Here is a 57,671-nt window from a genome sequence, read left to right as displayed (position 1 = left end):
TCGTGTCCGACGACGATCCCGATGCCGTCGAACTTGACCGCGTCGAAGGCGTCCTCGTCGGTCAGGTCATCGCCGATGTAGATCGGCAGCAGCGAGCCGGCGGCGTCGATCTGGTCGCGGATCCACGCCAAGGTGGTGCCCTTGTCCCAGTCGAGGTCGGGCCGCAACTCTACGAGCATTCGCCCACCTGTCACCCGCAGGCCCGCCCTGCCCCCGATTTGATGTGCGGCAGAAACGATCTCACCGACTCGATCCGGCTCCACCTCTCGGTAGTGGACCGCGACGGCAAAACGCTTGTGCTCGACGCGTACTCCCGGAATCTTGTCCAGGTCCTGGCTCAGTTCCGCGGCGGCGCGCTCGAGGACTGGGACGAACTCGGCAGCAGCCTCATTGCAATGGTAGGCGCCGTCGGGCGACGTCAACTCGAAGCCGTGGCTGCCTGCGTACCAGACGCCGGGAACGCCTACCCGGCTGCGGACGTCCGCGAGGTCGCGACCGCTCAGGATGGCCACGGGACACACCTTGGCGACGAGCTCCAACGCCTCGGCGGCGCCGTCGACGAGCCTGGCCTCCGCGGGATCCGAGACGATGGGGGACAGCGTGCCGTCGTAGTCCAGGAACAGCATCGACTCGCGTGCGCTGGTGATGCCGATCAACTGACCGTAGGACGCCAGCGCATTCGGGAGTTCGGAGATCCGCTTGTCACCGGTTCGGACGGCGACGTCGTCCAGGTCGGCGAGCACGACGTCGGCGCCGCGGCGGGACAATTCGTCGGCGCGTCCGGTGCCGTGGATACCGATGACGAGCCCGAAGCCCCCGTCGCGTCCTGCGGCCACGCCTTCGGGGGAACTCTCGATGACGACACACCGTTGAGGTCGCACACCGAGTCGACGCGCAGACTCCAAAAGAACCGTGGGGTCGGGGTTCTCCGCCGTCCCGCGTTCGCCTGCGACGCCGTCGATGCAGACCTCGAACAGATCGTCGATCCCGGCGGCCTTCAGGGCCTGCTGGCATTGCGGGCTCGACGAATAGGCCGCCGCGGCCATGCCGATGCCCTGCAATTTGCGCGCCAGTTCCACCGTCGCCCCGAAGAGCGGCGCGTCGGTGGTCAGGGCTCCGTCGAGGTCGAAGAGCACCGCGTCGTGACGACGCGGGTCGATGGTGATCGGCAGCTTCACGGCGCGGGGACCAGCTGTCGTTCCAACTCCAGGACCCGGCGGGTGGTCTTCACCACGGTGTCGGGATTCAAGCTCATCGAGTCGATGCCGAGCCGGACCAGGAAGTCGGCCATGTCCGGATAGTCCGACGGGGCCTGTCCGCACAGCCCGGAGTGAATCCCGTTGCGGCGGCAGCCTTCGACGGCCAACCGGATCATCTCCTTGACGCCGTCGTCGCGTTCGTCGTAGTCGAAGGCGACCATCTCGCTGTCCCGGTCGACGCCGAGCGTCAACTGGGTCAGGTCGTTGGAACCGATGGAGAAGCCATCGAAGCGCTTGGCGAATTCGTCGATCAGGATCACGTTGTTCGGGATCTCGCACATCGCGTACACCTTGAGCCCGTTCTCGCCTCGCCGCAGGCCCAGTTCCGCCATCGTCTGCAGGACTAGGTCGGCCTCGGCGATGCGGCGGACAAACGGGAGCATGATGATGACATTGGTCAAGCCCATGTCATCGCGAACCCGTTGCATTGCGCGGCATTCCAGTGCAAAGCCCTCGGCGTAGGCCGGATGCGCATAGCGGGAGGCGCCGCGGAAGCCGATCATCGGGTTGCTTTCGGACGGCTCGAAGCTCTGCCCGCCGACGAGGCTGGCGTACTCGTTGGACTTGAAGTCCGACATCCGCACTACCACGGGCTTGGGCCAGAAGGCGGCGGCGATGGTGCCGATTCCCTCGGAGAGCCGTTCGACGAAGAACGCCCTGCCATCGGTGTAACCCTGAGTGAGTTGATCGATGGTCTGGCGTGCGTCTAGGTCGTCCACCTTCTCCGGGTGCAGTAGGGCGAGCGGGTGCACCCGGATGTATTCGCTGATGATGAACTCCATGCGGGCCAGTCCCACGCCGTCGTTCGGTAGGAACGACGTTTTGAACGCGAGGTCGGGGTTGCCGAGATTGAGCATGATCTGCGTTCGGGGCCGCGCCAGGTCGCCGACTTCGGTGCGGTCCAGATGGAAACCCACAGCGCCCTCGTATACCCGGCCGGTATCGCCCTCGGCGCAGGACACCGTCACCATCTGGCCGTCGGGTACGGAGGTGGTCGCGTCACCGGTGCCCACCACAGCCGGGATGCCGAGTTCGCGGGCGATGATCGATGCGTGGCAGGTGCGGCCGCCGCGGTTGGTGACGATCGCCGCGGCGGTCTTCATGACCGGCTCCCAATCGGGTGTGGTGGTGTCGGCAATCAGCACCTCGCCGGGCTTGAATGCCGCTAGCTGCGCTAGGTTCTCGACCCTTCTTGCCGCACCCGAGGCGATCCTTTCGCCCACCGAGCGGCCCTCGGTGATGATCTCGCCCTTGCCCTCGAGCACGTAGGTTTCCAGTGCGGTCACGCTGTGCTGAGAGGCCACCGTTTCAGGTCGGGCCTGGACGATGTAGAGCTTTCCGTCGAGACCGTCCTTGGCCCACTCGATGTCCATCGGCCTGCCGTAGTGCGCCTCGATGGAGCAGGCATAGCCGGCCAGCTCCAACACGTCGGCATCGGTGAGGCAGAACCGGGTGCGGTCGGCCTTCGGGGTCGGGATGTTCCTCGTGGTGTTCTTGGTCTCGCCATCGACGAGGATCATCTTCACGGCCTTGTCGCCGCGCAGGCGCCGGAGGACGGTGCGGTAGCCGGCGAGATACGTCGGCTTGTGGACGTAGAACTCGTCTGGGTCGACGGCGCCCTGCACCACGTTCTCGCCGAGGCCGTAGGCGCCGGTGATGAAGACGGTGTCGCGGAATCCCGATTCGGTGTCCAGCGAGAACATCACTCCGGATGACGCGATGTCGGAGCGCACCATCTTCATCACGCCGATCGAGAGCGAGACCTTGAAATGGTCAAAGCCCTGGTCAATTCGGTAGTGAATCGCCCGGTCGGTGAACAGGCTGGCGAAACACCGTCGGCAGGTGTCGAGGAGACTCTGCTCGCCCTTGATGTTGAGATACGAATCCTGCTGTCCAGCGAAGCTGGCGGTCGGTAGGTCCTCGGCAGTCGCCGAACTGCGCACCGCAAGGCTGACCTCCTCGCCGTATTCCCGCTGCAGAGCGCGGTATCCCTCAAGGATCGCGGCAGCCAGATCGTCGGGTAGTCCGGCGCCGTAGACGATCTCCCGGGCGCGCTTGGCTTTACGCGCCAGCGCGGCGACGTCGGCCGGGTCGATGTCGTCGAGTTCAGCGTGCAGGCGGCCCCACGCCCCGGCCTCGTCCAGCATGTGGCGATAGGCGGCAGCGGTGATGGCGAATCCGTGCGGAACGCGCACACCCTGTGTGGAGAGCTTCTGGAACATCTCGCCGAGTGAGGCGTTCTTGCCGCCGACGAGCGGCACATCATCGATGCCCATGTCTTCGAAAAAGCGAACGTATTCAGATGTACCCATGACGTGTCCTCTCGTCGCACGGCACCACTGCCGCCCACGTGCCCAACCTCCCACTTCGGTAGGTGTGGACACAGGGCCGAAGGTCACTCGAGTGGGTGACGCTACGACGTGACGCGACCCCCAAAGGTCCAATGCAAAACGGAGATTCATCGTGGCAATCAGGCAGTGCGACGAGTCGGAACGACGTTGTCCCTACGGGTTGAGGACTTGCGACCCTGCCGCGACTGCCGTCACACCGCGCAAGGTCATTGCATGGAGCACCTCACGACGCTCGATGCGAGCTTCCTGCAGGCCGAGGATTCCGATTCCCACGTGAGCCTGGCGGTCGGCGGCGTGTCGATCGTGGCAGGACCGCCGCCCGACTACGGCGATCTGGTGTCGGCGTTCGCCGACCGAGCGCAGGCCATCCCGCGCTGCACCCAGGTGCTGCGCACGCACCCGTTCGACCTCGGGGCACCGGAATGGGTGCACGACCCCAACTTCGATGTCGCGCACCACCTCCACCGCATCGCGTTGCCTCATCCCGGAGACGATTCCGCGCTGTTCGGGGCGATCGCCGGCATCATGGAACAACGGCTGGACCGCGACCGCCCGCTGTGGGAGTGCTGGATCATCGAGGGACTCACCGACAACAGGTGGGCGCTGTTGATGAAGATCCACCACTGCATTGCCGACGGCATCGCCACCACGCAGATGCTGGCAAAGCTCAGCGACGCCGGCGCTCAGGAGACCTTCGCGACCAGTATCCGCGCAGCGCGGGAGTCCGGCGAATCTATCCTCGATCTGCTGCGGCCCAGGCTGAACCCGCTGACCTGGATGGGCGGCATTTGGCAAGCGACGCTCGCTGCGACCAGCGCCGCCGAACACGCCGTGGTCGGGGCCGCCGAACTAACGGCTCGTGTGCTCACCACCGCGCAGGAGTCTTCACTGAACGGACCCATCACCAAGATGCGTCGCTACAGCGCCGCGCGCGTTGACCTGGCCGTGATGAAGCAGGTGTGCCGGGATTTCGACGTCACGCTCAACGACGTGGCGCTGGCCGCAATCACCAGCGGTTACCGGACGATCTTGCTCGACCGCGGCGAAACGCCGGGACCCCATGCACTGCGCACGCTGGTCCCCGTCTCGATGCGTTCGGTGGACGACTTCGATGTGACTGACAACCGGGTGTCGGCGATGTTGCCGCTCTTGCCGGTCGATGAACCCGATCCCGTCAAGCAGTTGGAGATCGTCCACCAGCGACTGGCCGAGGCCAAGGGAAGCGGTCAATCCGAAGGCGGCAGCGCCGTCCTCGCCATGACGGGCAGCATTCCATTTGCCTTCTCGGCGTGGGCGATTCGACTGCTGACCCACCTGCCGCAGAAGTCGGTATCCGCGTTGGCGACGAACGTGCCGGGGCCCCGCACCCGGCAGCGGCTGATGGGTCGGGACGTGTTGGAGATCCTGCCGGTGCCGCCGATCGCCCTTCACCTGCGCACCGGCATCGCGATGCTCAGCTACGCCGACCGCTTCTTCTTCGGCATCACCGCAGATTTTGACAACGCGCCCGACGTCGACGCGCTCGCCAAGGGTATCGAGGACGCCGTACAACACTTGGCGACGCTCGGCGGCTCGCGACGACAGACACGAGCGGCCGGTGACCACACATGACCGAATTCATGCGAAGCAGTGATGCTTTCACCTGGGCGATGGAAAGCGATCCTCGGTTGCGATCCACGGTGGTCACGGTGATCATGCTCGACCGATCGCCGGACTGGAACAAAGTGCGCGATCGCTTCGACATCATTTCGCGCATGGTGCCGATGGTGCGCCAGCGTGTCGTTCCATCGCCGCCACCCGCACCGCCGAGGTGGGAGCACGCCCCCGACTTCGACCTCGACTTCCACATGCGCCGAGTGACGGCACCCTCGCCCGGCACCATCGACACGGTGCTGGAGATGGCGCGGGTCGCGGCCATGGAGGACTTCGACCGAGCCCGCCCCCTGTGGGAGGCCACGCTGATCGACGGACTCGAAAACGACGGCGCGGCAATGCTGCTCAAGTTCCATCATGCGCTGACCGACGGAGTCGGAGGCATCCAGATCGGGATGATCCTCTTCGATCTGTCCGAGGTGCCCGACAAACACAGTTCGGTGGCGGCACTGCCCGAGGAGCCCCCGCCGCCGTGGCTACGCGGCTACCGCGACACCGCGCGATACGGCGCCGGCTTGGTGACGGACGTGGTGACGGGGGCTCTGAGGACGGCTCCGAAGCTGATTGCCGACGGCATTCTGAACCCGGTGAAAACCGCTTCGTCGGCAGCCGAGTTGGCCGCCTCGGTCTACCGCACCATGCGCCCGGTCAGCCGGACCGGCTCGTCGCTTATGAACAAGCGCAGCCTGGTCCGCAGGCTCGGCGTGCTCGAAGTCCCGTTCGAACAGCTGAGGGCCGCCGCGCACCAGGGCGGCGGTGCGTTGAACGACGCGTTCGTCGCCGGCGTCGCCGGTGGGCTGCGCCTCTACCACGAAAAGCACGGCGTCACGGTCGGCGACCTTCACCTGACGATGCCGATGAGCCTGCGCGAAGAGGGCGACGACATGGGCGGCAACCGCATCACCATCATGCGGTTCGACGTGCCGGTCGGCACCGCCGACCCCGAGGAGCGAATCCGCCAGATCCACGACAGGACCGCCAAGGTGCGGCACGAGAAGTCGCTGCCTTACACGCAGTGGATCGCCGGTGCTCTGAACATGATGCCGCGCTGGTACATCGGCTCGATCCTGCGCAATGTCGACTTCCTGTGCAGCGACGTGCCGGGGATACCGGTGCCCGTGTTCCTCGGTGGCGCCAAGGTGTTGACGCAGTACGCATTCGGCCCGACGATCGGCGCGGCGGTCAACGTCACGTTGCTGACGTACGTGGACGTGTGCACGCTCGGCATCGACGTAGATACCGGCGCGATTCCCGACCACGACGTATTCATGGACAGCCTCGTCGCCGGGTTCGACGAGGTGTTGGCGCTTGGCTTGGGCCATGCCTAGGACGGATGGTCGAGGTAGCGCAGTCGCCGGCACCGTGGGCGCCGCCGGCCTCGCGACGCTCGTGCTCGTGCCGGGGTTGCGCCTCGGTGCGGACGCGCCGTGGTTGGGTGCCCTGGTCATTCTGGCTCCCACGGCGACTCTGTTGGCCGCTACCGGATACCGGCTCTACGGGCTTGGCCGCGCGATGGCCGTCGCGGCCGTGGTCTCGGTCCTTGCCGGCGGCATCAGCTGGCTCGTCGCGGTATTCACGTTGGTGAGGGCGCTGAGCGGGGTGGGTGTCGGGCTCGCCTGGGCGATACTGCTGTTCCTCACTCCTGCGGTGTCGGTGCTCGGACTCGGTGCGCTGGCGTTGCGCGTTGTTCCAGAGCGGTCCACGCCGGGGGAGCCGTCGGACGGGGTACAGAAATCAGCGCCGTCGGCGGAGCGGGACGAATGGCCGACGAACCTTCGGTAGTGGCGAAGTGGGATCGGGGTCTCACACGACGTGTTGTGGACCTGCACCGCCCGATTGTGAAGAGCTACTTCCGTTCTCAGGTACTCGGATTGGAGAACGTGCCGCCTGGGCCGGCGCTGATGGTGGCGAACCACTCGGGCGGGCTGATCACCGTCGACATGTCGGTACTGGCCGTCGACTACTACAAGACCTTCGGATACGAGCGGCCGCTCTACGCGCTGGCCCACGACAATATGTTTCGCGGACCGGTGGCCGGGTTTCTCGAGCGCACCGGTGTCATCCGAGCCACCCCCGAGCACGCCGCCGAGGCCCTCGCGGCCGGTGGCCTGGTGCTCGTCTTCCCCGGTGGGGATTACGACGTCTACCGGCCCACCCGGCGGGAGAACGTCATTGATTTCGGCGGGCGGACCGGGTACGTGACGACGGCGATCGAGGCCGGCGTGCCCATCGTTCCCGCGGTATCGATCGGCGGCCAGGAGAACCAGTTCTACCTGACCAGGGGGCGGTGGTTGGCGCGCGCGTTGCGGCTGACGGCGCTCGAGCGCAATCTCTTTCGGACCAACATCCTTCCGGTAACCATCGGATTCCCGTTCGGCGTCAGCGTGGTGTTGCCGATCAATATGCCGCTGCCTACGAAGATCGTCACGCAAGTGTTGCCGGCGATCGATATCGCCGCAGAGTTCGGCGATGACCCCGATGTGCGAAGGGTCGACGCCCACGTGCGCGCGGTGATGCAGCACGCCTTGGTCGCATTGGCGCGCAAGCGTCGGCTGCCCGTCATCGGGTGACTTGTGACCTGAGAGTGGATCGGCCGCCGTCCGGCTGACAGATGTCCACGTCCTTTGGGTCCTGAATTTGTGGGACTTTTGGCCGCATTCCCGGGCAGAGGCGTTCGGTAGCGTTGCGGCCATGACCACACCGACTCAACCGATCTCCATCCTGTCGGAGACGGAATGCTGGAGCCTCATGTCTAGTGTCTCGCTGGGACGGCTCGTCACGAGCGTCGACGGTCAACCGGACATCTTTCCCGTCAACTTCGTAGTCCAGCACAAGACGGTGTTGTTTCGCACGGCTGAGGGCACCAAATTGGTCAGCTCGGCCATCAACAACAACGTGCTGTTCGAAGTCGACGACCACAGCGCCGTCGAGGGCTGGAGCGTCATCGTCAAGGGGATTGCGAGGTCGATGCGTACCGATGCCGAGATCGACGAGGCCGAGCGGGCCCAACTGCTCCCGTGGACGGCCACGGTCAAGCAGCACTACGTGCGCATCCGCCCGTTGAGCATCAGCGGTCGGCGCTTCACCTTCGGGTCCGAGCCGGACCGCGAATTCACGATCGCGTGAGTCGCCGCCAGACGCCGACCTAGATGACGCGGTGGAGGTCGTCGCTCGCTTTGGCAGCCGCCGCCTCGGCCTGGACCTGTTGTTGGACCCTGCGTTTGATGCCGAGCAAGATCCCCCGCGTCACAAACGCCGTCGCTGGTCCCGCGAGCTCGGTGACCAGCACCTGGCCTGGACGGCGCAACGGGGTGCGAATGCGAACGAGAAGCCGGCAGCGATCATCCCAGTGAGGAATGACGTGGAACGACCACACTACGTTCCATTCTCGGTTCCATTCCCGGCGAACTGAAGCGCTGAGCACGATGGATTGCTGATCGACGACTTCCTCCACCTTGAACACGAATCCGTCACGTAATCCCATCCAGCCCTTGGGAACAAGCCTGACGGTGTCACCCGGCGCGAGGTGTTGCCACTCAGGATGAGTGCGGTCTGCGTTGACGTACCGCAACCCGGCAAAGTTCTCCAATTTCTCGAAGGTGTACAGGCCGCCGCGATCTTGGCCCATCTGAACCAGCCATGGCCAGACCGCGCCGAGTGGGCCATCGATTGACACCGCTTCGGTGCTTCGTACGACAGGCCCGGCGATGAGCTCATCGCCGTCGAGGAACATCTGGCACTCTTCCTTTGTGGTGCCCCAGTTGCGGTAGTACCGCCGCGCTGCGTACAGCAACGCCGTTGCCCCGGCGAGCCGGAGTCCGTTCTTGATCATGAACCAACAGTGCGCTGGCCGGGTACACCGGGCTAGGGTCGCTAGTCCCTGATCTGATCGACGTTTCGCCGTGGCCTTTTCGCATGGTGGCGACGGCGCCGGCCGTCGAGACCCGCTGGTCGCTCCGCCGACCGATGAACGTGCATGGGGCCTCCGAACGGCCCGATGCGGCGGGGTCTTCGGGCCCTACCGGGCAGCCGCTGTGGGTGGTCGGATGCATGTTGGGAGTGACGACGTGAAGGAGATGACTGCGATGACTGGCGAACGATCGGATGTCGTGGAGAAGAACTGGACAGTTGACGTGTCGATCGACGAGCACATGGGGCTCACCAGGGCCAAGGCGCGGCTGCGTTGGCGCGAAAAAGAAGAGGTGGGTATCGGCACGGCGAGGCTCAATCCCGATGACCGGGATATCGCCGAGATCGGTGACGAACTTGCCGTCGGCCGTGCCTTGTCAGATCTGGGGAGACGGTTGATGGCGGTGTCTGCACACGACATCGAGTCCGTCACCCATCGACCGGCGAAATTGCAGTACTGACACTTGTCGAAGACGGAGGGCCGAAATGACTCGTGCCTCAGGGGTGTTGAAGGGCAAAGCCAGACGCGTCTTTCGCGACCGTCGCGAAGCTGGTCGTGTGCTGGCCGGCATGCTCGGCGCATACCGTGGACGCGAAGGTGTCGTGGTGCTCGGCTTGCCTCGCGGCGGCATTCCCGTCGCGTGGGAAGTGGCGGCCGCTTTGGCTGCGCCCCTTGATACCTTTGTCGTGCGGAAGCTCGGGGCGCCCGGTCATGAGGAGTTCGCCGTCGGCGCCTTGGCCAGCGGCGGGCGCGTCGTCGTCAATGACGACGTACTGCGGGCGCTACGAGTCACGCCGCAACAGCTGCGCGACGTCGCCGAACGCGAGGGCCGAGAGCTCATCCGGCGTGAGACCGCCTACCGCGGCGGTCGGCCTCCGCTGGATCTGGCGAACAAGACCGTGATTCTCGTCGACGATGGTCTTGCGACCGGTGCCAGCATGTTGGCCGCAGTGCAGGCCCTGCGGGAGATGGAACCTGCCGAAATCGTGATCGCGGTTCCGGCGGCCCCCGAATCGACCTGCCGCGAGTTCTCAGCGATCGTCGACGACGTTGTCTGTGCGTCGATGCCGACACCATTTCTCGCAGTCGGGGAGTCGTTCTGGGATTTTCGGCAGGTGAGCGACCAAGAGGTGCGTGACCTGCTCGCCACTCCGACAACAGGTTTCGCTACTGTCGGTATACGCATCGAGGAGACCGCCGCGGAGGTGATCGACCGCGTTGCGATCGACGCGCCCGGCGGCGTTCCGCCGTTCGAAGTGCTCGACGAAATCATCGGCGACGCCCGGATCGTACTGATCGGTGAAAGCTCGCACGGCACAGACGAGTTCTACCGGGCGCGTGCAGAGATCACCAAGTGGTTGATCGAAGAGAAGGGCTTCAGCGCCGTTGCGGCGGAGGCGGACTGGCCGGACGCGTACAGAGTCAACCGATACGTACGTGGGTCGGGCGAAGACCGAACCGCCGACGACGCGTTGCGCGGGTTTGAACGATTCCCTGCTTGGATGTGGCGCAATGTCGTGGTGCGCGACTTCGTCGATTGGCTGCACGATCACAATCAGAGAGCTCGTACTCTCCGTGGACCGGAGGCGGGTTTCTACGGCCTCGACCTCTACAGCCTGCATCGGTCTATGCAAGAAGTGATCGCCTACCTAGACACTGTTGACCCGCAGGCAGCGGCGCGAGCGAGGGCCAGGTACGCCTGCTTCGACCACACATCGGCGGATGACGGTCAGGCGTATGGATTCGCGGCGGCGTTCGGCGCCGGTCTGTCGTGCGAGCGCGAAGCGATCGAGCAACTGGTCGAGATGCAGCGTGCTGCGTTGGAATATGCGCAACGTGACGGACTGGTAGCCGAGGATGAGGCGTTCTACGCTCAGCAGAACGCGCAGACCGTGAGGGACGCAGAGGTCTACTACCGAGCGATGTTCAGCGGCAGAGTCACGTCCTGGAATCTTCGGGATCGGCATATGGCCCATACCCTGAACGCTCTGGTGGCTCACCTGGGTCGGCACCACGACCAGCAGCCCGCCCGCGTCGTGGTGTGGGCGCATAATTCGCATGTCGGCGATGCCAGAGCCACCGAAGTGGGCGGCGACGGGCAGCTGACTCTCGGCCAACTCGTGCGCGAGCGGTACGGGGACGACTCCCGGTTGATCGGCTTTACCACGTACTCGGGCACCGTCACTGCCGCCAGTGAGTGGGGTGGCATCGCCGAACGCAGGTTCGTCAGACCTGCCCTGAACGGTAGTGTCGAGGAACTGTTCCATGAGACGGAGCGTTCCGAATTCTTGGTCTCGTCGTCCGTCAGCCGCGACGCGACCGATCCTCTGGATGTCGTTCGGCTGGGGCGTGCTATCGGCGTCATTTATCAGCCCGCGACGGAACGACAGAGTCACTACTACCACGTTCGCCCCGGTGAGCAGTTCGATGCGATCATCCACATCGACAGAACGCGAGCACTTGAGCCGCTTGAGGTCACAAGTCTGTGGACCGCGGGCGAAACACCCGAGACATATCCTACGGGGCTGTAGAGCCGAACGGGCTTGTGCTCCGCACCGCGTAATTAGCCACGTCGTTCGAGCACATCGGCCAGCGGCCTGCGCGGTGTAGCGGCCAATGCCGCATCCGCGGGCCGGGGATATCCGATCCTGATCAGCAACTGAGGCATTCCCCGTTGACCCGTCAATTCACGGACAATCTCCCGGCTTTGAGCCAGTTCGGTCATATGTGTGAGCGTGCACGTCGCCAGCCCGCTTGCCGTGCATTGGAGGAGTACCGCTGATAGCGCCTCTCCGCAACGTAATACGTCCAGCCGCGCATCTTCGTGATGGGTGGACAGGACCACGATTTTGGACCGGTCAACTTCGACGTCTTCAGCGTGGGTAGCGGCGTACGGACTGGGAAAACGTCGGCCCACATCGATATGTCCTGCTGCTTCGACTGATAACAACGCGGATTGCGGGACACCGTCCCCAGATGCGAAAGGTGAGGTCCACCAATTCATTTCCGCTCGATAGGAGGGGTCGTTCGTCCGGATCGTCGCGGTAAGTCGGGAGACGGTCGCCAAAGTGGGCCGCGCATTATCGAGCACGGTGTCGAACATCACGTGGTGGGGGATGACGGTCTGACGAAGCAGCACTTCGAATCTCGCCCAATCAGCAGGAGCCTCAAAGGGTCGCCGGTCGGTGTAGCGCCTGCCGATCGCCAGCGCGTGCGCTCGACTGTCTGCGGCCATTCCCGGCGGCGCCGAATCGAAGGTGACCGCCGCCACGTGTAGAGGATCGTCAGGATCGGGAAAGCGCTGCACGTTCGCTTCCCATCCGAAGGCGGCCATCGCAACCGTCAGATGATCGAGTGCGGCGCCACAACTGAGGTAGATCTCGCGGCCTTCGGGGTCAGCGGCGTTCATCACTCGCGTGAAATCGGCAAAAAGATGGAGTGTCGAAGTTTCAGCCACCCAGCGCCATGGCTGGCTATTGTGCAGCGACGGAGCGCGGCAGGCCAAACGTACGGCGTCTTGGATCACCGCGAAACTCGGTATCGCTTGTGTCATCGACACTACCCCTACAGTCTAGATGTCCGACATTGACAAATTTCGTTCAAACTGCTTCGAGTTGAGGGACTTTGGTCTCCGGGCATGACATTCACATCCGGTACAGTGCTGCGCCGGCTGTCACTCCAGCACCGGCAGCGACGATGAGAATCAGGCCGGGCGCCCCGACGGCGGTGGCCGCCCGGTGGAACGCAGACGCCAAGGAGGCGGTGTGCAGTCTTTCGTCGTCAGCCATCGTGATTCTTTCTGGTGACACACCGAGGTGGACCGCGAGTTCGGCGCGATACTGCGGCCTGGGCGGAGTTGCGACAATTGCGTCGACGTCGTCGATCGTCAGCGATGCATCGCGAAGGCACCGGTCAACGGCTCGTGATGCAGCGTCAGCGAATTTCTGGTCCAGTGAGGATGATTGGTGAAAGCGAAGTACATTTCGGTGATCCACCAGCCCGACTGTGGCGGAGAGAGATTCTCCTTGGTCCAGGAGATTCTGCCAGTACGTTGGCCCGAGTCCGCGGTCGTCGTCCGACCACGTGCACAAGAGTGATGCGCCGGCCGCCGCGAACGGGAATCTTTCGCTCATTCCGTGTCCGGGGTCGGCATCGCTGGTCACCACCATGGCGCACCTGATCACGCGTGACTTCAGGAAGCCGTCGGCGATTTGTAGCGCCGTGAGGAGACCGCAGGATCCGTTCGCGACGTCGAACGAGAATGTGCCATGGCCGTTTTCGTGTGGTTCTTCGGGGTTGGCGCCGACATCCTGCTGTATCAGTGCGGCCAGCGCCGGCTCGGCCAGATTGCGATCGCGATAGATCCCGGCATTGATCAACAGATCGATCTCCCGTGCGGCGCGTCCGGCATGGCGCAGGCAATCCTCGGCCGACTCGACCGCGAGATGAAGGGCGCTGTGTCGTGTGCGCCAGCGTCCATCGGCGGAGCCGACGGCATCAATCACAGTGCCCATAGCGTTCCACCATTTTCTCGTCCAGCGTCAAGAGGACGACTCCGATTTCCAGGCCGGACGCCAGCGCGATCAATGCGACCGTTTCACCGGGCCGGATGCTTCCCGCCTCGAGTTCCTCGACCAGGGCGACCGTATGGGTGGTCGATGCCGTGTTGCCGTAGCGGTCGACAGTGATCACCGCATCGTGTCGAGGGCTGTCGCCAAAGGCAGCGGAAACCCGCGCCATCCCTTTGCGAATAGCGCGTGCCGAGGTCTGGTGGGTGATCACATGATCGATGTCGTGTATCGAGATGCCCACCGCTTCAAGAACTTCGTGTAGTAGCACCGGAGTGTTCGACATAGCGGCCTGGTGGATTCCGCGTGCATCGGTGAACATTCGCGCAGCAGGTTCACCGCCCTTGGGGTACGCCAGACAGAGTCGACTGTATTGGGCGACGGTGGTGAAGCCCGCAAGCTCGATACCCGCGGATCCAGGTGCGGCCCTTTCGAGTAGCAGCGCGGCACCCGCGTCGCCGAGGGTCAGGGAGGCGAGCTCCTTACTCATGATGGTGCGGATGTGTCTGGCCGCATTCTGGCTCAACTGCGAAATGTATTCGCCGCTGACCACCAGCACCCGTTGGACCGAGCCCTGCCGAATCCAGTTGTTGGCGACCGTGACGCCGCTCAGCATTCCTGCGCATGCGTTCGACAGATCGAACGTCATGGCATTGGGCGCCCCGATGGCATGCGCGACTCCAGCGCTCATTGTCGGCTCGAGCCACTGCGTGAGGCCATCCCGGAACTTCGTGATGCTGCAGCTGATCACCACGTCGACTGATGCGGGGTCGACCTGGGCCTTGTCCAGGCAGTCTATTGCCGCCGCCGTGGCGAGGCTGTAGGAGTCTTCATCTCCTACCGAGACGCGGCGTTCCCTGATGCCGGTCAGTCGTTCCAGGTCGATGTGCGTGCGATGCCGTGTCGTCGACATCAGCTCATCGGTGCCCAGGTGCGTCGTCGGCAGGCGCCGCCCGGCGCCCGCCAACCGCGCGCGGAACGGCGCGTCGGGAGTCCCCGCTGTGGGCTCCTTGACCAGCCAGTCCGTGTGTGTCATCAACCGATCATGTGGCGCCAGACGATGAGAGGGTAGGGCGCTTTGGGCATCGTGGCCGAGGACCTTCGACCCTAAGCCATAAGCTGGTGGTCCGATTTCATGAGCTGAGCTCTGGATGCCTGCTAGTGAGGAGACCCGTGAGGGACTGGGTGATCGCGGTAGTCGGGTCCCTACTCGTGGCAGTGGTGGTTCGCGACGTTTTCCACACACTGTTTCATCCGATCGGCCACGGCAGTATCGCACCGCAAGTGATGAGGTTCGTCTGGCGGCTACTGCGGCTATTCCCCTCGGATCGCCGTATCGCTTCACTGACGGGCCCACTCGGGATCGCCCTGGTGGTGTTGACTTGGGGAGCGATAGCGATCGTCGGGTGGGCGATGCTGTACTTCGCGCTGATGCCAGAAGGTTTCGCCTACAGTTCAGAGCTGAATCCCGTTGAACGCAATACGGTGTTCGACTCGCTGTACGTGTCGCTGGTGACCATCGGCACGCTCGGTTTCGGCGACATCGTGCCCACGTCGCCGTGGCTTCGCGTGATCGTCCCACTCGAGGCGCTGTTCGGATTCATGCTTCTCACGGCGGCGGTATCGTGGGTTCTCCAGATCTATCCCGCCCTTCACCGCAGACGCGTTTTGGCGCTTCAACTCTCGACTCTGAGGCAGGGGCGCCGAGCCAATCCCGACCTCGGTGTCGATAGTGTTCCCACCGACGTTCTCGCTGGACTGGCCAACTCGGTTGTCGAAGCCCGGAACGACTTCACGCAGTACGGTGCGACCTATTATTTTCGCGACCTCGAAGCAGACGCGTCATTGGCGTTCTCGCTGGAATATGCGACCGATCTCGCTAGGGAGGCTACGGCGAGTGAACAGCCGCAGACACGACTCGCCGGTGCCATGCTCTCAGCCGCGGTGGACAGCCTCGTCGGCCTGCTCGACGAAGAGTTCCTGCAACTCGGTGGTGACACTGACGCCGTCATCAAGGCCTACGCGCAGGACCACCGACATACCGACTGAACGACGCACACTGGCATGAGCCGGTGATCGTCGATCTCGGTAAGTGCGGCCGGTAGAGCGCGTTTGGCATCGATGCTCAGGACCTTCGGCCCTTAGCGCGTGCCGGCGCTGTTTTTAGCGTTGGGCGTATGGGCAAACGTCGACCATGGCTGGCCGGACTGATGGCCGCAGCCGGCGTCATCGCCATGTACCGACGCGAACTGCGGCCGTGGATGTATGCCTGGGGTGCCGACGACGGCGAAATCACGGCAACACTGCCGGGGGACGAACTGATTGCGGCCGGAACGGCGCGGACGACCCGCGCGCTGACCATCGATGCCCCGGGTCGTTTCGTATGGCCATGGCTTGTGCAGATTGGCGAGAACCGCGGCGGCTTTTACAGCTACTCGCTGTTCGAACGGATGGTTGGCGCACAGATTCACAACGCGAATACCGTCCACCCCGAGTGGCAGGACCTGCATGTCGGCGACACCGTTTGGCTCGCCCGTCGATACGGCGAACGCGCCCGCCAAGTCGTGGCCGCGGTCGAGTCGGAGTCACACCTGGTACTGGTGTCACCGACCGACTTCGAGCGCGTGCAGTGCGGCGAAAAAGCCTCTGGCGCGTGGGCGTTCTGCCTTCGGCGACAAAATGCATGGACCCGTCTGCTGGTTCGGGGCACTGGGGGAGCCATTGGAAACCCGGCCTTCGATGTCGTGCATTTCGTCATGGAGCAGAAGATGATGCGCGGACTACGTGACCGTGCGGAGCGCCAACGTCGAGACGACGTCGTGGACTATTTGACGCAACATCGATGCGATCGAGGCGGCATCGCTGCCGGCAGCTGACCCCCGGGATTGGAATCCGTCCGCCTCGTCGGTTAAGTCCCGGAATCGTCACTATTCGGGAGGCTCGGTGAGACGATGGGGCGGTGACGGACAGGTCGAACAATGGTCCACCACACGTGCGAGCGACCCTTTCGGGGCTGCGTCTGCGGGAACTGCTCCTGGAAGTGCAGGACCGGGTCGAGCAGATCGTCGAGGGTCGCGACCGTCTCGACGGTCTGGTGGAGGCCATGCTGGTGGTCACCTCGGGCCTGGAACTCGATGAGACGCTCAAGACGATCGTGCATACGGCCATCGATTTGGTCGACGCCGGCTATGGGGCGCTCGGCGTGCGTGGCCACGACCACGAGCTGGTCGCGTTCATCTATGAGGGCATCGACGAAGAGATGCGTGAGCGCATCGGGCACCTTCCGGAGGGCCGCGGCGTGCTCGGTGTGCTGATCGACGACCCCAAACCGATTCGCTTGGACAACATCTCTCACCACGCGTCGTCGGTCGGTTTCCCACCGAACCATCCGCCGATGCGAACCTTCCTCGGTGTGCCGGTGCGCATTCGTGACGAGGTCTACGGCAACTTGTACCTGACGGAGAAGGCGGGCGGGCAGCCGTTCAGCGAGGACGACGAGGTGCTGGTCCAGGCGCTTGCAGCGGCGGCGGGCATCGCCATTGACAACGCCCGGCTGTACGAACAGTCCAGGACGCGGCTGTCCTGGATCGAGGCGACCCGCGATATCGGAACAGAATTGCTGGCTGGAACCGATCCGGCCACCGTGTTTCGGCTCGTCGCCGACCAGTCCCGTCATCTCAGTGGCGCTGAAATGACGCTGGTGGCCGTGCCCGCCGATGTGGACGTGCCGGTCGGCGAGATCACTGAGCTCGTCGTCGCGGCGACCGCCGGCGACGGTCCCCTTGCGGCGCTGCACAGTATGCCCATTGCGGGGACGCCGATCGGTGAGGCCTTCGTGCAGCGTTCGCCCGGCCGGTTCGACCACATCGAACTCGAGATGGGTACGACAGGGCCCGCTTTGGTGCTCCCGCTGCGCGCCAGCGACGAGGTCGCCGGCGTTTTGGTGGCGCTCCGACCGGTGGGGACGCCGCCGTTCAGCTTCGAGCAACTGGACATGATGACCGCGTTCGCCGATCAGGCCGCGCTGGCGTGGCAGCTGGCCAGTACGCAGCGACAGATGCGGGAGCTCAGCGTCCTCACCGACCGCGACCGCATCGCCCGCGACCTGCACGATCATGTCATTCAGCGCCTGTTTGCTGTTGGTCTCGCGCTGCAGGGAACGATTCCGAGGGCACGGGTACCGGAAGTGCAGCAGCGGCTGACCGATTGCGTGGACGACCTCCAACAGGTGATTCAGGAGATCCGGACCGCGATCTTCGACCTGCACGGTTCGTCCTCGGGCGTGACCCGGCTGCGCCAGCGCCTCGACGAGGCGGTCGCTCAATTCGCCAATGCGAATCTGCGCACCAGCGTGCAATACGTCGGACCGCTTTCCGTTGTCGACGCGGCGCTGGCCGACCACGCTGAAGCCGTTGTCCGAGAAGCGGTGAGCAATGCGGTGCGTCATGCAAAGGCCGCCTCCCTCGCGATCAGCGTCGCGGTCGGGGACGACTTGACGATCGAAGTCGTCGACAATGGATGCGGTATCGAGGGCGATATCACGGGCAGCGGGTTGACGAATCTGCGCAAACGCGCCGACGAGGCCGGCGGGTCGTTCACGGTCGAAGCGGTGCCAACGGGGGGCACCAAGTTGACATGGAGCGCGCCCTTGCCGTGAAGGTGGTTCGCTCAAAACCTGTTGCGGCGCTTGAACTCATCTACCGCGGTGGGCAGCGTCATGAAGATGTGATCTTCGCCTATCTCGTCGAGAATCCCCGCAGCGTGCAACGACTTGCGTAAGTCCTGCTTGACGCGGGCCATAGCGAAAACGATTCCACGGCGGGTCAATTCGACGCGCAGCTGCTCCAGGGCGTCGAGCGCCGTCAAGTCGACCTCGACATTGGATTCGGCGTTGAGCACAAACCATTCGACGGGTTCTGGATTGTCGTCTACCGCGGCCAGTGCGCGCGTCCGGAAATCCTCCGCATTGGCGAAGCACAGCGGTGCGTCATAGCGGTACACCACCAGGCCGGGGACGCGAGTAGCCCCTGGGTAATCATCGACATCGTGCATCCCGGCGATGCCCGGCACGAAGCCGAGGACGCTGTCGTGTGCGTGTGCGAGGCGTCGTAGCAATTCCAGAATCGAAAGAACGACGGCGACGACAACGCCGTAGAGCACGCCGAAGGCCAACACAGCGGCGGTAGTGGCCAATGCGAGGACCAGTTCGCTGCGGCGAAACCGCGCCAGGCGACGAAACTCCTCGATGTCGATCAAGCGCAGTGCGGCGAATACCACCAACGCCCCAAGCGCCGCGGTCGGGAACATCGCCAACACCCCGCCTGCGAAGAGGAGCACGAGGATGACGCATCCGAGCGCGGTCAGTGAATAGAGTTGCGTGCGGCTGCCGACAAGGTCGCCGACGGCGGTCCGGCTGCCGCTCGAGCTGACCGGAAAACCGTGTGTCACCCCGGCGGCGAGGTTGCACATCCCGACGGCGCGCAGTTCCGCGTTCGCGTCGATCTCCTCGCTTCTACGAGTGGCGAACGCGCGCGCGGACAACACGTTGTCGGAGAACGCGACGATCGCGATGCCGACTGCCGGAACAGCCAGTGCTGCCAGATCACTCAACGAAACTGGCGGTACACCCGGCGTCGGCAGGCCGGAAGGAACATCGCCCACGACGGCGATTCCGCGCGTATCCAAGGACAGGGCGCCGACGGATGCCGTGGCCACCAGGACAGCGATCACCGGTCCTGGCGCGCTTGGCAGCCACCGCGCCAGAGATAGCAGCAGCAACAGCACCAAAGCGGCCAGCGCCACCGTCGGCCAGTGCACCTGCCCGATTTCGGCAGCGAAAGTCCTTATCTGGTCGGTGAACTCGTCTCCACGGACCGCGACGCCGGTGGTCTTGCCCAGTTGACTGGCGATCATCACGAGGGCAATGCCCGTCATGTATCCGATGAGTACCGGCCGCGACAGCAGGTTGGCGAGAAAGCCCAGCCGTGCGATGCCGCCCAAGAGACAGATCGCGCCGACGAGCAACGCGAGGACCGCGGCGAGAGCCGCGTAGCGTGCTGGATCGCCGATGACGATCGGGGCAAGAACGACGGCAGTCATCAAAGCGGTTGTGGATTCAGGGCCGACCGAGAGTTGCCGCGACGAGCCGAGGACGGCGTAGAGGGCAAGTGGCGCGATCGCCGCCCACAGCCCGGCCACCGGTGGAAGGCCGGCGACAGTCGCATAGGCCATCACCTGCGGTACCAGATAGGCCGCAACAGTCAGGCCCGCCAGGACGTCCCCTCGCAACCAGCCCCGCTGATATCCCCGAAACTGCGCGACGCCGGGTACCCACTTGGCCAATGTCATCGTGGCAAGAATTCTGCATGGCCCGACCTCCAATACGGCCGAAACGCGTCATACCGAGGTGGTCCGAATGCCTGGCGTCGATCGTCGTCAGAGTCTGACCGATCTATGGTGGGGCCATGACCCGGAGTGCCGCTCGCGCTGCAGAGTCTTCGCCGTGGTCGCCGCGGGAGGCCGAACTCCTCGCCGTGACGTTGCAGCTCCTGCAGGAAGAGGGTTACGACGGGTTGACCGTGGACGCGGTCGCCGCCACTGCGCGCGCCAGCAAGGCGACCGTCTACCGGCGGTGGCCGACCAAGGCGGAGTTGGTGCTGGCCGCGTTCATCGAGGGCGTGCGGCAGGTCGCCGTCGCACCCGAGACCGGTAGCTTGCGCGGCGACCTGGTCCAGTTGGGTGAGGTGATCTGCGATCAGGCGCGGACGCACGCCGGCACGATGCGCGCGGTGCTGGTCGAGGTATCGCGCAATCCCGCGCTCAACGACGTCATGCAGCACCAGTTCCTCGACCAACGGAAGGCCCTGTTCAAGCAGATACTGGGGCAGGCCGCTGATCGCGGTGAAATCGATCCGGCCGCCGTCACCGAGGACCTCTGGGACGTGATGCCCGGCTACCTCATCTTCCGATCTATTTTTTCGTTGCGGCCGCCGAGTCGCCGCACGGTGCAATCCCTCGTCGATGACGTGATGATTCCCAGTCTCACTCGCCTGAACAGGTAAGACCCGCCGTGGACCGCGGAGTCGGCCCAGCCGTACGGCTTGTGATGTCCGGTACCGTACTGTCAACGAGGTTGATATGTCGCCGGACTGGGATAGGGTTCAGTCCACGCCTCGTGTCGCGGGATCGAAAGGCTGGCGGGTGCAGGGGTTTTCGATGAGTCGCCTTCTGGGTCGTGGCTGGATGTTCATCGTCGCCATCGTGGTCGTGGCAGTGGCCGGCTACGCCGTATTCCGTCTACATGGCATCTTCGGCTCAGACCACGACACCGGGACAGCCGAAGCCCTCTCAGATGAGATCATCCCGTTCAACCCCAAGCACGTGGTCCTCGAGGTTTTCGGGCCGCCGGGCACCGTGGCGACGATCAATTATCTGGACGTCAACGCCCAACCCCAGCGCGCCGAAAATGTGACCTTGCCGTGGAGGTACGACATCACGACGACACAGACGGCGGTGCTCGTCAATGTCATGGCGCAGGGCAACAGCGACTCCCTCGGCTGCCGCATCGTCATCGACGACGTGGTCAAGGACGAGAGACAGGTCGACACCATGAACGCCTACACCTTCTGCCTGGACAAGTCGGGATGACTACCCATCAAGAATCGCGCACGTCGCTGACGGACCGCATCGCGAAGTCGATTCGCGTGCTTTCGGTACCCATCGTGCTGTTCTGGTTGGTTGTCGCCGGGCTCACCAACGCCCTCGTCCCTCAGTTGGAGGTGGTCGGCGAAGCACACAACGTGGCAATGAGCTCACCCGATTCACCATCGCAGCAGGCGTTCAAGAAGATCGGCGCCGTTTTTCAAGAGTTCGATTCCGACGGTGCGGCCATGGTTGTGCTGGAAGGCGACGAGCCGCTCGGAGCCGAAGCGCATCAGTACTACGACACCCTGATCGACCGTTTTGAGCAGGATCACAAGCACGTCCAGCACGTTCAGGACTTCTGGGGAGACCCGTTGACGGCGGCGGGATCTCAGAGCTCCGACGGCAAGGCTGCTTATGTCCAGGTGTTCCTCACCGGCAACCTGGGCGAACCTGAGTCCATCGAGTCCGTTGACGCGATCCGCGACATCGTGAACAGCACGCCCGCCCCACCTGGCATCAAGGCGTATGTCGCCGGACCGGCGCCTCAAGTCACCGACCAGTTCGAAGTGGGCAACGAAGGCACCACGAAGGTCACCGTGCTGACGGTGCTGGTGATCGCGGTGATGCTGCTGTTGGTCTATCGCTCGATCGTCACCATGCTGTTGGTGCTGATCACTGTCCTCATCGAAATGTCTGCAGCCCGTGGCATCGTGGCCTTCCTCGGCAACTCCGGAATCATCGGACTGTCGACATACTCGACTAATCTCCTCACGCTGCTGGTCATCGCGGCCGGCACGGATTACGCAATCTTCCTCTTAGGCCGCTACCACGAGGATCGCAGCAAGGGACTTGACCGAGAAACCGCTTACTACAACATGTATCGGGGCACGGCCCATGTCATTTTGGGGTCGGGTCTGACCGTCGCAGGCGCAGTTCTATGCCTGACTTTTACCCGGCTGCCGTATTTCGAGAGTCTTGGCGTACCCGCCGCGCTCGGCGTCTTCGTGGCCTTGGCGGCGGCGCTCACGCTTGCGCCCGCTGTGATGGTCATCGGCGCCCGCTTCGGGCTGCTGGATCCGAAACGGAAAGCGCGTACCAGAGGATGGCGTCGGATCGGCACAGCGATCGTTCGATGGCCCGGACCGATCCTGGTCGCGACGATGGCGGTGGCCGCCGTAGGCCTGTTGGCGCTACCCGGTTACAAGACGAGCTACGACACCGGCGTGTACTTGCCCGACCGCGCACCCTCCAATATCGGTTATGCCGCTGCCGAGCGTCATTTCTCGAAGGCCCGGCTCAACCCCGAACTCTTAATGATCGAGGCCGATCATGACCTGCGCAATCCCACCGACATGATTCTCTTGGAGCGCGTCGCCAAGGCCGTGTTTCACACGACGGGTATCGCTCAGGTGCAATCGATTACGCGACCGCTGGGCACACCGCTGGACCACACCTCGATTCCATTCCAGATCAGTGCGCAGAGCGCCGGTCAGATACAGAACCTCGGCTATCAGCAGGACCGGGCCAAGGACCTGCTCAAGCAGGTGGATGAAATCGACAAGACGATCGGCATCCTGCGACAACAGGCCACACTGCAGCAGCAGGCCAACGATGCCACGCACGAACAAGTCGCGGCATTCCACGAAACCGTCGAGGTGGCAAAGGACCTGCGGGACAAGATCGCGAACTTTGACGACATGTTCCGCCCGTTGCGCAACTATTTCTATTGGGAGCCGCACTGTTACGACATCCCGATCTGTTTTGCGATTCGGTCGCTCTTCGATGCGCTCGACGGCATAAACGCGCTCACCGACCAGCTGGCGAATGTCACCGCGAGCCTGGACAAGCTGGATTCGATCCAGCCAAAGCTGCTTGAGCTGATCCCGCCCCAGCTCGCCAGTCAGCAGATCAATCGTGACCTGGTCATGACCAACTACGCCACGCTGTCGGGAATCTACGAGCAGAATGCTGCGGCCCTCGAGAACTCGACAGCTATGGGAGCAGCATTCGACGCATCGAAAACCGACGACTCGTTCTACGTGCCGCCGGAGGTGTTCGAGAATGCCGAGTTCCAGCGCGGTCTGAAGCTCTTTCTCTCTCCCGACGGCAAAGCCGCGCGGATGATCGTCACCCACGACGTCGATCCCGCTACACCGCAGGGAATTTCGCATATTGACGCGATCAGGCACTCGGCGGAGGAGGCCGTCAAGGGCACGCCGTTGGCGGGCTCCCACATCTATATCGGCGGCACGGCAGCGACGTACAAGGACATCCAGGAAGGCGCCAAGTACGACCTGATGATCGTCATCATCGCCTCGCTCTGCCTCATTCTGCTCATCATGATGTTCATCACCCGAAGCCTGGTGGCCGCGATCGTCATCGTGGGCACCGTCGCGCTGTCACTCGGGGCCTCGCTGGGGCTGTCGATTCTGGTGTGGCAGCACATCCTGGGCCTGCAGTTGTACTGGGTCATCATTCCGCTCGCGGTCATCCTGCTGCTGGCCGTGGGTTCGGACTACAACTTGCTGTTGATTTCTCGCTTCAAAGAAGAGATCGGGGCCGGACTGAACACCGGCATCATCCGGGCCATGGCGGGTACCGGTGGCGTGGTCACCGCCGCCGGCCTGGTGTTCGCCTTCACGATGGCGTCCTTCGTGTACAGCGATCTACTTGTGCTGGGGCAGCTCGGCACAACCATCGCCCTCGGTCTGTTGTTCGACACCTTGATCGTGCGCTCGTTCATGACGCCGTCGATCGCGGTGCTTCTCGGACGATGGTTCTGGTGGCCGCTACGAGTCCGTCCGCGGCCGGCGAGCACCATGCTGCAGCCCTACGGTTCCCGCCCAGCGGTGCGCCAGCTTCTGCTGTGGGACGACGACGACGAGGTCGCCGCAGTGAAGCGCAGCTGAAAGCGGCCTCAGCTCTGCTGGTTCCAGTAGTTCTTGTGCGGTTCCAGCACGGCGTCGGCCACCTCCGGTACCGGGCCGACGACCTCGATGTCCTTCTGGCCCGCGCCGAACACCGTTCGGCAATCGAGGCTCAATGTCGGATTTCTCGGGTCGTCACCGGTTTCGGCGAGCAACTGCTTTTCCGTGATGCCGTACACCAGTCGTCTGACGTTGGCCCAGTACATCGCCCCCGCGCACATCGAACACGGCTCCGCTGTCGTGTAGAGCGTGCAGGTGGCCAGGAAGTCCTTGTCGTACTTCTTCGACGCCTGGCGCATCAGGGTGGTTTCGGCGTGGCCGGTGCAGTCCGAGTCGGTCACTTCGATGTTCGTCTGCTCCAGCAAGACGTTGCCCTCGCTGTCGACGAGGACGGATCCGAAAGGGTGATTTCCCTCGCGCACAGACCGTTTGGACACTTCAACGGCATGCAGGAGAAACTTCATGTCGTCCATCAATCGACTCCTTACTTTGCGGTCTGGATCGGCAGCGGATCTGCCGTCGCGGATGCTGGCGGTAGCGCGCGGTCTTTCAAGGCAACCGAGCACAAGGCACCGATGGCGAGCACGACGAGCAGCGGTATCAACGCTCCTCGGTAGTGGCTGATGGCGATGTCCGTCCCCGCGGGCGGGGCCTCACCCACGAGCACGCCGATCACGTAGTCCAGGCCGGCGCCGGTGAGGAATCCGACGCTCGTCATCAGTCCGAACGCGGTCGCCTGGGCGTTGTCGGCGATGTGCTGTCCGATCTGTGCGAAACCGAGGATGTTGCTGCCCAGTAGGAAACCGAAGACGAACAGGAGAACGAAGACGCCGGCAGTCGGCAGTCGCGGAAGGAACAGCACCAACGCCACCGTGAGGGTCAGTAGCCAGATGGTGATCTGGGTGATTCGTGACCGCATGCCGAGTCGGTCCGAGATCCAGCCCAGGATGAGTCCACCGACGCCGGCGGCGATGGCGCCGGTGGATGTCAATGCCGTCGCCATTTCTAGCGTGCGCCCGTAGGCCCGCTGGTTCATGATGCCCCACAGGTCGTTCCATGCAATGAGGACACCGAATACACTCGCGAAAAATGCTGTGCCCAACCAGAATTGCGGCACTCCGACCACCATCCGCAACTGGCTGCCGATGCCGACGTCGCTGTCGCCCGGCGGAGCGGCGGCGGCGTGGCCGGGTCTCGATACGAGGAGAAAGATGGCGACGCCCAGTACCACGTAGCCGACCGCCATGCCGATCATCGCGGCGTGCAGCGGCGGAATTGTCTCGGTAACCGAGAGGCCGATCAGCATGAGGGCCAAAATCGCATTGGTCGCGAGCTGCGAGATGGAGGACATGACCGCGAATCGTTGCGGAGGGAACCAGATCCTGGCGAGATAGATGGCTCCGAGGAAGCTGGTCGACAGACCGATCCCGAGTACGACTCTGCCGACGACGGTCACACCCATGGTCGATGCGTTGGCGAGCAGTACGCAACCGACCGCGGCGATCAGCGACGAAATTCCGAGAATCCAACGCGGGCTCAGGCGGTCGAGCATGATGCCGCCGATGAACTGTGCGATCGAGTACGCGACGTAGAAGACTGCGCTCAACATGCCGATGGCGTGTTCGGACACCTCGAGACGGTCCCGGACCTGCTCGGCGACGATGCCGATCATCACCGCGGTGAGCAGACCCAAGCCCAGGAAAAGGGTGCCGAGGCCCCAGACGACGATCGCCCGAGACCGATGCGGAGGGCGCTCAGAGGTTGCCATCGCACATCGCATTCACCCTTCGGTGCGCATAGCCCTTTTCTGGACCGCGCGGATAAACGCGAGCGTAACGCCTCTTCCCCTCGCTGGGTCGAATTTGCTCGTCTTGATTTGACGCGGGGTTCTTACTTCGGCGGCGGGCCGGTCATCAAAGAGAAGAACCGATAGGACGGATCGCTCTCGTCGAGGACGCCCTTGAGCGTGTCCTTGGTGATCGGGTGACTCGTATCCATCGAGGACGGATCCGTCACGCGCGCCCAATCTGTAACGATGGTTCGCTCGAGCAATTTCCAAATGCCGTCGCGCTTCTCGTACTTGTCGAGGTAGCGCCCGCCGATCACCAGATCGATGTCGCGCTCCTTGGCGGCCAGTGTGTGGACCGCGATGTTGTAGCTCTCGCCCTCAGCCGTGTCTCCGCGGATGGCGAAGTTCGCCGTGGTGATGTGGTGCTGCATTGCCCGTAGGTAGGGACGGGAGGCGACGAGCTGCTCGAAGAATCCCTCGACCGACCCAGTCGAGAATGCACCGTGATCATCGACGGCGTCGTGATGATAGAGGTCCCGAAGCGCATCGATATCGCCTCGGTCGACCGCGCGGCAGTACGCATGGACGAGCTTGCGCAACGCGAACTCGTCGAGCATTTCCTGCAGTCTCGGGTCCATCGCGGTCATGCTAGTTGTTCGTCGGGGACACCGAAGTATTCCTGGTAGCGCGCCGTCCGCTCGCGAAGCTCGTTCTCGTTCAACCCCGTTTGAGCGAACGTGTAGTGGTGACCGCCGTGTTCGTGGGCAGGTTGGGCAGCCAAGAACCCGCGCATTCTGTTTTCAGCTTCGGCCCTGAACGGTAGTCCGAGTCGGTCATATGCCGCCGCCACCGCAGCGATCGGGTCAGCCGCGAACGACTGGTACTGCACGTCGACCACCTGGGAAGCCGGGATGATTCCGGACTCCCGCGCGTCGATGGATCTGTCGAGGCCGTCGATGACGTACTCGGCCCACTCGCGGGCGACCTCCTCGATGGGCGTCGGTTCGGCGGCAAACGTGCGCAGCGTGCGCGCCAGCGACGACACCGACGCGATGGTCCGCAGCGGATCCCGGTGTGTCTGTATCACCCGCGCGTCCGGGTACTCCTTCATCATTGCGTCCAGGGCCCAGATATGTCCGGGGGACTTGACCACCCAGCGGTTCACCGGGATTCGCGACTGCAGATGTTGCAGGAAGCGACGGTGCCATTGGTAGGCCGATGCCATGTCGGCGCGCAGCAGCCACTGGGCGTAGGACGGGACGCGGTACATCGTGGGAAAGATGAAGCTCTTGTAATCCATCCCCGTGATGCGGACGCACTCCTGGGCCAGCAGTGGTCCGATCGGATGCATTGCCTTGAGGTCGGGGACGATCGACGTCACCATCTCCTGAATCTGACGACTGTCCTCGATGCGGGGATCGATGTCATACGTCGCCAACTCCGGTGGCGGACAGGGCGCGTCGACTTCCCACGTCAACGGTGCGCGGGCGTCGGGATCCTGCGCCAATAGTTCGTACAGGATTGTGGTCCCCGTGCGCACTTGGCCGACGATGAAAATGGGCTGCTCGATTCGCATTTCGGCAACCTCGGGGTGCGCCCGCCGGTAATCGACGACCTGCAGTCGCCTCGTGAGGGATCCGACGAGGTCGCCCTGCGCGACGACGTGTCCGAACTCCGTCAAGGCGGCCTCGGCGGCCAATGCGTCGGTCAACGTGTCGAGGGCAATACGCCAATCGTCACTCCCGAAGTCGGAGAGCCCGGTGTTTTCCTGCGCTGCGGCGATGACCGCCGCGGGCGAAATGTCACCCACGGAAGTCGGTCATGCCGTCGCGCAGCGGTGCCAGCAGCGCGTTCAGCCCGTATTCGAAGACGGCGTCATAATCGGTGGGGGATTGCAGCGCTTCGACGAGTGCCCGGTCGGGCCAGGCGTCCGCCCACAAGGATGGATCCTCCTCGTCGTGCTCGGCCCCCCGCACCGCCGAGAACTGCATCACCGCAGAGGAAATCACGTGCACCTGCACCGCTCGCAACACCAGGGCGGCATCGCTTCCGGTGATGCCCAGCTCGGAGAGCTGCGTCGCCAGCCGCTGCTGAATCGGCAGGAACAGCTGCGGTGTACGGTCGCGTTCATGGGCGATCGCCAGCAGGTGCTGCTTGTCGATGAGCATCTTGCGTTGCGAACGCGCAAGGGAGGCAATGTGATCGACCGGATTGTCGCCGTCGCTCGGGAGATCGGCCATCTGGCCGAGCAGGCGTTCGACCAAAGCGTCGAAGAGTTTGTCCCGGCCGCCGATGTGCCAGTAGATGGAGGTCACCGCGACACCCAGCTGATCGGCGAGCCGACGCATGCTGAAAGCGTCCACACCGTCGACGTCGATCAACTCCGCCGCGGTCTGAAGTATCTGGTCGGCCGTGACCGGGTCGCTGCCCTTACCGCCTGGCTGCGTCAACCGTCTCACCTCCGGTGATGCGATCCGCTTCAGGCAAGTTCAGATAGCGTTCGAGGTTGCGGTGCATGTTGATCACACGGCGTTCCTCATTGGACAGCACGACGTGGGTGAGCCCTGGCTGATGCAGGCCGCGCTGCAGGCCCGCCAACACCTGGATGTCCTGTGTGAGCACCAAACCGGGGTGCGCGTCGGCGGCCGTCATCCGGACATCGGTCGGCTTGATTCGTGGCGCGGCCGGCGGCATCCGTATCCACACGATCATCACCAGTTCACCGCGATCGGGATCCAGTCCGGGGCGTGCCACCAGCACCGTCAGGTGGTCGGCATTGGTCAGCAACGACATGTTCGGGAACACGTTGTACTGGTGCAGCCGCAACACTTGATCGGTGCTCGCCCAACTGAGGTCGACCCCGCGCCCGTCCGCGAAAGCCTTTGTCTGCGCTGCGATTACATCGGCCGCGGACTGGCCCTGCTGATCGGAGGGAAACGGGGCGCCGTCCTCGACCCCCATGAGCGCGCCCTGCGTGGTGACGTAGGCGTCCCACACCTCGGCGTCGGTCACCGGCTCCTTGATGGCCGGACTTGGCACACCGTACAGCTGTTCGGACTTGCCGGTGTGACCCCAGATGACTTGTGGCGCATACACGTCGTCCATGCACCTGTGGAGTTCCGGATGCAGGGTCTGAATGTGGTAAGTCTCGCTGAACCCGTCTGCGATCGTCTTCCAGTTCGCCTCGACCTCGATGGTCATGGTGGCGTAGCACCGGAAGTCGCCGAGTCGGTTCCAGCCGATGTCGTCGGGCATGGCCTCGAGATAGTCGCGCAATGGGATCGCATCGGAGTCCAGGTTGACAAAGACGAGCCGCTCCCAGGTGTCGACGCGGACTGGCAGCAGGGGAAAGTCGGCCAGACGGAGTGCGCCGAAGCCCTTCCGGTGGGGGACGCGCCTCAGTTCGCCGGTCAGATCCCAGGTCCACCCGTGATAGCCGCATCGCAGTTCACGCAAGTCGGAGCCGGATCCGGCGCACAACGAATTGCCTCGATGCCGGCACACGTTCTGAAAGGCGCGCAGTTCGCCGTCGTCGCCGTGCACGATCAGGACGGAGTAGGGCCCGCAGCGGTACTCGAAGTAGTCGCCCGGTTCGGCGACGTGGTCGACGGTGCAGGCGAGCTGCCACACCTTGGGCCACATCCGCTCCACCTCGAGGCGGGCGAAATCGGCCGAGTAATAGCGATCAGCGGGCACGAGCGTGGGGCGCTGAGGCGGCGTGCCAATGGCGTCTTCGCGGGGTTTTTGGGTCGGGTTGCCGACGGTGGGGCCGACCGGTGCCGTTCGCGTCACGATTGCCCTCCGATTCCGGCTGCCGCCGTCTGTAACGGTGTTACATTGGCCACCATAACGGCAGCCCGGACGTTGAGGGAGTAAATCGTGTTCGACCTGAAGATCACTGGCGGAACCGTGGTAGACGGCACGGGCGGAGACCGATTCCAGGCCGATGTGGGCATCAAGGACGGTCGGATCACCGAGATTCATCGCCGTGGTCCCGGTGATGCGCCACTGGAGGGCAACGCGACCGAGACGATCGACGCGACGGGCAAGGTCGTCGCTCCGGGATTCGTCGACATCCACACGCATTACGACGGCCAGGTGAGTTGGGACAGCTCGCTCGAGCCGTCGAGCGGGCACGGCGTGACGACTGTCGTCATGGGGAACTGCGGCGTCGGTTTCGCCCCCGTACGCCCAGGCTCCGAAGAATGGCTGATCGAGCTGATGGAAGGCGTCGAGGACATTCCGGGTACCGCCCTCACCGAGGGGCTGACCTGGGGCTGGGAGAGCTACCCCGAATACCTCGACACGATCGGCAAACACGAACTCGCGATCGACGTCGGAAGTCAGGTCGCCCATGGCGCGATACGCGCCTACGCGATGGGCGAGCGCGGCGCCAGAAACGAGCCGGCTACCCCTGAGGACATCGACGCGATGGCCTGGCTGGTGCAAGAAGCGATCGAGGCCGGCGCACTTGGCCTCTCGACGTCGAGAACGCTGGGTCACCGCGCGATGGACGGTGAGCCGGTCCCAGGGACCTTCGCCGCGGAAGACGAACTGTTCGGTCTCGGTCGTGCGATGGCCGCGGGCGGCCAGGCGGTCTTCGAGCTCGCGCCTCAAGGCGCCGCGGGGGAGGACATCGTCGCGCCCAAGAAAGAACTCGAATGGATGAAACGGCTCAGCGCCGAGATCGACCGGCCGGTGTCGTTCGCCATGATCCAGGTGGATGCCGCTCCAGACCTGTGGCGTGAGCTGATGGACATCTCCGCGGAGGCTTACGAATCGGGCAGTCGACTGTTTCCACAGGTCGCCGCTCGGCCATTCGGCATGCTGTTCGGCTTCTCCGGGCATCACGCATTCACCCATCGTCCGACGTTCCGTCAGCTCAAAGCCGAATGCGGCCGCGCGGAGATGGCTCAACGGCTCGCTGATCCCGCGGTGAAGGCGGCCATCCTGGCGGAAGACGACTTGGCGCCGGACCCGACGAAGCTGTTCGACGGCATGTTCGCCCTGGTGCAACACTCGCTCGGTCGCATCTATCACATCGGAGACCCGCCCGACTACGAGCCGACCGACGATCGCACGGTGGAGAAGATCGCGGCCGAGAGGGGCGAGGATCCGCTCGCCACTCTGTACGACCTGATGCTCGAGTCCGATGCGACGTCGATGCTGATGCTGCCGATGTTCAACTACTCCTACGGCAACTGCGATGCGATTCGCGAAATGATGACCCACCCGGCGGGGGTGATGGGCCTGTCCGATGGCGGCGCGCATTGCGGCATGATCTGCGACGCGTCGTATCCCACGTTCCTGCTGACGCATTGGGCGCGAGACCGGCGTCGTGGCGACAAGCTGTCACTGGAGTACGTGGTGCGCAAGCAATCTCACGACACCGCCCAGCTGTTCGGACTGACCGACCGCGGCGTCATTGAGAAGGGCAAGAAGGCCGATCTCAACGTCATCGACATGAACGCGCTGACGTTGCACCCGGCGAAAATGGTGTACGACTTGCCCGCCGGCGGCCAGCGACTGGTTCAGGGCGCCAGCGGATACAGCGCCACGATCGTCAATGGAGTCATCACCCGCCGCGACAGCATGGACACCGGCGCACGCCCGGGCCGGCTGGTGCGCGGGGCGCGCTGAGCCTCAGAACTTCGCGGTCGCTCCCGCGTCTATCGGGAGCGCCGCGCCGGTGATGTACTTGGCCTCATCCGAAGCCAGGAACAGCACCGCATTGCTGACCGCACGTGCCTCGAAGTACGGCACCGGCAGCATGTGGAAAGTCCCGATGATCTCGCCCGCATCGGCCATGGTCGGATCGGCGAGGTCAGGCCGCAGAGTGCGATGGAACTGCTCGTTGTCGATCATCGGTGTCCGGACGTTCCCCGGATGGATGGAGTTCACCCGAATCCATTGTGGAGCAAGTTCATTGGCGAGCGAATTCATCAAGCCGACGACTGCGTGCTTGGCCGACGCGTAGTGAGCCATGTAGCCGCCGCCGCGAAGTCCAAGCATCGAACTCACCAGGATGATCGATCCGCCGTGCCCGTCGGACATGTGCGGAACCGCCACCTTGACCGTGTGCCAGACCCCGGTGATGTTGATGTCGAGCATCGTCTGCCAGGCGGCTTCCTCGATCATTGCGGCGGGCGCGGGGCTGCCGCTGATTCCGGCGTTGGCGATGACGATGTCCGGCCGGCCGAGTTCGTCGATCCCCTGCTGCAGCGCGGCTCCCAGCGCCTCCACGTCCCTGACATCGGCCTTCGCGGTGACGATGCGGCGGTCCCACTTCTCGACCAGCGCCGCTGTTTCGTCCAGGTCGGCTTCGGTGGCCAAGGGGTAAGGGGCGCCGTCGATGTCGGCGCAGGCGTCGACGGCAATGATGTCGGCGCCTTCCTCGGCCAGCCGGATCGCGTGCTCGCGGCCCTGACCGCGCGCCGCACCCGTGATGAACGCGACCTTGCCGGCCACCCGGCCCACTGTGTTCGTCATCGTCACCTCTCGTTTATCGGCCTCTACACATTCCGCTGCCTCACGAGCGAAGTCAACGGGCGCCGGCCAGCCCGGCATGGGGCCGCACGAGCACTTCCTGTGCCGTGCTGGCGACCATCCGTCCTGCCGCATCGCGAACGGCTCCGCGGACCATCGCTCTATGCCCGGTCAGCGACACCGTCTCCTGCGTGTGCAGATGCCATTCGTCGAACCGGACGGGACGGTGAAACCAGATGGCATGGTCCAGACTCACCGCCACAAGTGATCCGTAATCCACGCGCTGCGGATGGTTGCGGAACGCCATGTCGAGGAGCAGATAATCACTCGCGTAGGCCAGCATCGCGTGATGAACGGCCGGCCGGTCGCCGATGTCGCGCGGGAGCCGCATCCAATGCGATCGTGGGCCGGCGGTCTGGGCACCACCCAGAAAGGTCGGTGGTTCCGCGATCCGCATCTCCAGTGGCGGTGGCACATCGATCCACGTCGATGCGTTCCCGCGCATCTCCGGCGGCGTGTATTGAACCCAGTGTTGCAGCAGCGGTAGAACTTCGGGCGGCGGCGAGTCGAGAGGCGGCTGGGGAAGCTCGGGTTCGACGGCATTGGTGTGGAAGGAGGCGATCGCGGTGAGGACGTTGCGTCCGTCCTGCAGCACGTCGACCCGCCGGGTCGCCATGGACCGCCCGTCGCGCACCCGGTCGACCACAATGTCCAGTGGGGCATCCGAAACGCCTGATCGGACGAAGTACGCGTGCAGCGACTGCGGTACGTGGTCGCTGACGGTCTCGGCGGCGCCCAGCACCGCCTGTGCGAGCAACTGGCCGCCGAAGAGCCGACCGAACCGACCGGGCTCGTTGCCGACGCGAAACCGGTTGTCGCCCTGAGGTTCCAGGTACAGAGCGCGTTCGAGATTGTCGAGAGCTCCGAGGACTGCTTTCTCCATCGGGGTGCCCGTGCCGCGCAGCGGTCCTCTCAAGTCAGTGTCGACCATCGTCACCGGACCTTTGCTCGACGGGTACACGGTAGCCGTCACGCGTCAGGATCCGGACCGGGTCGACGCCGTTCCAGCCGGCGCAGGTGTCGGAGATGGCCTGTAACCGCGTCAGGAAGCCGAGATGGTTTTCGACTATCTCCGTGTAGAACCCGAAGTCCGCCGATGTGTCCACGTACGCGACACGGAACTTGCCCGCGTCGCTTTCAGCGACGACGTGGTAGCCGAGCGTCTCGAAGTGCGCTTTCTTTCGATCGTAATGATCTGTGACGGTGGCAATCTGGTGGAAGGCCGAGGCGCCGTTGTTGCTCCATTCCCGGAAGATGCTCGGCGTGCTGCAGTGCTGCTGGATCAGTTCGATCTGTATGGGTCCGGCCTGTGCGACGGCGACTTGAATTTGGAGCGAGCGCATTTCGTCTTCGTAGGTGGCTTGCTGTTCCACCACCGGCAGCACGTGGAAGGGGCCGATACCGAACGCGCGTGCCCATCTAGACGCTGCAGCGAGTACATCGTCGACGACATGGCCCAGTTGAAAGAACCGGAAGTCGCCGTCGGGCCACGCCTGTTCGAACAGTCGGTGAGCCGGTGGCGTCCCTGCATCGGCGTTCATGCTCCGGCGGCGCTCCTCGGCGTTGGGTTACGCCGTTCTGTATATCAGTCGTCATCCGGTCGGGAGCCGCAGCCTCCACCGTGCGACACCGGCGCACAGGGCTGTCAGCACACCCAGCATGACCATGTCGAAAAGCCACGCCGCCGCCGAGTGCTGCCAGTGTGAGTCCTGCGCGATCCCGACGACGAGGTTGCTCAGATCCGCTGTCGAGGCAGTGGCGGCGAAACCCCATCGTCCCGGCATGATCCACGCGATGGTCTCCAACAGCGGTCGCCCCGTCACCGGGATGAATCCGCCCGCGAACACCAGTTGCGTCACCAGTGCCACCGCCAGGAGCACGATGACCTGATCGTTGGTTCGCGCCAGCGACGACAACGCAAGTCCCAGCACCGCCGCCGCCACGCACGTCGCCGCGACATCGATGAACAACTCCAGCGCCGGGACACCCAGTGCCGCCGCTCCGGACGGTCCGGGCTTGCCGAACCCGGGCGCTGTCACGACCGGAACCAGGAGGGCGGACTGGATGACCGCGACCGCACCGAATACCGCGATCTTGGCGAGCAGATATGCCGAGGCCGACAATCCGGCCGACTGTTCTCGTCGGAAGATGGCGCGCTCGCCGACGAGGTCTCGTACGGTCAGCGTCGCTCCCATCAAGATGGCGGCAAAGCTGATCAACGCGATGACGTGTTTGGGCTCAAACGGCGCGGAGCCATCCGATGGTGGATGTCCGAAACCCGCGTGGCCGACAACCGTCAGCGGCAGCAGACCGATGACGAACGGCAACATCGCGAGGAACGCGAGGTAGCCGCGGTCGGCGATCAGGAGCCGCACCTGTCGGCGGGCGATCGTCGCGAATTGGCGCCACGCGCTGGTAGGTGCCGGTTGCGGTGCCTGCACCGCATTGCCTGCCTCGAGTTGCGAAACGGTGTCGCTCGTCGCCGGCGGTGCCTCCTCCCGATGTTCGACCGTCGGCCCGGAGCGCTCGATGGACCGTCGCTGCGCGTCGTCGGGATCCGCGCTCACCATCGTGAAGATGTCAGCCCAATCGGTGGTTCCCATCGCCGATGCGAGCTCGGCGGGGGGACCGCAGAAAGCGGTCTTGCCGCCGGGCGCCAACAGCAGCACCTGGTCACAGTCCTCGAGGAACGTCAGCGAATGCGTCACCACCACGACCACGCGTCCCGCATCGGCGAGCCTGCGCAACATCGTCATCACGGCCCGGTCCAGTGCCGGATCCAGACCTGTCGTGGGCTCGTCGAGAACCAGGAGCGACGGGCCGGTCAACAGCTCCAAGGCGACCGACACCCGTTTGCGTTGCCCGCCGGACAGTTTGTCGATGCGGGAAGCGGCGTGGGCGCTCAACTCGAGTTCCTCGAGAATCTGGTCGATCACCCGCCGCCGATCGGCCTCGGTTGTGTCGGCGGGCATCCGCAGTTCCGCGGCGAATCCCAGCGCCTGTGCGACGGTGAGCCGTCCGTGCACGACGTCGTCCTGGGGCACCATGCCGATCCGACTGCGCAGGGAGCCGTATCCGTCGTGCAGGTCGCGTCCATCGAGTGAGACCGCGCCGCCGGTCGGGCGGGCGGCACCGACGATCACCCGGGAGAGCGTGGACTTACCCGAACCCGACGGGCCGATCACCGCCGTCAGCGTGCCCGGGCGGGCGTCCAGCGAAATGCGTTCCAGTAGAAGGGTATCGCGCCCGACCGCGAGGCTCACGTCGCGGACCTCGAGTCCGCCTGTTGCCGCCGCCGGCTGGGTGCGACGCACCAGGGAACCATCCGTGTAGACGAAGTCGACGTTGCCGATCGTCACGACGTCGTGCTCACCCAGTGTGGCGGCGGTGACGTTCTCGCCGTTGACGAATGTGCCGCTGCCATCGGTGTTTTGCAATTGCACGTCAACGCCTGTGGTGACCAGCTTGGCGTGGTGAAGGGACGCCAGCATATCCGGTACGACGATGTCGTTGTCGGCCGACCGGCCGATGGTGATGTAATCCCTAGACTGCGTGGGGCTCTGGTCCGCTGGTGGCGCGGTGCCGAGCTCAAACGTCAGGGGCGGTCCGTCGGGGCCTCCGAGGTGGATGGTCCGCTGATCGTCGATCTCGACGGACTGCACGCGTTGGTCCGCGACGAACATTCCGTTGAAGCTGTTGTCGTCGAACGCGACCCAGCGACCGTCGAGGTATCGCAGGATCACATGCGAGCGGGCGATCGCCGGGTGCGGGATGCGAACGTCCGCGTGAATATCCCGCCCGACGACGACATCGTGACCCGCGGCGAACGTGCGTTGCCAACCGCCGGAGCGGATGGTGATCGCGGGCGCTGGAGGAGACATCATGTGAACGCTCATCCTAGGAAGTACGCCAACGGGAGGACGAGCAACAGCGAATCGATCCGATCGAGCAGACCGCCGAAGCCCGGCAGCCAGTCGCCGGCATCCTTGACCTTCGCCTGCCGCTTCAACATGGACTCGAGGAGGTCGCCGAAGACGCCGCCGATGGCCACCGCGATCAGCAGGCCGACCGAAATGGTCCCCAGCAGCGTGAGGATGATGAACGCCCCGATGACGGCGCCGACCAAACCGCCGATCGTCTTGTTGGGGCTCAACGGGGACAGTGGGCGGCGCGCCCAGGCCATGCGGCGCAAGCCCTTTCCGCCGCACCACGCGGCGACATCTGTGGCCGCGACGGCGAAGCACAGCAGGAACGAATCGGGCCAGACCATCACCAGATGAGACAAAGACCAGCAGATCCATACCGAACCGAAAGCGGTGAAAGCGCTGCGCTTGGCGCCGTTCTCGACGTCGCCACCGAGGACCGACGGCAGTGCGCACAGCAGCAGAACGACAGGCGCGAGGTGCAGCAGCGACGGGCGCAGCCAGGCCGCCAGCGGATACATCACGGCCAGTGCCACGAGGACCCAGGTGTCTGCTTTCGCCAGTTGCGTCAGCCGCGAATATTCGATCACGGCGACGACGGCCAGTACGGCGGCCAGCGCGGCGGTGGTGCCTTCGCCGATCCACATGGGAAAGCCGACGATGGGGGCGATCAGCACCCAGGTGCGCCATTTCTGGACCAGCTCGGGCTTGCGCGAGATGAGCACCGCCACCCCGGCCAGCACCAGGAGCGCGGCCGTCACCCACATGAAAAACACGGCGCGGGAGTACAGATGGATGTGCAGCGGGCCGAGGTCGAGATTGAACGGCATCCGCCGATCGAGGTGAACGAACCACAAGTAGCGGTCGATGAGCGACTCGACGATTGCCATGTCAGGCCGCCTCGGCGCGCGTCAAGCGACCCGTGAACCCTGGCTTCAGGGCGTAGAGGCCAGCCGCGTGTGCTCCCCGCGGCGTCGCCCGGGCGACGGTGTGAATGGCGTTATGTGTGTTCACGGCTGGCTCCTTTCGTTTTCGTGCCGCTTTACCTGCAAGTCATGGCGCCACGTCCGTGGCGCCCCTACGTCACTGAGTAAAGACAGGCCGACGGGCTACCGATCCCAAGAAACGATCCTGTCGTCAGGCTCTGTGACCAGCCGTATACGGGCACTCTGTCGCAGAATGCGAACGAAAACCCACCGTTCACCGGAAGCGGACACTGTTCGCGCATGCGTGGTCCCGTTGCGATGTACCAAATGCGTTGACACTGCCCTGATCCGGAGATGAGCGAGAGACGGCCCCCTCGTTGCCGAGGGGGCCGTCGATGTGGTGCGTATTTTAGTTGCCCGAGCCCGAGCCCGAGCCCGAGCCGGAGCCGGAGCCGCTGCCCGAGCCGGAGCCGCTGCCCGAGCCGGAGCCGGAGCCGGAGCCGCTGCCCGAGCCGGAGCCGCTGCCCGAGCCGGAGCCGGAGCCGGCACCCGCGCCGCTGGCCGAGCCGGCACCCGCGCCGCTGGCCGAGCCGGCACCCGCGCCGCTGGCCGAGCCGGCACCCGCGCCGCTGCCCGAGCCGTTGTCACCGTCATCGTTGCCGGCACCCTCGCCGTCACCGCTGCCGGCACCCTCGCCGTCACCGCTGCCGGCATCCTCGCCGTCGTCGGAGTCGTCAACTGCGCCAACGCCTGTGCCGTCACCAGCACCGGAGCCCGTGCCGTCACCCGCGCCAGCACCGGAGCCCGTGCCGTCACCCGCGCCCGCGCCATCGCCCGTGCCAGCACCGGAGCCTGAGCCGTCACCCGCGCCGGCGCCGTCACCCGCGCCCGAGTTGTCGAGACCCACCGCACTGTTCTCGAAGGTGTAGGTCTTACCACCGAAGCTGTAGTCGGTCGGGGCCTGCGGTTCCAGAGTGTCGTTCGCGCGGAAGGCCAGCGTGTCGACGGGTACCGGCGGCTTGATCGCGTTCGCGATCAGGTTGGTAAATGTGACCGCGAGGTAGGAAACCAGACCGCGGTCGAGCAGACCCTGCCACTCCGAGGTGGTGCCGGCCGGCGTCATTCCGTTGACCAGGGCGTTGAACCCCAGGACCGGGATGTTCGCCAGATTGCTGACGGCGTCGACATAGTCCCCCTCGCCGAACGCCGCCCGCGCGGCGTCCAACAGCTCCGCCGACTGGAGGATCCCGCCAAGGACCGGCTCGAAGATCGCCTTGGTGAGCGCGAACTCGGACACGACCTTGAGTAGGTCGTCCAGCTTTTCCACGCCGGGCAGGGCAGCAGCGAAGTTACCGGGGATGTCAAGGATCGGAATCAGCGGACGGACGCCCCCCAACACCCGAAGCACGAACCAGCCGTTGATCTCGGAGAACGATTCGACGAACTGCCCCTGCGACAGGTACGTGAGCGTGTTGGTGAGCACCTCCGGGAACTGCTGGGCGGCAAGCGTCAGTCGGTCGATGGTGTCGGTGATCGCGGTATCGATCACGGGACCGAAGTTGGAATTGAAATTGATGATCTCATCCAGCAGAGGACCCGGGTTGAGGGTGTTCTGAATCAGGACGTTCGCGACTTCTTGGAAGATGTAGCCGGTGCTCAGCGCCCCGACCAGGTTGTCCGTCGCCAACGAGGATCCGTCGATGAGCGTGTCGAGGCTTGCGAACGTGTTGGCGATGGTCTGCTGCCACGCGATGAGCGGGTTGGTGGCCGCCGTGAGCTGGACCGCCGCCTGCGTAACGCGCTCTTGGACGTCCTGGACGGTGGGCATCGGCGGGGCTACCGGGCTGACCGCGATCACGCCTGCACTTGCCATCGCAACGCCAGCAACCATGAATTTTGTGCTGCGGCGAGTCGACGGCGAGTGGCTGGGCGACAGATCGAAATCCGGCGAGCCGGCATGAACTGCGAGTTGCACGTTGTCTCCTGTTGTGCCTGTGAATTTGCCTTATGGCAGGCTGAAGATTAGCTGAGGCTAACCTTATAAACAAGTGATTCGTCTGACCAAGAAGGGGTTGCCTCCGGGTGATGCGGTCGCTTCAGTGATGTCCAGAAAGCGAAGACATCCCAGCTAAAGCACGGTCGTTGCAAAATCACGAAGCAGCAGAGCGCGAATTTACACCAGAGTCAGACGTCGCAGGGGGCTACGTGCGTCAGCGTGTGGGAAACCACATCACTTTGCGGGGGGCGGTCAGCCATTCGGCTTGGAATGGGTTGCTGAAGATCTTCGTTCGGCCTCCCGCCAGCGACGCAAAGCATCGAGCAATGCGTATCGGGTGCATGCTCCTGCAAATGCGGGCGACCGGAGTGAGCAAATCCCTCGGAGTGGCTACCACCATTCGCCGAAGCCGATGAGTTTGACGACGGTCAAAAGCGCAGCGCGTCATGCCGTCGAGTCTGACGGCGATCGCCTGGGGGAGTACCCCGCTAGGTGGCGGGACGCGCCGCCCGTTCGGCCGCGTGGTCCTCGATGGCCTTGCCGATCGCATGCGACGCGCGGTCGACGAACTCGGTTCCGCTGGCGGCCACCCAGTCGGCCGAAGCGGACGGCCCTTTCAGTTGGCCCGTGAAATGTGGAATCACAAACTGCGCGAAGAGGTCATAGCTCTTGAGCTTGGCAGCGGGGGCTGCCCAGTCGTGATCGAACAACAGGAATGCACCGAATCCGCCGTCGCTCGCCTCGACGAGTTCCTCGATCTTGGCGACTGCGTCCTCGGGTGTCCCGATGACTGCGAAGCCGGACTCACGGTTGTTGGCGATGATCTCCGCCGGGGTGTCGCCCTGTACGGGCCCGGCTGGAAGGATGTGCCTGAAATAGCGCGAGAATTCGGCGATTCCGTATTCGACGTCGCGTTCGGCCTGCTCGCGAGTTTCGGCGAGGTGCATCGGGCCGACGAGTCGCCATTTGGAGCGATCGGCTACATGGCCGTGGTCTTCGGCGACCTCCTCCCACGTCGACCAATGGTGGGCGAGCATGTTCATGCCTTGCCTCGCGGTCGCCGCTATCGACAGCATGCCGATCCCGTGCTTGCCCGCTCCGCGCGGGCCGGTGGGGGAGAAGGACGCTGCGACAGCGACGTCGAAGCAGGGGTCGCTGTAGGGCTTCAGCTGCAGCCGCGCGTCCTGGAGGGTGAATCCGTCGGTGTCCATGGTGACGGTTTCGCCGCGCAGTAATCGCATGATCGCGTCGAGGCACTGCTCCATACGGGGTCGCTGCTCATCGGCTGGGATGCCGAGCATGTGCGCGTCGGAGGTGAGCTGGCCTGGCCCGCAGCCGAGCATGACCCGGCCCCGGGTGAGATGGTCGAGCAGCACCATGCGATCGGCGAGCATCAGGGGGTTGTGGTACGGCAGCGAGCTGACCCCGGTCCCGAGCTTGATGTGCTTGGTTCGCTCGGCGGCGACGGCGATGAACACCTCCGGTGAGGCGATGATCTCGAACCCGGCGGAATGGTGCTCGCCGATCCACGCCTCGTGGAATCCGAGCTCGTCCATCGCTTGGATCAGTTTGAGGTCACGCTCGAGAGCGAGCGTCGGATTCTGTCCAGTGGGATGGAACGGCGCCATGAAGTTTCCGAATCGCATTCGGACATTCTGGACCCGGCCCCGCGCCGGGTTGCAGGCGCGTCTCAGAAGGCCGCGAATGGTCCTGCCCGGCCCTGAGCTGGGCGATAGGGTCGGGCATGACAACACTCGAGACGGCCCAGGATCCGGCGTCGGCAGAGACCACCGTCGTCGTGGAGGGGATGGACCCGGCAGCACTCACCCAGCGGATCAGTGTGGGGGAGCACCAACTGGTTGCCGACGAGCCGCGGCCGATCGGGGAGGATGCGGGTCCGACACCCTACGATCTGCTACTCGGGGCGCTCGGTGCCTGTACTTCCATGACGGTGCGGATGTACGCCAAGCGCAAGGACTGGCCCCTTGAGCAAGTCCGAGTCTCCTTGCGGCACTCGCGTATTCACGCACAAGACTGTGAAGACTGCGAAACCCGCACCGGAATGCTCGACCATATCGATCTTGGCATTGAGTTGATCGGCGATCTCGATGACGCCCAGCGGCAACGATTGCTCCTCATCGCCGGACGCTGCCCGATTCATCAGACCCTGACCTCGGAGATCCACATCGTCACGACATCGCGCTGAGGCCGGACTGGGTGGCGGTGATCGCGCCCAAGAATTGACGTTTCCGTCGGCGATGGTCGGGTATCCGCCCCACAGGAGGTGGGAAGATGCCCGTCTGGAGCTGGTTCTTCATCGCAGCAGGTGTGCTGATCGCGTTGACATTGCTGCTCGCCGCGGTATTGGCCGCGACCGGTCGCAGGAGAACGAGGCGATTAAAACAACATTTCGGTCCGGAGTATGAGCACGCCGTAGAGGATGCGGGAGATCGGCGCGCCGCCGAGAACGAGCTAGTGGCGCGTGAACGAAAAAGGAAAAGATTCGACATCGTCGCGTTGACTCCCGAGGCCCACCGCCGGTATTCGGAGCAGTGGGTAGAGGTTCAACGCTCGTTCGTTGACGACCCTTCGAGCGCAGTTGGCTACGCAGATCGCCTGGTGACCGAGGTGATGCGCGAACGCGGTTATCCAATAAGCGATTTCGACCAGCGCGCCTCGGATATCTCGGTCGATCACCCCGGCACGGTCGAACATTATCGTGCCGCGCACACCCTGCATCTGGCGCAGGAGAAGGCCGACATCGGCACGGAAGCGCAGCGCCAGGCCTTCGTTCACTATCGCGCGCTCTTCGAGGAATTGCTCGGCGCAGATCGCGCAATCGAGAATGACACGCCAAAGGAGGCGACGGCATGACTACCCACGACCAGCAGAACGAAAGTGCCGCGATGCGCTCTGCGCAGCCTGAATTCTCGGAGCCCGGTAGGGAACCTGTTCCAGCGCAGCATGTTTCGCCAGAAGTATGGGATGACACGGGCGTATCCGACACCCCGACCGGAGCTGCGCCCGCACACGACCAGCAATCGGTCGCCCATGAAGAGGCATCAAGCGCACCCGCCGAGTCACCTCAACCGAAGTCGGTGCCAGCGAGTGCTGAAGTTCAGCCGCCCTCCGACGAGTTGCTTTTCAACGCAGACACTTCCGGATTGCGGTCGCGCTGGGACGACATTCAGGCGGTGTTCGTCGACGACCCCGCCGATTGCGTGCAAAAGGCCGACACCCTGGTGGCCGAAGTCGTAGAGCAGGTGACAGCGGGATTCTCCGAGGCCCGCTCGCGACTCGAGGCGCGATGGGCGAAAGGTGAGCAGGCGTCCACCGAAGATCTGCGTTTGGCCCTGCAGCGGTATCGCGAGTTCTTCCAGCGGTTGCTTGCGGCGTAATCGTTACGCAAACTGGCCCGCCGTCCGTTCGGGCGGCGGGCCAGTTGCGTTTTGAAGTCAATTAATTCTTGAACGCGTCTTTGATCTTCTCGCCGGCGTCCTTGAGGCTCGACTTGGCCTGATCGACCTTGCCCTCGTTTTCGGTGCTGCTGTCGCCGCTCACCTTGCCCAGGGCCTCCTTGGCCTTGCCACCCGCGTTGTCGATCTTGTTGCTTGCCTTGTCGCCTGCACCCATGACGTCTTCCTTCGCTTATTTGCAACGGCTCTAATGAGCCTCCACGGTGGGGTACCGCTAATAGAGTCATCTGAAACGTTTCGTCATGATCGGGCGACGCGAGGAGTTCGTTCCGGGTGCTCAGCGCCGCGGAGGCACGCCGAGCGCCAATACGGCTGTGTCGTCCTCGACGCCTGCACCGAGACCCTCGAGTAGGCCGGCAACGGATTCGACGATGTGTGATGCGGATGTCGGAGAGTGTGCTTTCGCAAAACGCAGGAGTGCGCCCTCGTCGTCGTATCGTTCGCGGCCGACGCCCGTACTGGCTTCCGTCAGCCCATCGGTGTAGAGCACGAGCGTGTCGCCGGGTGCGAGGACGAATTGGCTGGCGACGAAGTGCGGCTCGGTTGTGATGCCGACGGCGTGGCCGCCGATGGTGTCGACGTAGTAGGCGCTGCCGTCGGCGCCGAACAGCAGGGGCGGCGGGTGCCCGCCACTGCCGAGATGGACGTCGAAGCCGTCGTCGCTCCTGGTCAGCTTCCCGAAGATCAGGGTGCAGAACCGGCTGAGTCCGCCACCGAGTTCCTGGCTCAGGACGATGTTGAGGTTGTGCAGCACTTCCACCGGGTCGTCGTCGTAAACCGCCGCGGCGCGCAACGTGTACCTGGTCAGACTGGTCAGCACGGCGGCCTCGACACCCTTCCCCGAAACATCGCCGAGAAAGAAGCCCCACGTCGTGCGCGACAGCGGGAACAGGTCATAGAAGTCGCCCCCCACCTCGTCGACCGAAGCGGTGTAGTAGTACTCGGCCGCTTCCAGGCCGGCAGGCGGTGACAACACCGGCGGAAGCAAAGACCGTCGCAACGTTTCTGCGAATTTCCTGACTCGCCCCTGCTCTCTTTCGGCCTGCTGGCGCGCCTGCAGGAGATCTACTTCGTAGGCACGGCGATCGGATGCGTCCACAATGCTGATCCGGAGAAATTGCGGTTTCCGGTAAGCGTCACTCTTCACGTTCGCGGTGAGAAACATCGGGAGCCGTGTCCCGTCGGCAGACACCATGTCGACCGTTACACCGTTGAGTTCGCCCCCCATATTCAGCAGAGGTCCGAAATGAGTGTCGTACAAGATGCGTCCACTGACGCTCAGAAGATCGGTGAACAGCTTACCGCGCAACGTATTCGGATCGTGTCCGAGCCACTTCGTCAGCGTGGCATTCACTTGGATCATGCGTCCGTCGGTGTCAGCGATGATCTGTCCGCTCGGAGCGTGTTGCCAAGAATCCTCGACGGAGTAATCGGTCATGTCGAGCGGGCGAAAGCAGCAATCGCGTCGGCGGTGGCAAGCGGGGCGCTGACGTGCGGGCAGTGCCCGGTTGCGTTCAAGGTCACGATGTGACTGCCGGGGACGTGCGCATGCACGTACGCTCCCACCTCGCGCGGTGCGATCGCGTCCTGCGCGCATTCGATCACCAGTGTGGGCAGCGATATCAGCGGCAGATCGGCGCGATTGTCCGAGAGGAACGTGGTGCGGGCGAACACGCGGGCGCACTCCGGGTCGGTGCGGCAGAAGGTTGCCGCAAGGTCATCCTGCAGGTCGGGGCGGTCCGGGGTGCCCATGATGACCGGCGCCATGGCCTGCGACCACCCAAGATGGTTCTGCTCCAGGGACGTCAGGAGTTCGTCGATGTCCGCAGCCGAGAAACCGCCGCGGTAGTCGTCGTCATCGAGGTAGCGCGGCGAGGGCGTCAGCAGGACGAGTTTGGCGAATCGACTCGGGTCGCTGATCGTGGCCAAAGCGCCGATCATCGCCGACACGGAATGGCCGACGAATACCACCTCGCGCAGATCCAGCTCGTCAAGGATCTCCAGAATGTCGGCGGCATAGCCGGCCAGCGAGGAGTACTTGTTCGCGTCCCAGGCACTCCGGTCCGAGGATCCCGAGCCGACGAGATCGATGAGTACCAAACGAAAGTCCGGCCTGAGTTCGTCGACTACGTGGCGCCATAGCGTTTGATCGCATCCGAAGCCATGCGCGAACAAGATGGTCGGGCCGTCATCGGCGCCGACGATATTGATGTTGTGCCTGGCGTGAACATCCACGATTCAGCTTAAGCCTCCAGTGGATGCGGCGACACGGAAACTTACTTACAAGTAAGGGCCGCACTACCGCATCATCGTCACCGGGTCGGTTCCGAATTCGTCCGTCGGGTCAGCGTCGAACAGGCAGCAGCGCCAACGGAAGTCGGAGGGCCCGATGCGGTTGCCTGGCCAGTCGACTGGACCTCGAGCTCAGTGCGCGTCCGACTAGGTGGGCGATGTCGCGCCAGTTACGACGGACGATCACACCCGCGGTGAATCCGCACAAGAAGCCGACGGTGAGGTACCGACGCGCCCTCTGCTTCTTCCGCCGCGCGATCGCCGATGCGGTATGGCCGCATATGGCGGCAATGGCGGCGACCGCCACCAACAGAAAGATTGCCTGCGGCACCATGTGACCTCCGGGCCGTTCGTCAATGCAGGCCGCTCAGGAGATCCAAGCACTGTGGACGCGCCAAGTGGACCCTCGGTCTCCATTCGTGACCAAAGCGAGGACGAACTGTTAGAAATCAGGCGCCCCGAGGTCAGGTCCACTCATCTACGAGGTCGGCCCAGCGTCGCGAGATCGTCTTCGCGAGGTCGTCGCTCCGGCGTCGGGTATTGACGTCCTCGGGTTGAATGGCACCGATCACCAATCCCGCAACCTCCTCGAGTTGGTCCGGGTCGAGCCCGAACTCCTGGAGCGTGGCGAGGTCGCGCAGGGTGTCGATCTCGTCGCCGAGTTGAGAGCGCGCCAGCAAGACGGCCGCATTCTCTTCCCCTACCTCCAGCAGCATGGCGACCAGGCTGGACTTTTCGACTTTCACGCGGTGAGGTCAGACCGGCCGACGGGTTGCCAGCTCGAGACCGTTGTCGCGCATGATGGTTCGGCATTCCTCTTGCGTGTAGTCGAAGTTCTGAAGATCTTTGATGTACGCGGCAGGGTCAGCGAGACCCTCGACATGAGGAAAATCAGAGCCCATGACGATCCGCTCGACTCCGACAAGCCTGAGCAGGCTTGCGAGTTCGTCCTCGTAGAATGGCGACACCCAGACGTGGCGCTTGAACGTCTCGCGGGGGTCCTCCTGGTAGATGAATGGGATCTGCCCGTAGGACTTCGTCAGTTTTTCAAACAAGTGAAACACCCACGCCGAACCACTTTCGATAGAAGCCATACGCAGGTTGGGAAATCTGATGAACAGCCCATTGTGCAGATGGTTGGCAAAGGTGTCTTGTATCGGGTCGCCCGAGAACAGGGTCCTGAAGCCCAGCAACGCTTGGAAGGACATCATGAAATCCGGTTCGCCCCACGCGGGCATGAACTTGGAGTAGTAGGTTTCGCCGGAGTGGTAGCAGACGGTGATGCCCGAGTCGTTCGCCAGGCGCCAGAAGTTGTCGAACATCGGGTCACCGGGGGCGCGCGTGCCAACGGCGGTCGTTATGGGTCCGGGGATCATGACTATGAACCGGGCGTCGCGCTCCAGGGCCCATTCGAGTTCGCGCACCGCTTCGTCCGGGTTGCACATCGTGATGTAAGGCGCTGCGAACAACCGCTCCTGATAAGCGAATCCCCAGTCCTCGTCCATCCAACGATTGAATGCACGAAACGTTGCGACAGTGGCGTCCAAGTCGGGGAGTAGCGCTTGCTCCATGCCGACGCCGAGCGTCGGGAGCATGATGCAGCCGTGCATGCCTTGCTCGTCCATCAATGCCAATCGTGCGTCGCGGTCGCGGTAGGCCGGTGGGATGGGCTCCAACTCGCCGAACAACGCGTTCATATCCGCGCCCTTGGGATTTCGGCCGCGGAAGTACTCGTCGAGCGCGCCCGGCTTGCCTACGGGATCGAAGGTTGGATTCGGAATGAATCGGTTGACCTTGCCGCCAACTATCAGTCGTTGTCTGCCGTCGATCTCCGCCCACTGAATGGCGCGCTTTCTGTACTGGGGTTCGATGTGCCGGGTGAAGGCATCGAGCGCCTCGTAATAGTGGTTGTCACAGTCGAAATAGGTGAATCCTAGGTCCGTCGTCATCGAGGCTGTCCTTATTGTCGGGGTTGATGAGCGTCACTTTCGCGGGAGACTGAGGATCATCGACGCGATCACCGTCAGCTGTATCTCGGCCGTGCCGCCGCCGATGAGTTCCGACGGCATCTCGAAGTAGGGCGAGATGACCGCCGGATCGGACTCTTCGAGCATCGCGAGCCCGCCGGTCAGTCGGAGCGTCGCGGTGGACGCGCGGCGGAGCAGGGTGACCATGGCGAACTTGGCGATGCTGGATGTCGGACCCGCCGGTTGACCCTCGACGAGCCGAAGCGTCTCGCGCAGCACCATCGACTTGATCGCCGCGGTGTACGCCTCGATGTCACCGAGCGCCTGTAGCGCGCTATCCCGGTCGGGTCCATCGGCGCGGGCAACGTGTCGCAGTGCCGCCGACCGGTCGATACTGGCGTAATTACCGATCGCGGTGCGTTCCACGGCCATCGTCGCTACCGCAAGGTTCCAGCCGTCGCCGGGCTTGCCGACCAGCATCTCGTCGGGAACGAAGACGTCGGTGAAGAAAACTTCGTTGAAGTCCTGGTGCCCGCTGGCCTGCTTTATGGGCTCGATCGTGATTCCTGGCGACGCCATGTCGACGAGGAAGTAGCTGATTCCGCGGTGCTTGGATGCGTCGGGATCGGTGCGGGCGAGTAAGGCTCCGAAGTGGGCACGGTGAGCCAGTGATGTCCAGATCTTGTGGCCGTTGATGAGCCACCCGCCATCGACTTTGTTGGCGCGAGTGCTCAGCGACGCAAGGTCAGAACCTGCACCCGGTTCGCTGAACAGCTGGCACCAGCGCTGGGTTCCACGCAGGATCGGATCGGCGAACCGTTGTCGTTGATAGTCGGATCCGTGCGTGAGGATCGTGGGAAGTATCCACTCTGCGATGCCCAGCGACGGCCGTTGAACATCGGGACGCTTGTCGAACTCCTCGGCGATGATCACCTGCTGGAGCGAGGATGCACCGACTCCCCACGGCGCAGGCAGATGCGGCGCGACCAGTCCGTGGTCGGCCAGCAGATTTCGCTGGTCTCCCCACGCAAGTCCAGGTGCTCTGTCCTCATAAGACGCGTGCTCGTTGTGTCGGTTGCGGGCGAGGTCGAGTGTCGCCGCCACAGATGCGCGGAACTCCGATTCGATGGCCCCCAGATTCAAGGCGGTCGACCGCTTCTCCTCCAGTAGGAGCTCACCCGACTCACGCGCCCACTGCGTGACTGATCCGATGGACGCTGCGAGCCCGATGGCGCGTCGCCAGTACAGGTGGGTGTCGTGTTCCCATGTGTATCCGATGGCGCCGTACATGAGCAGTGCGTCGAGCACCAGGTCGGGACCCGTCGCAACGGACATCAGGGCTGCCGCCCCTGCGGCCAGTCGTTGTTGCTCGGTCGAATCCGTCGAAGCCCGAACAGCGTCCCAGGCTGCGGCGGAGGACAATTCGGAGTTGACGAGCAGCGCCGCCGCCTTGTGTTGCATTGCCTGAAAAGCGCCGACGGGCTGACCGAACTGCTCGCGGGTGCGGATGTAATTTGTCGCGTCCTCCGCACATCGGCGCACGGTGCCCGCGGACGCGCACGCGGTGAGGGCGACCACGGTGCAGCGTGCGCGCTCGGTGGAGATTCCGGTGAGTTCAGCGCCAGCGTCGACCGAGTGGGAGGTCAATGTGACGCTGCCGACGTCTGTGCTGAGGTCGGTACCGCGTTGGGGCGCGACCGACAGGCCCGCGGATTGCGAATCGAGTGCGAACCAGCGCACGGTGCCGTCGTCACTGGTCGCGGCAAGCAGAATACGTTGTGCGGCTACAGTTCCCAGTGTCGGTGCGCTCGAGCCGTCGAGAAGCCATCCCTCACCGTCGCGGACAGCGACGACGTTGGAGTGCTCCGGTAGCACGACGGCGGCGGGTGTTCCGGCAGCGCAGTAGGCCATCATGGTGGCACCGGAAGCGTCGGCCAGCGCGGCGACTGCACCGGTGATCGCGGTTGCAAGCAAGGGGCCAGGCAGTAAGGCCGCAGCAGCGGCTTCGATGACGCACCCGAGATCGGTGAGGGAGCCGCCCTGTCCTCCGGCAGTAGGGGGGAGGTGCACCGCGTGAAACCCGTACGCCGTGAACTCTTCCCACCACGGCGGCATCTCGCCGGCTGCAATCGACTCGAACGATGCTCGCGTCTTGTCGACCGGTGCATGGCGCGCGGCAAAGCTCGTGACTGCGTCCGCCAATTGCTCTTGCTCGTCGGTGATCGCTAGGGCCATGAATCAGTCCGCCAGACCAAGGATACGAGCGGCGTTGCCGTACAAGAACTTCGGCCACACCTCCTCCTTCAGCGGCACGTTGGGCAACTCGCTGAATATTCGTTCCAGCGACAGCCCCATCGGGAAGTAGCCGGCATAGAGGACCTTGTCGGCGCCGCGGGAGTTGGCGTAGTCGACGATCGCCTTCGGGTAGTACTTGGGGGCGAACGCAGACGTGGAGTAGTACAGATTCGGCCACTTCAACATCAGCTTGACCGCAAGGTCCTCCCAGGGTTCGCAGCCGTGCCGAGTGACGAACACCAGATCGGGGAAGTCGAACATCACGACGTCTATACGCGAGACCTCTTGTGGAGCAAAGGGCACCCTCGGGCCGGGTATCCCGGCGCACACGAAGATCGGGAGTCCGAGTTCGACGCACGTGGCGTAGATCGGGTACATCTTCGGGTCGTCGATGGCCACCTGCGGAAAGGTCCCCGCAGGAAACACCGAAGTCGCCCGTATCCCATACTCCTCGTAATCGCGGCGGATCGCGTTCACAGAGCCCATCACGTCGTTGGGGTCGAGAATCGCGCCTGACGCGACGAAACGGTCAGGGAACGTCTTGAGCGCTCGGGTTGCGTACTCTTCCGAGACACCGATCATTGCCCTCTCGATGTTGAACCGGTCCATTTGTTGCAACACGAGCGACACCGGATCGTCGGTGGGCAGTTCCTTGGGAACGTCTTTGAACATGTACTCAACCGGGAAGTCGAAATCTTCTTTGGACTCGCGATCTTTGGTCTGCCGCCGGATGAAGTCGTACTGCGCCGACCCCTCGTGGGGAAAGCCGATCATGGTGTCGATCACGGGGAGACCGACGGGTCCAGACATTGATTCCTCCGATCGGGTGTGCGCTGCAAGCAGCGCCACGGCTCGTCTTCAATATTGAAACATGGTTCTAGTTAGGTCAAGCAGCAGGGCGGACGGGAGACCAAAAGCGCAGCATGAGGGGACTCAATGCGCTACGGTCGCGCGAAACCGATAGAACTATGTTCTTATTAATTGACCTCCAGCCACAGAAAGGCCGATCGTGACAGCCAGGATCGCGGGACGCGCCGAGGGGGACGTCCTGTCGGTAGCGGATATGACCAGCGGGCAGTTGGTACGCAGGGCGAAAATCGTCGAGGCGGTTATCGCCTTGATCAATGAGGTTGGCGCCGACGCCGTGCAGATGCGCGATGTGGCTCAACGGTCCGGCGTGGCACTGGGGACCGTGTATCGCTACTTCAATTCGAAGGAACATCTGCTCGCAGCCGCGCTTGAGGACTGGCAGAAGCGGTTGACGCGGCGCGTTGCCGCAGCAAGCGATACCGCCGGCGTCGGCCCGCTGCCTGGGACACTCGACTACTTGCAACGTGCGCAGCGGGCATTCCATCGCAATCCGAACATGACCGCATTGATGCTGCAGGCGATGACGTCCACGGACCCTGAAACCAAAACGGGCATTGAACACATGGCCCGCACCAACACCGACCTGTTCGATCGTCTGCTCGAAGGCATTGCGCCGGAATCTATTCCAAACGTCAGCTTCGGAGTGAACGCGGCGCTGTCAAGCGCGTTGGCAGCCGTGCTCACCGGAGCGCTGAGTCTCGACCAAGCGGTAGACCGGGTCGAGTGGGTGACTCGAACACTCGTCGACGCCGCCACACCCTGAGTTGCGCGCAGTCCGGTACTTTCGCGGTTCCACCGATATCCTGTATCGGGGTCGATTCCCGGTAAGTCCGGCCGCCGCCCGCCCGAACGCATGTAGGCGTAACAAAACAGGGGATCTGATGGAGCTATTGGCAGCGGAGCGGGAATTCACGGCGTACGGGCCGTCGCATCTGATCGTGCTCGCGGTGTTCGCGATAGGCGCGGCATTGCTCGTTTGGAGTGGACGTAAGCAGACCGAGGCCCAAGCTCGTCTCTTCAGCCGGGGTTTCGCGCTCGTCATCCTCGCGATGTTCTTGGTGGCGTTGACGTACAAGCTGATGAGCCCGGTCCTTGACACGTCGATACCGCTGCAGCTCTGCGATGTCGCGGAACTTGTCGCGGTCTATGCCCTCTGGACACAACGGCATTGGGCGTTCGTGCTCACGTACTACTGGTGCCTCGTGCTCAGTTCGCAAGCGTTGATCACACCCGACGTGGGCACGGCAGAAGAAGGGTCGCCGGATTTTCCCCATCACCTTTTCATCACCTTCTTCGCGCTGCACGTGCTGGTCGTGTGGGCGGCCATTTACCTGACGTGGGGGCGCAGGATGCGGCCGAGCTGGCGCGACTACCGGTTCGCGATCATCGCCACGCTGGTGTGGGGAGCATTCACGTTCACGTTCAACGCGATCGTCGGAACCAACTACGGCTACTTGAACGGCAAGCCACCGACCGCATCGGTACTGGACTTCCTAGGTCCGTGGCCGGTGTATCTGCTCATCGAGGTGGCGATTGTGCTCGTCGTTTGGGCGCTGATCACCTGGCCGTGGGAACGAATGCGCCGCCCGGCCGAACAGAGCCAGACTGCAGTCTGAGCCCGCCCGGCGGGTCAGACCGCCGATTCTCCGGTCGCCGAGAAGATGACGCGGCGACCGATCTCGACCGCATGGTCGGCGAACCGCTCGTAGTAGCGGCCCAGGAGCGTGACGTCGACAGCAGGGGCCACGCCGTGTTTCCACTCCCTGTCCATCAACACCGAGAACAGGTGACGGTGGAGGTTGTCCATATCGTCGTCGTCGTCGGCGAGCTGTTCTGCGCGGTGTGTATCCATGGAAAGGACGACCTGCTTGACGTTGCTTCCCATATCGACCGCGATGCGGCCCATTTCGGTGAAGTAGCCGTTGACTTCCTCGGGGAGCACTTTTTGCGGATGCCGTCGACGGGTGATTTTGGCGACGTGCAGGGCCAGCGCGGCCATCCTTTCGACATCGGCGATGTTCTTCAAGGCGCTGACCACCGCCCGTAGATCACCGGCGACCGGTGCCTGCAACGCGAGAACGGTCAAGGCCTGCTCCTCGGTCTTCCTGGCGTGTTGCAGGATGGCCTCGTGGTCGGTGATCACCTGCTCGGCGAGAACCAGGTCGGCCTGCAGAAGGGCCTGGGTCGCGGATTCCATCGCCTTGCCCGCAGAACCGCACATCTCGGCGATTCCGACGATCAGGTCGTCGAGCTGCTGATGGAATGCATTACGCACGCTATGAGTTTAGGCGCAAAGGGCCCGGTACAGGCTCTTCGCCTCGCCCAACGCGTCCCGACGCCATATGTCTGTCGGGAGGCGTTCACTAATGTCATTATCTGACGATGTATGACCCCCGCGTGTCGGCCCGCGGTGAGCGATCGGCGTTGGTATCGCCGGACTTGCACGTCGGCAGCTTCCGCTTCTGGTTCGTCGGGCAGTCATGGGAATGGTCCGACGAGGTCGCCCGGATGCATGGCTATCAGCCCGGCGAGGTCGTGCCCACCACCGAGTTGCTGCTTTCCCACAAGCATCCCGACGACCGTCAGCACGTCCAGGACGCGCTCGACCATGCCCTGCTCTCTCGGGCGTCGCTCTCGAGCCGTCACCGCTTCATCGACACCGGTGGCCGGGTCCACACCGTCATCGTGCTCGCCGACCGAATGCTCGACGACGACGGCACAGTCGTGGGAACCGAGGGCTACTACGTCGACTTGACCGACACGTTCGACCAGACGCGACGCCAAGTCCTGGACGCCTCACTTCCGGAACTGGTGGAGTCACGCGCGGCGATCGAGCAGGCCAAAGGCGCTCTCATGTTGGTCTACCGCATCGACGCCAACGCGGCGTTCGAGCTGTTGCTCTGGCGTTCGCAACACACAAACACCAAACTGCGCGCGCTGGCAACTCAGGTAGTCGCCGAGCTCGCTACCGTCGACTTCGAACCCGGCGACCTGCGGCGGTCGTTTGATCACCTACTGCTCACCGCGCACGAACGCATCGATCGCGACGGCGAGGAATGAGCGTGTGCGCCAGCAGCAAATTGGGTACCGATCATCCAACCATCGGCTAGCAACAGGTGCAGAGACGTGGCTCTACTGGAAGTGAATCAGGATGTTCGCGACGCAGCTGTCGTGGTATCGGCGGCGGGCGAGGTCGACTCCGCGAGTTTCACCAACCTGGAGTTCCATCTCGACACCGCCCTCAAGAGGGCGCTCGACCATTCGGCCTTGCTTCTGGTCATCGACCTGTCGGAGGTCACGCATTTCGGCAGCGCCGGGCTCAACGCCGTCCTCGAATGCCACGAGCAGGGACAGGTTCTGGGGGTCGCCGTCCGCGTAGCCGCTGCCAACTCAGAGGTGCTGCGTCCGATCCAGATCACCAAGCTCGACGCGATCCTGCGGGTCTATCCGAGTCTGTCCGCCGCACTCGATGGACATTGACATGAGCGGTACCGCCGGCGAGCGCGATGGCGTGGCCACCGTTTTCAGCGCGGACGCGGAAATCGGCTTCGACCTTGCCCAGGTGGACTGGGAGGGCACCCCACTGGGTTCGCCGCATCAGTGGCCGCAGAGCCTACAGACGGCGGTCGGCATCCTGCTGTCGACTCGTTTCTCGATGTGGATGGCATGGGGACCGGATTTGACGTTCTTCTGCAATGCCGCGTATCGACGCGACACGCTGGGCCGCAAGTACCCGTGGGCGTTGGGACGGCCGGCCCGCGAGGTGTGGGCGGAGATCTGGGACGACATCGGACCGCGAATCGACGGGGTCTTGTCCACCGGAGAAGCCACCTGGGACTCCGAGCTGTTGCTCTTCTTGGAGCGCTCCGGATATCAGGAGGAGACCTATCACACGTTCTCCTATAGTCCGCTACGCGACGAGGAAAACCAGATCGTCGGCATGCTGTGCGTGGTCAGTGAGGACACGCAACAGGTGATCGGCGAGCGGCGGATGGCGACGCTGCGCGATCTTGGCTCCGATCCAAGCGTCGTGCGCAGCGAGGAAGAGTCACTCGCGTTCGCCGGTCGCCAGCTCGGACAAAATTTGCGCGACCTCCCGTTCACGCTGACCTACCTGCTCGATGACAGCGGTGACGCACGGCTCACCGGCTCGAGCGGTATCGACCCTGGGCATCCCGCGGCTCCTGCGCTGATACCCGCTGGCGAGAATCGGCCGTGGCCGGCAGCGGAGGCTGCGCATGGCGACACGCTATCGGTAGGTCTGGACGGCTTGCCGAATCTGCCGACGGGGGATTGGCGCGACCCCCCGACTGAGGCACTGCTGGTGCCGTTGCTGCTGCAGCAGGGCGGCACTCCTCGCGGGTTCCTGGTGGCTGCACTGAACCGCTACCGCCCCTTGGATGATGCCTACCGCGACTTCGTGACGCTCGTTGCGGGGCATATCGCCTCCGGTATCGGTAGTGCGAGAAGCTTCCGGGACCAGCAACGCCGGGCGGAGGAGCTGGCGGAACTGGATCGTGCCAAGACGACGTTCTTCTCGAACATCAGCCACGAATTCCGCACTCCCCTGACGTTGATACTCGACCCCGTTGACCAGCTGCGGGGTCGCACCGAACTCGACGAACCGACCCGCCAGGAGCTGGATACCGTGTGGCGCAACGGGTTACGTCTGACCAAGCTGGTCAACTCGTTGCTGGATTTCTCGCGCTTCGAGGCGGGCCGCACCCAGGCGCACTTCGTGCCGGTCGACGTTGCGGCCGTCACCGCAGAGCTGGCGAGCGTGTTTCGGTCCGCCGTCGAACGGGCGGGCCTTGGTTTTGTCGTCGACTGCCCACCTCTTGACGATGTCGTCTACATCGATCGCGATATGTGGGAGAAGGTGATTCTCAACCTCCTCTCGAACGCGTTGAAGTTCACCTTCGAAGGCAGCATCTCCGTAGGCGTCCGCGGCGAGAACGGCGAAGCGGTAGTGACTGTGGCGGATACCGGCATCGGCGTAGCGGCCGCGGAGATACCCCGGCTGTTCGAGCGCTTCCACCGCATCGAAAATGTACGCTCCCGATCCAACGAGGGCAGTGGTATCGGATTAGCCCTTGTCAAGGAGTTGGTCGAGGTCCACCGCGGCAGCATCGCGGCCGACAGCACAGAAGGTGTCGGGACCACCTTCACCATTCGTATACCGCTCGGCACCGCGAATCTGCCCACCGCCCAGGTTGTGACGGTGGATGCCGGCCGGGCATCTTCGGCAACTGCCGAACCCTATGTGCAGGAGGCATTGCGCTGGATCCCGGCCGAGACGGGTCATACGGCCGAGGAGTCGGGGAAAACCGGTGAGGACGTGTCAGGTACGGGCACTCGGAAGCCGATCCGTGCGCTGATCGCTGACGACAACGCCGATATGCGCGACTATCTGGTGCGCCTGCTGAGTAACGACGGCTACGAGGTCCACGCGGTCACCGACGGTCTGCAGGCCCTGGACGCAGTTCGTACCACCCTGCCCGACATCGTCGTCAGCGACGTGATGATGCCGCAGCTCGACGGGCTGGGGCTGGTGGCGGCCCTGCGTTCGGATCCGCGGACGGTGGCGATACCGGTGCTGCTGTTGTCCGCACGCGCCGGACAGGAGGCGTCGATCGGCGGTCTGCAGGCCGGCGCAGACGACTACCTCACGAAACCGTTCGCGGCCGCGGAACTGCTTGCGCGGGTGCGTGCCAACGTCGGGCTGGCTCGGATGCGCAGTCATCACGCCCGCTGGCGCACCGCGCTCGTCGACTCGCTGCAAGAAGCGTTCTTCGTGTGCGACGAACGCGGGGCCGTCATCGAAATCAACACGGCGTTCACCGACATCCTCGGGTTCGGCGTCGACGGCCTGCCATACGAACCCGTCCACCCGTGGTGGCCGTCGGCCGACACGGATCCCGACGCCCACAGGGAGATGGCGGAGGCTTTCGAGGCCCTCCGGGACGAAAAGGAGGGCACGCTGACAGCTCCCGCCTCCCATCGCGACGGACACCGAGTATGGGTGTCCGCCGCCTTCAGCCACGTCGACGATCCCGACACCGGGCGTCGCGTCATGGTCGGCACTTTCCGCGACGTCACCGCCGAGCACTACACCGTGCAACGAGAGTCTGCGCTGGCTGCGCTCAATCAGCAGCTCGCACAAGCCGATTCACTTGGGGACGCCGTACGCGCCGCGGCCCAGGAGTTTTGCGACATCTGGTCGGCGCGCCTCGTGGTGGCAGTCACGTTCCCGGTCGATGAGACAGAGGCCGACCCCGCGGACGTCGTATGCGTAGGCGAGCCCGCGACGTTGGAGCAGTTGGAGCCGCGCATCCGCGATGTCATCCATGCATTGCGGGGCGGTGACCTACTCGATTCCTCCACAACGGAACTCGACATCGCCGGCATCGCGCTGCAGCATCCGGGTGGTGTCCTCGTGATCGTGGTCGAACTCCACGAGCGCCGACCGTTCACATCGGAGGACCACACGCTGTTGACCGTGCTGGCCGGGCGCCTCGGACAGGGCCTGCAGCGGGTACACCAACTCGACCAACAGCGCGAGACCGCATTGGCGTTGCAGCACGCGATCCTCGGTCCCGATGTGTCCGGTGGATTCGCGGTGCGATACCAGCCCGCGACCCGGCCCCTGCATGTCGGCGGCGACTGGTACGACGTCGTCGATCTGGACGACGGCCGTGTCGCCCTGATCGTCGGCGACTGCGTCGGGCACGGGCTGGCGGCGGCGACGGTGATGGGTCAGCTCCGAAGCGCATGTCGCGCACTGCTACTCGAACAATCCAGCCCGTCCGCGGCGCTGACGGCTCTCGACCGGTTCGCCGCCCGTCTGGAGGGTGCGCGGTGTACGACGGCGTTCTGCGCGGTGCTGAATCCGGATTCTGGGGAAGTCGTGTATTCCAGTGCCGGTCACCCACCGCCGATTCTCGTCATGGCCGATCGCAGCACGCAGTTGCTCGACGGCGCCGCGGCGACTCCGCTCGGATTGCGGTACGACCACTCACGACCCGAGGCTCGCGCGACCATGCCCGCCCGCTCGACGCTGTTGTTGTACACCGACGGTTTGATCGAGCGTCGTCGTGAATCGCTGGACTTGGGGATTCGCCGTGCCACCGATCTCGTCAAAGACAATCGGGACACCGCGCTCGAGGGGCTCGCCGATGAGATCATGTCGCGCCTGGCGCCCGGCGACGGTTACCAGGACGATGTCGCCGTTCTGCTGTACCGGCAGCCCGCGTCACTCGAAATCGACATCGCCGCAGAC

Annotated in this window: 51 protein-coding genes (2 of these 51 only partly in view); 22 read left to right on the top strand and 29 right to left on the bottom strand. The window is 64.0% G+C overall.

The features are described 5' to 3' along the window. Both otsB and ppsA read right to left on the bottom strand, forming a co-directional pair. Window positions 1-1,178, bottom strand: the beginning of a protein-coding gene (gene otsB / locus G6N36_RS11065) for a trehalose-phosphatase (RefSeq protein WP_163686552.1). Its footprint begins 2,500 nt before the window's first position; the window shows 1,178 of its 3,678 coding nt (coding positions 1-1,178); the start codon lies at window positions 1,176-1,178; its stop codon lies beyond the left edge, outside the window. After that, window positions 1,175-3,571, bottom strand: a complete 2,397-nt coding sequence (gene ppsA, locus G6N36_RS11060; RefSeq protein ID WP_163686551.1) for a phosphoenolpyruvate synthase — start codon at window positions 3,569-3,571, stop codon at window positions 1,175-1,177. The genes otsB and ppsA overlap by 4 nt, the downstream gene beginning before the upstream one ends. 252 nt (window positions 3,572-3,823) lie before the next feature. Here ppsA and G6N36_RS11055 point away from each other — a divergent pair, with 252 nt between their 5' ends. From G6N36_RS11055 to G6N36_RS11035, 5 genes are all read left to right on the top strand, one after another. Continuing rightward, on the top strand, window positions 3,824-5,221 hold the full coding sequence (locus tag G6N36_RS11055; protein WP_163686550.1) for a WS/DGAT/MGAT family O-acyltransferase: 1,398 nt from the start codon (window positions 3,824-3,826) through the stop codon (window positions 5,219-5,221). Then, window positions 5,218-6,591, top strand: a complete 1,374-nt coding sequence (locus tag G6N36_RS11050) for a wax ester/triacylglycerol synthase domain-containing protein (protein ID WP_163686549.1) — start codon at window positions 5,218-5,220, stop codon at window positions 6,589-6,591. The genes G6N36_RS11055 and G6N36_RS11050 overlap by 4 nt, the downstream gene beginning before the upstream one ends. Further along, entirely contained in the window at window positions 6,584-7,045 is a 462-nt protein-coding gene (locus G6N36_RS11045; protein WP_163686548.1) for a hypothetical protein, read from the top strand. Before G6N36_RS11050 ends, G6N36_RS11045 begins: the two co-directional genes overlap by 8 nt. Continuing rightward, on the top strand, window positions 7,024-7,833 hold the full coding sequence (locus G6N36_RS11040; protein WP_163686547.1) for a 1-acyl-sn-glycerol-3-phosphate acyltransferase: 810 nt from the start codon (window positions 7,024-7,026) through the stop codon (window positions 7,831-7,833). Before G6N36_RS11045 ends, G6N36_RS11040 begins: the two co-directional genes overlap by 22 nt. A 121-nt stretch (window positions 7,834-7,954) precedes the next feature. Next, window positions 7,955-8,389 carry a pyridoxamine 5'-phosphate oxidase family protein gene (locus G6N36_RS11035; RefSeq protein ID WP_163686546.1) on the top strand — a complete coding sequence of 145 codons (435 nt, stop codon included), beginning with the start codon at window positions 7,955-7,957 and terminating at the stop codon, window positions 8,387-8,389. A gap of 19 nt (window positions 8,390-8,408) precedes the next feature. Here the strand turns inward: G6N36_RS11035 and G6N36_RS11030 are convergent, their stop codons facing one another. Next, complete coding sequence (locus G6N36_RS11030; RefSeq protein WP_163686545.1) at window positions 8,409-9,095, bottom strand: SRPBCC family protein; 687 nt, start codon at window positions 9,093-9,095, stop codon at window positions 8,409-8,411. 253 nt (window positions 9,096-9,348) lie between these two features. Here G6N36_RS11030 and G6N36_RS11025 point away from each other — a divergent pair, with 253 nt between their 5' ends. Next, window positions 9,349-9,633: a DUF1876 domain-containing protein gene (locus G6N36_RS11025; protein WP_083127091.1), complete on the top strand. Its 285-nt coding sequence runs from the start codon at window positions 9,349-9,351 to the stop codon at window positions 9,631-9,633. Window positions 9,634-9,658: 25 nt separating this feature from the next. After that, on the top strand, window positions 9,659-11,704 hold the full coding sequence (locus G6N36_RS11020; protein WP_163686544.1) for an erythromycin esterase family protein: 2,046 nt from the start codon (window positions 9,659-9,661) through the stop codon (window positions 11,702-11,704). 32 nt (window positions 11,705-11,736) lie between these two features. Here the strand turns inward: G6N36_RS11020 and G6N36_RS11015 are convergent, their stop codons facing one another. From G6N36_RS11015 to G6N36_RS11005, 3 genes are all read right to left on the bottom strand, one after another. Then, window positions 11,737-12,726, bottom strand: coding sequence for an Acg family FMN-binding oxidoreductase (locus G6N36_RS11015; protein WP_163686543.1), 990 nt, complete (start codon window positions 12,724-12,726; stop codon window positions 11,737-11,739). Between the two features lie 91 nt (window positions 12,727-12,817). Beyond that, window positions 12,818-13,687 carry a 3-oxoacyl-[acyl-carrier-protein] synthase III C-terminal domain-containing protein gene (locus G6N36_RS11010; protein WP_163686542.1) on the bottom strand — a complete coding sequence of 290 codons (870 nt, stop codon included), beginning with the start codon at window positions 13,685-13,687 and terminating at the stop codon, window positions 12,818-12,820. After that, on the bottom strand, window positions 13,671-14,777 hold the full coding sequence (locus tag G6N36_RS11005; RefSeq protein ID WP_163686541.1) for a 3-oxoacyl-ACP synthase III family protein: 1,107 nt from the start codon (window positions 14,775-14,777) through the stop codon (window positions 13,671-13,673). Before G6N36_RS11005 ends, G6N36_RS11010 begins: the two co-directional genes overlap by 17 nt. A gap of 137 nt (window positions 14,778-14,914) precedes the next feature. Here G6N36_RS11005 and G6N36_RS11000 point away from each other — a divergent pair, with 137 nt between their 5' ends. The 3 genes from G6N36_RS11000 (at window position 14,915) to G6N36_RS10990 (ending at window position 18,398) form a co-directional block, all read left to right on the top strand. Beyond that, window positions 14,915-15,790 carry a potassium channel family protein gene (locus G6N36_RS11000; RefSeq protein WP_235690016.1) on the top strand — a complete coding sequence of 292 codons (876 nt, stop codon included), beginning with the start codon at window positions 14,915-14,917 and terminating at the stop codon, window positions 15,788-15,790. 128 nt (window positions 15,791-15,918) lie between these two features. Continuing rightward, on the top strand, window positions 15,919-16,617 hold the full coding sequence (locus tag G6N36_RS10995; RefSeq protein ID WP_163686540.1) for a hypothetical protein: 699 nt from the start codon (window positions 15,919-15,921) through the stop codon (window positions 16,615-16,617). 83 nt (window positions 16,618-16,700) lie between these two features. Next, complete coding sequence (locus tag G6N36_RS10990; protein ID WP_163686539.1) at window positions 16,701-18,398, top strand: GAF domain-containing sensor histidine kinase; 1,698 nt, start codon at window positions 16,701-16,703, stop codon at window positions 18,396-18,398. A gap of 11 nt (window positions 18,399-18,409) precedes the next feature. Here G6N36_RS10990 and G6N36_RS10985 read toward each other — a convergent pair whose 3' ends face one another. Then, entirely contained in the window at window positions 18,410-20,101 is a 1,692-nt protein-coding gene (locus G6N36_RS10985) for a SulP family inorganic anion transporter (RefSeq protein WP_163690608.1), read from the bottom strand. Window positions 20,102-20,205: 104 nt separating this feature from the next. Here G6N36_RS10985 and G6N36_RS10980 point away from each other — a divergent pair, with 104 nt between their 5' ends. The 3 genes from G6N36_RS10980 to G6N36_RS10970 all read left to right on the top strand — a co-directional run bounded on the left by G6N36_RS10980 (window position 20,206) and on the right by G6N36_RS10970 (window position 24,294). Beyond that, window positions 20,206-20,802, top strand: a complete 597-nt coding sequence (locus tag G6N36_RS10980) for a TetR/AcrR family transcriptional regulator (RefSeq protein ID WP_163686538.1) — start codon at window positions 20,206-20,208, stop codon at window positions 20,800-20,802. Window positions 20,803-20,956: 154 nt separating this feature from the next. Beyond that, complete coding sequence (locus G6N36_RS10975; RefSeq protein WP_197746607.1) at window positions 20,957-21,388, top strand: MmpS family transport accessory protein; 432 nt, start codon at window positions 20,957-20,959, stop codon at window positions 21,386-21,388. Continuing rightward, window positions 21,385-24,294, top strand: a complete 2,910-nt coding sequence (locus tag G6N36_RS10970) for an MMPL/RND family transporter (RefSeq protein ID WP_163686537.1) — start codon at window positions 21,385-21,387, stop codon at window positions 24,292-24,294. Before G6N36_RS10975 ends, G6N36_RS10970 begins: the two co-directional genes overlap by 4 nt. Before the next feature lie 8 nt (window positions 24,295-24,302). Here the strand turns inward: G6N36_RS10970 and G6N36_RS10965 are convergent, their stop codons facing one another. The 6 genes from G6N36_RS10965 to G6N36_RS10940 all read right to left on the bottom strand — a co-directional run bounded on the left by G6N36_RS10965 (window position 24,303) and on the right by G6N36_RS10940 (window position 29,893). Further along, entirely contained in the window at window positions 24,303-24,785 is a 483-nt protein-coding gene (locus G6N36_RS10965; protein WP_163686536.1) for a nucleoside deaminase, read from the bottom strand. A gap of 11 nt (window positions 24,786-24,796) precedes the next feature. Beyond that, complete coding sequence (locus G6N36_RS10960) at window positions 24,797-26,080, bottom strand: MFS transporter (RefSeq protein WP_163686535.1); 1,284 nt, start codon at window positions 26,078-26,080, stop codon at window positions 24,797-24,799. A 122-nt stretch (window positions 26,081-26,202) separates the two neighbouring features. Then, a complete protein-coding gene (locus G6N36_RS10955) occupies window positions 26,203-26,739 on the bottom strand; it encodes a nuclear transport factor 2 family protein (protein WP_372512236.1) in 537 nt (178 codons plus the stop codon). 5 nt (window positions 26,740-26,744) lie between these two features. Beyond that, window positions 26,745-27,911: a sulfotransferase family protein gene (locus G6N36_RS10950; RefSeq protein ID WP_163686533.1), complete on the bottom strand. Its 1,167-nt coding sequence runs from the start codon at window positions 27,909-27,911 to the stop codon at window positions 26,745-26,747. Continuing rightward, entirely contained in the window at window positions 27,904-28,560 is a 657-nt protein-coding gene (locus tag G6N36_RS10945; RefSeq protein WP_235690015.1) for a TetR/AcrR family transcriptional regulator, read from the bottom strand. The genes G6N36_RS10950 and G6N36_RS10945 overlap by 8 nt, the downstream gene beginning before the upstream one ends. Continuing rightward, on the bottom strand, window positions 28,532-29,893 hold the full coding sequence (locus G6N36_RS10940) for an aromatic ring-hydroxylating oxygenase subunit alpha (RefSeq protein WP_163686531.1): 1,362 nt from the start codon (window positions 29,891-29,893) through the stop codon (window positions 28,532-28,534). The genes G6N36_RS10945 and G6N36_RS10940 overlap by 29 nt, the downstream gene beginning before the upstream one ends. Before the next feature lie 87 nt (window positions 29,894-29,980). Between G6N36_RS10940 and G6N36_RS10935 the strand changes: the two genes are divergently transcribed. Continuing rightward, entirely contained in the window at window positions 29,981-31,741 is a 1,761-nt protein-coding gene (locus G6N36_RS10935) for an N-acyl-D-amino-acid deacylase family protein (protein WP_163686530.1), read from the top strand. Window positions 31,742-31,744: 3 nt separating this feature from the next. Here the strand turns inward: G6N36_RS10935 and G6N36_RS10930 are convergent, their stop codons facing one another. From G6N36_RS10930 to G6N36_RS10900, 8 genes are all read right to left on the bottom strand, one after another. After that, window positions 31,745-32,590, bottom strand: coding sequence for a mycofactocin-coupled SDR family oxidoreductase (locus tag G6N36_RS10930; RefSeq protein ID WP_163686529.1), 846 nt, complete (start codon window positions 32,588-32,590; stop codon window positions 31,745-31,747). Window positions 32,591-32,642: 52 nt separating this feature from the next. Beyond that, on the bottom strand, window positions 32,643-33,578 hold the full coding sequence (locus tag G6N36_RS10925) for an acyl-CoA thioesterase (protein ID WP_163686528.1): 936 nt from the start codon (window positions 33,576-33,578) through the stop codon (window positions 32,643-32,645). Next, the gene (locus G6N36_RS10920) at window positions 33,565-34,188 is read right to left on the bottom strand and encodes a VOC family protein (protein WP_163686527.1); all 624 of its coding nucleotides are present in this window, start codon (window positions 34,186-34,188) and stop codon (window positions 33,565-33,567) included. Before G6N36_RS10920 ends, G6N36_RS10925 begins: the two co-directional genes overlap by 14 nt. Before the next feature lie 51 nt (window positions 34,189-34,239). Then, the gene (locus G6N36_RS10915; RefSeq protein ID WP_163686526.1) at window positions 34,240-36,531 is read right to left on the bottom strand and encodes an ATP-binding cassette domain-containing protein; all 2,292 of its coding nucleotides are present in this window, start codon (window positions 36,529-36,531) and stop codon (window positions 34,240-34,242) included. An 8-nt stretch (window positions 36,532-36,539) separates the two neighbouring features. Further along, window positions 36,540-37,460 carry a phosphatidate cytidylyltransferase gene (locus G6N36_RS10910; protein WP_163686525.1) on the bottom strand — a complete coding sequence of 307 codons (921 nt, stop codon included), beginning with the start codon at window positions 37,458-37,460 and terminating at the stop codon, window positions 36,540-36,542. A gap of 1 nt (window position 37,461) precedes the next feature. Then, window positions 37,462-37,584 (bottom strand): hypothetical protein, encoded by a 123-nt coding sequence (locus G6N36_RS30110; RefSeq protein ID WP_268951180.1) that lies wholly within the window; start codon window positions 37,582-37,584, stop codon window positions 37,462-37,464. 321 nt (window positions 37,585-37,905) lie between these two features. Beyond that, a complete protein-coding gene (locus G6N36_RS29515) occupies window positions 37,906-39,387 on the bottom strand; it encodes a hypothetical protein (protein WP_179964760.1) in 1,482 nt (493 codons plus the stop codon). Between the two features lie 593 nt (window positions 39,388-39,980). Continuing rightward, window positions 39,981-41,138 (bottom strand): LLM class flavin-dependent oxidoreductase, encoded by a 1,158-nt coding sequence (locus G6N36_RS10900; protein ID WP_163686524.1) that lies wholly within the window; start codon window positions 41,136-41,138, stop codon window positions 39,981-39,983. Between the two features lie 98 nt (window positions 41,139-41,236). Between G6N36_RS10900 and G6N36_RS10895 the strand changes: the two genes are divergently transcribed. The 3 genes from G6N36_RS10895 to G6N36_RS10885 all read left to right on the top strand — a co-directional run bounded on the left by G6N36_RS10895 (window position 41,237) and on the right by G6N36_RS10885 (window position 42,890). Continuing rightward, a complete protein-coding gene (locus G6N36_RS10895; RefSeq protein ID WP_163686523.1) occupies window positions 41,237-41,698 on the top strand; it encodes an OsmC family protein in 462 nt (153 codons plus the stop codon). A gap of 86 nt (window positions 41,699-41,784) precedes the next feature. After that, a complete protein-coding gene (locus tag G6N36_RS10890; protein WP_163686522.1) occupies window positions 41,785-42,366 on the top strand; it encodes a hypothetical protein in 582 nt (193 codons plus the stop codon). Further along, window positions 42,363-42,890 carry a hypothetical protein gene (locus tag G6N36_RS10885; RefSeq protein ID WP_163686521.1) on the top strand — a complete coding sequence of 176 codons (528 nt, stop codon included), beginning with the start codon at window positions 42,363-42,365 and terminating at the stop codon, window positions 42,888-42,890. Before G6N36_RS10890 ends, G6N36_RS10885 begins: the two co-directional genes overlap by 4 nt. A gap of 61 nt (window positions 42,891-42,951) precedes the next feature. Here the strand turns inward: G6N36_RS10885 and G6N36_RS10880 are convergent, their stop codons facing one another. The 7 genes from G6N36_RS10880 to G6N36_RS10850 form a co-directional block, all read right to left on the bottom strand. After that, a complete protein-coding gene (locus G6N36_RS10880; protein WP_163686520.1) occupies window positions 42,952-43,125 on the bottom strand; it encodes a CsbD family protein in 174 nt (57 codons plus the stop codon). 120 nt (window positions 43,126-43,245) lie between these two features. Next, window positions 43,246-44,406: a SpoIIE family protein phosphatase gene (locus G6N36_RS10875; RefSeq protein ID WP_163686519.1), complete on the bottom strand. Its 1,161-nt coding sequence runs from the start codon at window positions 44,404-44,406 to the stop codon at window positions 43,246-43,248. Continuing rightward, a complete protein-coding gene (locus G6N36_RS10870) occupies window positions 44,403-45,203 on the bottom strand; it encodes an alpha/beta fold hydrolase (RefSeq protein ID WP_163686518.1) in 801 nt (266 codons plus the stop codon). The genes G6N36_RS10875 and G6N36_RS10870 overlap by 4 nt, the downstream gene beginning before the upstream one ends. Window positions 45,204-45,724: 521 nt before the next feature. Then, window positions 45,725-46,006, bottom strand: a complete 282-nt coding sequence (locus tag G6N36_RS10865; protein WP_163686517.1) for a hypothetical protein — start codon at window positions 46,004-46,006, stop codon at window positions 45,725-45,727. A gap of 9 nt (window positions 46,007-46,015) precedes the next feature. Beyond that, on the bottom strand, window positions 46,016-47,209 hold the full coding sequence (locus G6N36_RS10860) for an amidohydrolase family protein (RefSeq protein WP_163686516.1): 1,194 nt from the start codon (window positions 47,207-47,209) through the stop codon (window positions 46,016-46,018). A 33-nt stretch (window positions 47,210-47,242) separates the two neighbouring features. Then, window positions 47,243-49,462: an acyl-CoA dehydrogenase family protein gene (locus G6N36_RS10855; RefSeq protein ID WP_163686515.1), complete on the bottom strand. Its 2,220-nt coding sequence runs from the start codon at window positions 49,460-49,462 to the stop codon at window positions 47,243-47,245. Between the two features lie 3 nt (window positions 49,463-49,465). Then, a complete protein-coding gene (locus G6N36_RS10850) occupies window positions 49,466-50,332 on the bottom strand; it encodes an amidohydrolase family protein (RefSeq protein ID WP_163686514.1) in 867 nt (288 codons plus the stop codon). A gap of 199 nt (window positions 50,333-50,531) precedes the next feature. Between G6N36_RS10850 and G6N36_RS10845 the strand changes: the two genes are divergently transcribed. Both G6N36_RS10845 and G6N36_RS10840 read left to right on the top strand, forming a co-directional pair. After that, window positions 50,532-51,155 carry a TetR family transcriptional regulator gene (locus tag G6N36_RS10845; protein ID WP_235690013.1) on the top strand — a complete coding sequence of 208 codons (624 nt, stop codon included), beginning with the start codon at window positions 50,532-50,534 and terminating at the stop codon, window positions 51,153-51,155. Window positions 51,156-51,273: 118 nt separating this feature from the next. After that, window positions 51,274-52,008: a YwaF family protein gene (locus G6N36_RS10840; protein ID WP_163686513.1), complete on the top strand. Its 735-nt coding sequence runs from the start codon at window positions 51,274-51,276 to the stop codon at window positions 52,006-52,008. A 14-nt stretch (window positions 52,009-52,022) separates the two neighbouring features. On the opposite strand, the gene phoU is transcribed toward G6N36_RS10840, so the two are convergent. Continuing rightward, a complete protein-coding gene (gene phoU, locus G6N36_RS10835; RefSeq protein ID WP_163686512.1) occupies window positions 52,023-52,667 on the bottom strand; it encodes a phosphate signaling complex protein PhoU in 645 nt (214 codons plus the stop codon). A 107-nt stretch (window positions 52,668-52,774) separates the two neighbouring features. Here phoU and G6N36_RS10830 point away from each other — a divergent pair, with 107 nt between their 5' ends. The 3 genes from G6N36_RS10830 to G6N36_RS10820 all read left to right on the top strand — a co-directional run. After that, on the top strand, window positions 52,775-53,452 hold the full coding sequence (locus G6N36_RS10830; protein WP_163686511.1) for a PAS and ANTAR domain-containing protein: 678 nt from the start codon (window positions 52,775-52,777) through the stop codon (window positions 53,450-53,452). A 66-nt stretch (window positions 53,453-53,518) separates the two neighbouring features. After that, window positions 53,519-53,872: an STAS domain-containing protein gene (locus G6N36_RS10825; protein ID WP_163686510.1), complete on the top strand. Its 354-nt coding sequence runs from the start codon at window positions 53,519-53,521 to the stop codon at window positions 53,870-53,872. Window position 53,873: 1 nt separating this feature from the next. Further along, window positions 53,874-57,671 carry the 5' portion of a SpoIIE family protein phosphatase gene (locus tag G6N36_RS10820; protein WP_235690012.1) on the top strand. 351 nt of this gene lie beyond the right edge of the window, so only the first 3,798 of its 4,149 coding nucleotides appear in the window; it begins with the start codon at window positions 53,874-53,876; the stop codon falls past the right edge of the window.

Source organism: Mycolicibacterium gadium (genome assembly GCF_010728925.1).
Lineage (GTDB): Bacteria > Actinomycetota > Actinomycetes > Mycobacteriales > Mycobacteriaceae > Mycobacterium > Mycobacterium gadium.
The sequence above is the reverse complement of the archived record's forward strand: the minus strand, read 5'-3'. Positions and strand labels throughout refer to the sequence as shown.

Coding starts and splice junctions, on each gene's coding strand:
- ppsA (WP_163686551.1), bottom strand. CDS start 3,571: ATGGGTACATCTGAATACGTTCGCTTTTTCGAAGACATGGGCATCGAT.
- G6N36_RS11055 (WP_163686550.1), top strand. CDS start 3,824: ATGGAGCACCTCACGACGCTCGATGCGAGCTTCCTGCAGGCCGAGGAT.
- G6N36_RS11050 (WP_163686549.1), top strand. CDS start 5,218: ATGACCGAATTCATGCGAAGCAGTGATGCTTTCACCTGGGCGATGGAA.
- G6N36_RS11045 (WP_163686548.1), top strand. CDS start 6,584: ATGCCTAGGACGGATGGTCGAGGTAGCGCAGTCGCCGGCACCGTGGGC.
- G6N36_RS11040 (WP_163686547.1), top strand. CDS start 7,024: ATGGCCGACGAACCTTCGGTAGTGGCGAAGTGGGATCGGGGTCTCACA.
- G6N36_RS11035 (WP_163686546.1), top strand. CDS start 7,955: ATGACCACACCGACTCAACCGATCTCCATCCTGTCGGAGACGGAATGC.
- G6N36_RS11030 (WP_163686545.1), bottom strand. CDS start 9,095: ATGATCAAGAACGGACTCCGGCTCGCCGGGGCAACGGCGTTGCTGTAC.
- G6N36_RS11025 (WP_083127091.1), top strand. CDS start 9,349: ATGACTGGCGAACGATCGGATGTCGTGGAGAAGAACTGGACAGTTGAC.
- G6N36_RS11020 (WP_163686544.1), top strand. CDS start 9,659: ATGACTCGTGCCTCAGGGGTGTTGAAGGGCAAAGCCAGACGCGTCTTT.
- G6N36_RS11015 (WP_163686543.1), bottom strand. CDS start 12,726: ATGACACAAGCGATACCGAGTTTCGCGGTGATCCAAGACGCCGTACGT.
- G6N36_RS11010 (WP_163686542.1), bottom strand. CDS start 13,687: ATGGGCACTGTGATTGATGCCGTCGGCTCCGCCGATGGACGCTGGCGC.
- G6N36_RS11005 (WP_163686541.1), bottom strand. CDS start 14,777: ATGACACACACGGACTGGCTGGTCAAGGAGCCCACAGCGGGGACTCCC.
- G6N36_RS10995 (WP_163686540.1), top strand. CDS start 15,919: ATGGGCAAACGTCGACCATGGCTGGCCGGACTGATGGCCGCAGCCGGC.
- G6N36_RS10980 (WP_163686538.1), top strand. CDS start 20,206: ATGACCCGGAGTGCCGCTCGCGCTGCAGAGTCTTCGCCGTGGTCGCCG.
- G6N36_RS10975 (WP_197746607.1), top strand. CDS start 20,957: ATGAGTCGCCTTCTGGGTCGTGGCTGGATGTTCATCGTCGCCATCGTG.
- G6N36_RS10970 (WP_163686537.1), top strand. CDS start 21,385: ATGACTACCCATCAAGAATCGCGCACGTCGCTGACGGACCGCATCGCG.
- G6N36_RS10965 (WP_163686536.1), bottom strand. CDS start 24,785: ATGGACGACATGAAGTTTCTCCTGCATGCCGTTGAAGTGTCCAAACGG.
- G6N36_RS10960 (WP_163686535.1), bottom strand. CDS start 26,080: ATGGCAACCTCTGAGCGCCCTCCGCATCGGTCTCGGGCGATCGTCGTC.
- G6N36_RS10955 (WP_372512236.1), bottom strand. CDS start 26,739: ATGGACCCGAGACTGCAGGAAATGCTCGACGAGTTCGCGTTGCGCAAG.
- G6N36_RS10930 (WP_163686529.1), bottom strand. CDS start 32,590: ATGACGAACACAGTGGGCCGGGTGGCCGGCAAGGTCGCGTTCATCACG.
- G6N36_RS10925 (WP_163686528.1), bottom strand. CDS start 33,578: ATGGTCGACACTGACTTGAGAGGACCGCTGCGCGGCACGGGCACCCCG.
- G6N36_RS10920 (WP_163686527.1), bottom strand. CDS start 34,188: ATGAACGCCGATGCAGGGACGCCACCGGCTCACCGACTGTTCGAACAG.
- G6N36_RS10915 (WP_163686526.1), bottom strand. CDS start 36,531: ATGATGTCTCCTCCAGCGCCCGCGATCACCATCCGCTCCGGCGGTTGG.
- G6N36_RS10910 (WP_163686525.1), bottom strand. CDS start 37,460: ATGGCAATCGTCGAGTCGCTCATCGACCGCTACTTGTGGTTCGTTCAC.
- G6N36_RS29515 (WP_179964760.1), bottom strand. CDS start 39,387: ATGGTTGCTGGCGTTGCGATGGCAAGTGCAGGCGTGATCGCGGTCAGC.
- G6N36_RS10900 (WP_163686524.1), bottom strand. CDS start 41,138: ATGCGATTCGGAAACTTCATGGCGCCGTTCCATCCCACTGGACAGAAT.
- G6N36_RS10895 (WP_163686523.1), top strand. CDS start 41,237: ATGACAACACTCGAGACGGCCCAGGATCCGGCGTCGGCAGAGACCACC.
- G6N36_RS10890 (WP_163686522.1), top strand. CDS start 41,785: ATGCCCGTCTGGAGCTGGTTCTTCATCGCAGCAGGTGTGCTGATCGCG.
- G6N36_RS10885 (WP_163686521.1), top strand. CDS start 42,363: ATGACTACCCACGACCAGCAGAACGAAAGTGCCGCGATGCGCTCTGCG.
- G6N36_RS10880 (WP_163686520.1), bottom strand. CDS start 43,125: ATGGGTGCAGGCGACAAGGCAAGCAACAAGATCGACAACGCGGGTGGC.
- G6N36_RS10875 (WP_163686519.1), bottom strand. CDS start 44,406: ATGACCGATTACTCCGTCGAGGATTCTTGGCAACACGCTCCGAGCGGA.
- G6N36_RS10860 (WP_163686516.1), bottom strand. CDS start 47,209: ATGACGACGGACCTAGGATTCACCTATTTCGACTGTGACAACCACTAT.
- G6N36_RS10855 (WP_163686515.1), bottom strand. CDS start 49,462: ATGGCCCTAGCGATCACCGACGAGCAAGAGCAATTGGCGGACGCAGTC.
- G6N36_RS10850 (WP_163686514.1), bottom strand. CDS start 50,332: ATGTCTGGACCCGTCGGTCTCCCCGTGATCGACACCATGATCGGCTTT.
- G6N36_RS10840 (WP_163686513.1), top strand. CDS start 51,274: ATGGAGCTATTGGCAGCGGAGCGGGAATTCACGGCGTACGGGCCGTCG.
- G6N36_RS10830 (WP_163686511.1), top strand. CDS start 52,775: ATGTATGACCCCCGCGTGTCGGCCCGCGGTGAGCGATCGGCGTTGGTA.